The organism is Collinsella sp. AF23-2 (assembly GCF_003459245.1).
GTDB lineage: Bacteria > Actinomycetota > Coriobacteriia > Coriobacteriales > Coriobacteriaceae > Collinsella.
This window is the reverse complement of record NZ_QRVG01000001.1, coordinates 57,672-115,342: the sequence shown is the minus strand read 5'-3', so window position 1 is coordinate 115,342 and position 57,671 is coordinate 57,672. Positions and strand designations below refer to the sequence as shown.

The 57,671-nt window shown below is 59.3% G+C and carries 54 protein-coding genes (2 of these 54 cut by a window edge); 9 read left to right on the top strand and 45 right to left on the bottom strand.

Going from position 1 to position 57,671, the window contains the following annotated elements; translation table 11 throughout:
* From DWY03_RS00545 to yqeB, 23 genes are all read right to left on the bottom strand, one after another.
* Positions 1–205: the 5' portion of a glycosyltransferase gene (locus DWY03_RS00545; RefSeq protein WP_147335432.1), read on the bottom strand. Its footprint begins 794 nt before the window's first position; the window shows 205 of its 999 coding nt (coding positions 1–205); its start codon is at positions 203–205; the stop codon falls past the left edge of the window.
* Positions 206–408: 203 nt separating this feature from the next.
* On the bottom strand, positions 409–1,233 hold the full coding sequence (gene truA, locus DWY03_RS00540) for a tRNA pseudouridine(38-40) synthase TruA (protein WP_117839674.1): 825 nt from the start codon (positions 1,231–1,233) through the stop codon (positions 409–411).
* Between the two features lie 92 nt (positions 1,234–1,325).
* Positions 1,326–1,793, bottom strand: coding sequence for a 50S ribosomal protein L17 (gene rplQ / locus DWY03_RS00535; RefSeq protein WP_006235277.1), 468 nt, complete (start codon positions 1,791–1,793; stop codon positions 1,326–1,328).
* 30 nt (positions 1,794–1,823) lie between these two features.
* Complete coding sequence (locus DWY03_RS00530) at positions 1,824–2,765, bottom strand: DNA-directed RNA polymerase subunit alpha (protein WP_006235276.1); 942 nt, start codon at positions 2,763–2,765, stop codon at positions 1,824–1,826.
* 32 nt (positions 2,766–2,797) lie between these two features.
* The gene (gene rpsD / locus DWY03_RS00525) at positions 2,798–3,394 is read right to left on the bottom strand and encodes a 30S ribosomal protein S4 (protein ID WP_006235275.1); all 597 of its coding nucleotides are present in this window, start codon (positions 3,392–3,394) and stop codon (positions 2,798–2,800) included.
* Between the two features lie 19 nt (positions 3,395–3,413).
* The gene (gene rpsK / locus DWY03_RS00520; RefSeq protein ID WP_006235274.1) at positions 3,414–3,818 is read right to left on the bottom strand and encodes a 30S ribosomal protein S11; all 405 of its coding nucleotides are present in this window, start codon (positions 3,816–3,818) and stop codon (positions 3,414–3,416) included.
* 14 nt (positions 3,819–3,832) lie between these two features.
* Positions 3,833–4,207 carry a 30S ribosomal protein S13 gene (rpsM, locus tag DWY03_RS00515; RefSeq protein ID WP_022094275.1) on the bottom strand — a complete coding sequence of 125 codons (375 nt, stop codon included), beginning with the start codon at positions 4,205–4,207 and terminating at the stop codon, positions 3,833–3,835.
* Positions 4,208–4,221: 14 nt separating this feature from the next.
* Entirely contained in the window at positions 4,222–4,335 is a 114-nt protein-coding gene (rpmJ, locus tag DWY03_RS00510) for a 50S ribosomal protein L36 (RefSeq protein WP_006363204.1), read from the bottom strand.
* Positions 4,336–4,485: 150 nt separating this feature from the next.
* Positions 4,486–4,704 carry a translation initiation factor IF-1 gene (gene infA / locus DWY03_RS00505; RefSeq protein WP_035137443.1) on the bottom strand — a complete coding sequence of 73 codons (219 nt, stop codon included), beginning with the start codon at positions 4,702–4,704 and terminating at the stop codon, positions 4,486–4,488.
* A gap of 104 nt (positions 4,705–4,808) precedes the next feature.
* Entirely contained in the window at positions 4,809–5,597 is a 789-nt protein-coding gene (gene map / locus DWY03_RS00500) for a type I methionyl aminopeptidase (protein ID WP_117639640.1), read from the bottom strand.
* Entirely contained in the window at positions 5,594–6,220 is a 627-nt protein-coding gene (locus tag DWY03_RS00495; RefSeq protein WP_055252238.1) for an adenylate kinase, read from the bottom strand. Before DWY03_RS00495 ends, map begins: the two co-directional genes overlap by 4 nt.
* An 18-nt stretch (positions 6,221–6,238) precedes the next feature.
* Positions 6,239–7,525: a preprotein translocase subunit SecY gene (gene secY, locus DWY03_RS00490; protein WP_035137447.1), complete on the bottom strand. Its 1,287-nt coding sequence runs from the start codon at positions 7,523–7,525 to the stop codon at positions 6,239–6,241.
* Positions 7,519–7,968: a 50S ribosomal protein L15 gene (rplO, locus tag DWY03_RS00485; protein ID WP_006235267.1), complete on the bottom strand. Its 450-nt coding sequence runs from the start codon at positions 7,966–7,968 to the stop codon at positions 7,519–7,521. The genes secY and rplO overlap by 7 nt, the downstream gene beginning before the upstream one ends.
* 3 nt (positions 7,969–7,971) lie before the next feature.
* On the bottom strand, positions 7,972–8,154 hold the full coding sequence (rpmD, locus tag DWY03_RS00480; RefSeq protein WP_006235266.1) for a 50S ribosomal protein L30: 183 nt from the start codon (positions 8,152–8,154) through the stop codon (positions 7,972–7,974).
* A 2-nt stretch (positions 8,155–8,156) separates the two neighbouring features.
* Complete coding sequence (gene rpsE, locus DWY03_RS00475; RefSeq protein ID WP_055252236.1) at positions 8,157–8,681, bottom strand: 30S ribosomal protein S5; 525 nt, start codon at positions 8,679–8,681, stop codon at positions 8,157–8,159.
* 14 nt (positions 8,682–8,695) lie between these two features.
* Positions 8,696–9,064, bottom strand: coding sequence for a 50S ribosomal protein L18 (gene rplR, locus DWY03_RS00470; RefSeq protein WP_006235264.1), 369 nt, complete (start codon positions 9,062–9,064; stop codon positions 8,696–8,698).
* Positions 9,065–9,139: 75 nt separating this feature from the next.
* Positions 9,140–9,676 carry a 50S ribosomal protein L6 gene (gene rplF, locus DWY03_RS00465; RefSeq protein WP_117564182.1) on the bottom strand — a complete coding sequence of 179 codons (537 nt, stop codon included), beginning with the start codon at positions 9,674–9,676 and terminating at the stop codon, positions 9,140–9,142.
* A gap of 33 nt (positions 9,677–9,709) precedes the next feature.
* Positions 9,710–10,108: a 30S ribosomal protein S8 gene (gene rpsH / locus DWY03_RS00460; RefSeq protein WP_006235262.1), complete on the bottom strand. Its 399-nt coding sequence runs from the start codon at positions 10,106–10,108 to the stop codon at positions 9,710–9,712.
* Positions 10,109–10,227: 119 nt separating this feature from the next.
* Positions 10,228–10,413 carry a type Z 30S ribosomal protein S14 gene (locus DWY03_RS00455; protein ID WP_022094280.1) on the bottom strand — a complete coding sequence of 62 codons (186 nt, stop codon included), beginning with the start codon at positions 10,411–10,413 and terminating at the stop codon, positions 10,228–10,230.
* 79 nt (positions 10,414–10,492) lie between these two features.
* A complete protein-coding gene (rplE, locus tag DWY03_RS00450) occupies positions 10,493–11,050 on the bottom strand; it encodes a 50S ribosomal protein L5 (RefSeq protein ID WP_006235260.1) in 558 nt (185 codons plus the stop codon).
* A 321-nt stretch (positions 11,051–11,371) separates the two neighbouring features.
* Positions 11,372–12,685, bottom strand: a complete 1,314-nt coding sequence (locus tag DWY03_RS00445) for a uracil-xanthine permease family protein (protein ID WP_158558584.1) — start codon at positions 12,683–12,685, stop codon at positions 11,372–11,374.
* 127 nt (positions 12,686–12,812) lie between these two features.
* A complete protein-coding gene (locus DWY03_RS00440) occupies positions 12,813–13,856 on the bottom strand; it encodes an XdhC family protein (RefSeq protein WP_117839672.1) in 1,044 nt (347 codons plus the stop codon).
* 9 nt (positions 13,857–13,865) lie between these two features.
* On the bottom strand, positions 13,866–14,660 hold the full coding sequence (gene yqeB / locus DWY03_RS00435; protein WP_117802980.1) for a selenium-dependent molybdenum cofactor biosynthesis protein YqeB: 795 nt from the start codon (positions 14,658–14,660) through the stop codon (positions 13,866–13,868).
* 102 nt (positions 14,661–14,762) lie between these two features.
* Between yqeB and yqeC the strand changes: the two genes are divergently transcribed.
* A complete protein-coding gene (gene yqeC, locus DWY03_RS00430) occupies positions 14,763–15,500 on the top strand; it encodes a selenium cofactor biosynthesis protein YqeC (RefSeq protein ID WP_117839671.1) in 738 nt (245 codons plus the stop codon).
* A 79-nt stretch (positions 15,501–15,579) separates the two neighbouring features.
* Here the strand turns inward: yqeC and hydA are convergent, their stop codons facing one another.
* The 5 genes from hydA to dpaL form a co-directional block, all read right to left on the bottom strand.
* On the bottom strand, positions 15,580–16,947 hold the full coding sequence (gene hydA / locus DWY03_RS00425) for a dihydropyrimidinase (RefSeq protein ID WP_117839670.1): 1,368 nt from the start codon (positions 16,945–16,947) through the stop codon (positions 15,580–15,582).
* Between the two features lie 9 nt (positions 16,948–16,956).
* The gene (locus DWY03_RS00420; RefSeq protein WP_158558583.1) at positions 16,957–17,571 is read right to left on the bottom strand and encodes a nucleotidyltransferase family protein; all 615 of its coding nucleotides are present in this window, start codon (positions 17,569–17,571) and stop codon (positions 16,957–16,959) included.
* A gap of 150 nt (positions 17,572–17,721) precedes the next feature.
* Complete coding sequence (ygeW, locus tag DWY03_RS00415; RefSeq protein WP_117839668.1) at positions 17,722–18,924, bottom strand: knotted carbamoyltransferase YgeW; 1,203 nt, start codon at positions 18,922–18,924, stop codon at positions 17,722–17,724.
* A gap of 201 nt (positions 18,925–19,125) precedes the next feature.
* Positions 19,126–20,511 (bottom strand): YgeY family selenium metabolism-linked hydrolase, encoded by a 1,386-nt coding sequence (locus DWY03_RS00410; RefSeq protein ID WP_099432046.1) that lies wholly within the window; start codon positions 20,509–20,511, stop codon positions 19,126–19,128.
* Positions 20,512–20,749: 238 nt separating this feature from the next.
* Positions 20,750–21,964, bottom strand: coding sequence for a diaminopropionate ammonia-lyase (dpaL, locus tag DWY03_RS00405; protein ID WP_117583046.1), 1,215 nt, complete (start codon positions 21,962–21,964; stop codon positions 20,750–20,752).
* A 277-nt stretch (positions 21,965–22,241) separates the two neighbouring features.
* On the opposite strand from dpaL, the gene DWY03_RS00400 reads away from it, so the two are divergent.
* Both DWY03_RS00400 and DWY03_RS00395 read left to right on the top strand, forming a co-directional pair.
* Entirely contained in the window at positions 22,242–22,895 is a 654-nt protein-coding gene (locus tag DWY03_RS00400; RefSeq protein ID WP_040359230.1) for a transcriptional regulator, read from the top strand.
* Between the two features lie 123 nt (positions 22,896–23,018).
* The gene (locus DWY03_RS00395) at positions 23,019–24,002 is read left to right on the top strand and encodes a hypothetical protein (RefSeq protein WP_117839667.1); all 984 of its coding nucleotides are present in this window, start codon (positions 23,019–23,021) and stop codon (positions 24,000–24,002) included.
* A 37-nt stretch (positions 24,003–24,039) separates the two neighbouring features.
* On the opposite strand, the gene DWY03_RS00390 is transcribed toward DWY03_RS00395, so the two are convergent.
* Together DWY03_RS00390 and DWY03_RS00385 are read right to left on the bottom strand one after the other, a co-directional pair.
* Positions 24,040–25,362 carry an ATP-binding protein gene (locus tag DWY03_RS00390; RefSeq protein ID WP_117839666.1) on the bottom strand — a complete coding sequence of 441 codons (1,323 nt, stop codon included), beginning with the start codon at positions 25,360–25,362 and terminating at the stop codon, positions 24,040–24,042.
* Positions 25,363–25,650: 288 nt separating this feature from the next.
* On the bottom strand, positions 25,651–27,774 hold the full coding sequence (locus DWY03_RS00385; protein WP_117839665.1) for a DUF262 and DUF1524 domain-containing protein: 2,124 nt from the start codon (positions 27,772–27,774) through the stop codon (positions 25,651–25,653).
* A 193-nt stretch (positions 27,775–27,967) separates the two neighbouring features.
* Between DWY03_RS00385 and DWY03_RS09975 the strand changes: the two genes are divergently transcribed.
* Both DWY03_RS09975 and DWY03_RS00375 read left to right on the top strand, forming a co-directional pair.
* A complete protein-coding gene (locus DWY03_RS09975; RefSeq protein WP_158558582.1) occupies positions 27,968–29,422 on the top strand; it encodes a hypothetical protein in 1,455 nt (484 codons plus the stop codon).
* A 33-nt stretch (positions 29,423–29,455) separates the two neighbouring features.
* Positions 29,456–30,253, top strand: a complete 798-nt coding sequence (locus DWY03_RS00375) for a tyrosine-type recombinase/integrase (RefSeq protein ID WP_117839663.1) — start codon at positions 29,456–29,458, stop codon at positions 30,251–30,253.
* Here the strand turns inward: DWY03_RS00375 and DWY03_RS00370 are convergent.
* The 11 genes from DWY03_RS00370 to DWY03_RS00320 all read right to left on the bottom strand — a co-directional run bounded on the left by DWY03_RS00370 (position 30,243) and on the right by DWY03_RS00320 (position 49,154).
* Positions 30,243–31,856, bottom strand: coding sequence for a restriction endonuclease subunit S (locus DWY03_RS00370; protein WP_117839662.1), 1,614 nt, complete (start codon positions 31,854–31,856; stop codon positions 30,243–30,245). The two genes, DWY03_RS00375 and DWY03_RS00370, sit on opposite strands and share 11 nt — an antisense overlap.
* Positions 31,857–33,335: a class I SAM-dependent DNA methyltransferase gene (locus tag DWY03_RS00365; protein ID WP_117839661.1), complete on the bottom strand. Its 1,479-nt coding sequence runs from the start codon at positions 33,333–33,335 to the stop codon at positions 31,857–31,859. It abuts the gene before it with no gap.
* Positions 33,336–33,354: 19 nt separating this feature from the next.
* Positions 33,355–35,685 (bottom strand): EcoAI/FtnUII family type I restriction enzme subunit R, encoded by a 2,331-nt coding sequence (gene hsdR / locus DWY03_RS00360; protein ID WP_117839660.1) that lies wholly within the window; start codon positions 35,683–35,685, stop codon positions 33,355–33,357.
* A 191-nt stretch (positions 35,686–35,876) separates the two neighbouring features.
* The gene (locus DWY03_RS00355) at positions 35,877–36,611 is read right to left on the bottom strand and encodes a 3'-5' exonuclease (RefSeq protein WP_117839659.1); all 735 of its coding nucleotides are present in this window, start codon (positions 36,609–36,611) and stop codon (positions 35,877–35,879) included.
* 464 nt (positions 36,612–37,075) lie between these two features.
* Positions 37,076–37,717, bottom strand: coding sequence for an SIMPL domain-containing protein (locus tag DWY03_RS00350; protein WP_117839658.1), 642 nt, complete (start codon positions 37,715–37,717; stop codon positions 37,076–37,078).
* A gap of 398 nt (positions 37,718–38,115) precedes the next feature.
* On the bottom strand, positions 38,116–39,495 hold the full coding sequence (locus DWY03_RS00345) for an ATP-binding protein (protein ID WP_117839657.1): 1,380 nt from the start codon (positions 39,493–39,495) through the stop codon (positions 38,116–38,118).
* A 283-nt stretch (positions 39,496–39,778) separates the two neighbouring features.
* The gene (xdh, locus tag DWY03_RS00340) at positions 39,779–42,556 is read right to left on the bottom strand and encodes a selenium-dependent xanthine dehydrogenase (protein WP_117839656.1); all 2,778 of its coding nucleotides are present in this window, start codon (positions 42,554–42,556) and stop codon (positions 39,779–39,781) included.
* A 12-nt stretch (positions 42,557–42,568) separates the two neighbouring features.
* Positions 42,569–43,048, bottom strand: a complete 480-nt coding sequence (locus DWY03_RS00335) for a 4Fe-4S binding protein (protein WP_055252516.1) — start codon at positions 43,046–43,048, stop codon at positions 42,569–42,571.
* Between the two features lie 11 nt (positions 43,049–43,059).
* The gene (gene ygfK, locus DWY03_RS00330) at positions 43,060–46,059 is read right to left on the bottom strand and encodes a putative selenate reductase subunit YgfK (protein WP_117839655.1); all 3,000 of its coding nucleotides are present in this window, start codon (positions 46,057–46,059) and stop codon (positions 43,060–43,062) included.
* A 149-nt stretch (positions 46,060–46,208) separates the two neighbouring features.
* Positions 46,209–47,564: a putative aminohydrolase SsnA gene (gene ssnA / locus DWY03_RS00325; protein ID WP_117802957.1), complete on the bottom strand. Its 1,356-nt coding sequence runs from the start codon at positions 47,562–47,564 to the stop codon at positions 46,209–46,211.
* 195 nt (positions 47,565–47,759) lie between these two features.
* The gene (locus DWY03_RS00320) at positions 47,760–49,154 is read right to left on the bottom strand and encodes a uracil-xanthine permease family protein (protein ID WP_055252519.1); all 1,395 of its coding nucleotides are present in this window, start codon (positions 49,152–49,154) and stop codon (positions 47,760–47,762) included.
* Between the two features lie 352 nt (positions 49,155–49,506).
* Here DWY03_RS00320 and DWY03_RS00315 point away from each other — a divergent pair, with 352 nt between their 5' ends.
* Entirely contained in the window at positions 49,507–50,163 is a 657-nt protein-coding gene (locus DWY03_RS00315; RefSeq protein WP_231500731.1) for a transcriptional regulator, read from the top strand.
* A gap of 108 nt (positions 50,164–50,271) precedes the next feature.
* Here DWY03_RS00315 and DWY03_RS00310 read toward each other — a convergent pair whose 3' ends face one another.
* Positions 50,272–50,649 carry a RidA family protein gene (locus DWY03_RS00310; RefSeq protein WP_089572469.1) on the bottom strand — a complete coding sequence of 126 codons (378 nt, stop codon included), beginning with the start codon at positions 50,647–50,649 and terminating at the stop codon, positions 50,272–50,274.
* A gap of 300 nt (positions 50,650–50,949) precedes the next feature.
* On the opposite strand from DWY03_RS00310, the gene DWY03_RS00305 reads away from it, so the two are divergent.
* A complete protein-coding gene (locus DWY03_RS00305) occupies positions 50,950–53,445 on the top strand; it encodes a U32 family peptidase (protein WP_117839654.1) in 2,496 nt (831 codons plus the stop codon).
* A gap of 15 nt (positions 53,446–53,460) precedes the next feature.
* Positions 53,461–54,120 (top strand): RluA family pseudouridine synthase, encoded by a 660-nt coding sequence (locus tag DWY03_RS00300; RefSeq protein ID WP_231500732.1) that lies wholly within the window; start codon positions 53,461–53,463, stop codon positions 54,118–54,120.
* 395 nt (positions 54,121–54,515) lie between these two features.
* Here DWY03_RS00300 and DWY03_RS00295 read toward each other — a convergent pair whose 3' ends face one another.
* Both DWY03_RS00295 and DWY03_RS00290 read right to left on the bottom strand, forming a co-directional pair.
* Positions 54,516–55,262 carry a DeoR/GlpR family DNA-binding transcription regulator gene (locus DWY03_RS00295; protein WP_117802953.1) on the bottom strand — a complete coding sequence of 249 codons (747 nt, stop codon included), beginning with the start codon at positions 55,260–55,262 and terminating at the stop codon, positions 54,516–54,518.
* A 3-nt stretch (positions 55,263–55,265) separates the two neighbouring features.
* Entirely contained in the window at positions 55,266–56,345 is a 1,080-nt protein-coding gene (locus DWY03_RS00290) for a Gfo/Idh/MocA family protein (RefSeq protein WP_117802952.1), read from the bottom strand.
* Positions 56,346–56,971: 626 nt separating this feature from the next.
* Here DWY03_RS00290 and DWY03_RS00285 point away from each other — a divergent pair.
* Positions 56,972–57,214 carry a hypothetical protein gene (locus DWY03_RS00285; RefSeq protein ID WP_117839653.1) on the top strand — a complete coding sequence of 81 codons (243 nt, stop codon included), beginning with the start codon at positions 56,972–56,974 and terminating at the stop codon, positions 57,212–57,214.
* A gap of 115 nt (positions 57,215–57,329) precedes the next feature.
* On the opposite strand, the gene DWY03_RS00280 is transcribed toward DWY03_RS00285, so the two are convergent.
* Positions 57,330–57,671, bottom strand: the final stretch of a protein-coding gene (locus tag DWY03_RS00280; protein WP_197032763.1) for an ROK family protein. 543 nt of this gene lie beyond the right edge of the window; 342 of the gene's 885 nt are visible here — the last part of the coding sequence; its start codon lies off the right edge, out of view — the gene reads right to left on this strand; its stop codon occupies positions 57,330–57,332.

Genomic DNA, 57,671 nt, shown 5'->3' with positions numbered 1-57,671 from the left:
AACCGGCACGAAGACAAGCGCCGCGCTTCGCGTCCTCGACGTCAATCAAATCAATATGGATGTCCCTGTCGGCAGCAACTTGAAGCGAATGGCGCACACCGGGCGCAGCATCGCGGCAGACAACGACAATCTGCAAATCGTAGAGGTCTTGGTTCTGGATACTCTCGAGCGCACGCATCGCATAGCTGGGCGAACCTTCTACCACAAGGATCACCGAAAGTCGCGGATGCGAACCACGTCGAACCAAATTATCCGTCCTCTCGACAGCAATGAATCAAACCGTGGTTCATGGTACACCCCGGTAATAAAAGCAATGAGACACCGGTTGCATTGCACGCCAAGAACAGATGTTGCACACGCGCAGCCCACAGATGACAGGTGTCGACGCACGACACGTCAAGCCCTCCCCTAGTCGAGCACGACAAGCTCGGCGGGATCGTAATCCACGCCCATAAACGTAAGGCCGCAGGCAGGAGCCGTGGGGCCCGCAGCGGTACGGTCGCAAGCATCGATAACCTCGCGCATCCACTCGGGTTCACGGCGATGCATGCCAATCTCGACAAGCGTGCCCACGATCGTACGGACCATCGAATGCAGAAACGCATTGCCCTCGATGGTAAACGTCAGGATGTCCTCGCCAAACGCAACCTCATGGCCAAATTCGGCACGCATCACGCAGCGATGCGTGGGCTTGCCAACGGCCGAGGCAACCTTGCAAAAGCTTTTAAAGTCCTGCTCGCCCAGCAGCGCGGGACAGGCAGAAGACATAGCCTCAACATCCAAGGGATAGCGATGCCACCACACGGCACCGCGGGACAGCACGGGGCGCGCATCGCGATCGGCAATACGGTATGTATACGTACGGGAATGCGCGTCAAAGCGTGCAGAAAAGCCTTTACGGGCCCTGTAGACCTCGTTTATGGCGATATCTTTGGGCAGCAGGGCATCCATGGCCCGCAGCCACCTACGGCGCGTCAGAGCGAGCTCAGCGTCCGTAATGGGCACGCTGATGTACTGAGCCACGGCATGCACGCCGGCATCGGTACGCCCCGCGCACGTCAGATCGATCGGGCGGCGAAGCAGCGTCTCGATGGCTCGACGTAGCTCACCAGCAACCGTCGTCTGTCCAGGCTGCTCGGCAAATCCGCTATACGACGAGCCATCATAGGCCACACGAAATACGAGTGTGGCGTCAAGCTCGGAAATCGAATTGAAATCAGACGGCGCAGTCATGGGCGCTCCCAACAAACAAGCAACGGTATCGCGACAAAAAAAGAGGGGTACGCGAACGTACCCCTCGAATATAGCCTATGCAGACGGAAAGTCTACTCAGCGGTCTCCTCAGCAGGAGCCTCCTCGACGGCCTCGACCTTCTTGGGAGCAGCGGCCTTCTTGGGGGCCGGAGCAGCCTTCTTGGCCTTAGGCGTGCAAGGCTCGGTGACGAGCTCCATGATAACGATGGGAGCGTTGTCGCCCTTGCGGTTGCCGAGCTTCATGATGCGGGTGTAACCGCCGTTGCGGTCCTGCCACATGCCCTGGGCAGCCTTGTCGAAGATCTCGGCAACGAGCTGCTTATCGCCGAGCTTGGCGATAGCCAGACGACGAGAGTGCAGGTCGCCCTTCTTGGCCCAAGTGATGATCGGGTCGACGACCGAACGCAGCGCCTTAGCGCGGGTCTCGGTGGTCTTGATGCGGTCGTTCTCGAAGAGGGCCTTAGCAAGGCTCTTCTTCATGGCCTTGGTGTGGCTCGCATCGGTGCCGAGCTTCAGGCCCTTCTTAACGTTGTGACGCATGGTCTAGTTTCTCCTCAAATATGCGAAGCATTAAGCCTTCAGGCTCAGGCCCATGGACTCAAGCTTGTCCTTCACTTCCTCGATCGACTTAACACCGAAGTTACGGATGTTGAGCAGATCGTTCTCCGAGAACTCAACGAGCTGACGGACCGAGTGAATGCTGGCGCGCTTAAGGCAGTTGTAGGAACGGACAGAAAGGTCCAGATCCTCGATCTGCTTGTCCAGCTCGGCGTTGTCGTTGGTGACCTCGGGAGCGAAGATCGAAGCCTCCTCCTCGACCTCGGGGGTCTCGGCAAGGTTCATAAAGGCAGCCATATGCTGGTTGATGATATTGGCAGCCTGGACCACGGCGTCGCGCGGAGCGATGGAGCCGTTGGTCTCGATCTCGAGGACAAGGCGGTCGTAGTCGGTGTGCTGACCGACACGGCAAGCCTCAACGAGCTTGGCGCAACGGGACACCGGCGAGTACAGCGAGTCGACGTGGATCACACCGATGGGATCGTTGTCGCGCTTGTTAGCCTCGCCAGAGACATAGCCGCGGCCATAGCCGATGCGCATGCTCATGGTGAGATGGCCGCCCTCGGTGAGCGTAGCGATGTGCTGCTCGGGGTTGACCAGCTCAAACTCGGACGGAATAAAGAAGTCCGCACCGGTGACCTCGCAGGGGCCGTCAACCGAGATGGTGGCGGTCGCCTCGTCGGTCGTGCCGAGAGCCCTGAAGACAAGACCCTTGACATTCAGGACGATGTCGGTGACATCCTCGACCATGTTAGGGATGGTCATGAACTCGTGCTGTGCACCATCGATCTGAATAGCCTCGACGGCGGCACCCTCGAGCGAGGACAGAAGTACGCGACGAAGGGAGTTACCCAGCGTATCGCCGTAGCCACGCTCGAGCGGCTCGACGGAGACACGAGCAGACGTCTCGTTGATCTCTTCGACCTGAACCTGAGGCCTAATGAATTCTGACATGTATTACCTCCAGCCTCAGCAGCCCGGATGGACTACTTAGAGTAGAGCTCGACGATGAGCTGCTCGTTGATATCACCGCTGATCTGCTCACGCGTCGGCAGAGCGAGCACGTTACCAGACAGCTTCTCGATATCGACCTCGAGCCAGCCAGGGACCTCAAAGCGCTCGGAGGAAATCAGAGCCTCCTTGATGGGGAGGAGGTCACGGAACTTCTCGCCGACAGCGACGACGTCGCCGGCCTTGACGCGGTAGGACGGGATGTCCACGCGCTTGCCGTTCACGGTGAAGTGACCGTGACGGACGGACTGGCGAGCCTCTTTGCGGGTGCGGGCGAAGCCAAGACGGAAGACGACGTTGTCGAGGCGAGACTCAAGGATGATCATGAGGTTCTCACCGGTGACGCCGTTCATCTTGCGGGCCTTGTTGAAGTAGCCGTGGAACTGCTTCTCCAGAACGCCATAGATGAACTTGACCTTCTGCTTCTCGCGCAGCTGCATGCCGTACTCAGATTCCTTGCGACGGCGCTTGGGCTGACGGATAGATTCCTTCTTGCTGCTGTAACCGAGCTCAGCGGGATCGATCCCGAGCTGACGGCAGCGCTTAAGAACAGGAGTCCTGTCGATTGCCATATTGATACGATCCTTTCAGTTACACGCGGCGACGCTTCTTGGGGCGGCAGCCGTTGTGCGGGATGGGGGTCTTGTCCTGGATGCTCGAGACCTCGAGGCCAGCAGCCTGGAGGGAGCGGATGGCGGTCTCACGACCGGAGCCAGGGCCCTTGACGAAGACGGAAACCTTCTTCATACCGTGCTCCATGGCCTGCTTGGCAGCAGCCTCGGCAGCCATCTGGGCAGCGAACGGCGTGGACTTACGGGAGCCCTTGAAGCCCACCTGGCCAGCCGACTTCCAGGAAATGACGTTGCCCTGGGGATCGGTGATCGAAACGATCGTGTTGTTGAACGTAGAACGAATGTGAGCCTGGCCCACGGAAATGTTCTTACGGTCCGCGCGCTTCAGACGGGCAGCGCGAACGTTCTTCTTAGCAGTAGCCATCTATCTAGCGCTCCTTATTTCTTCTTCTTAGCACCGATCTGACGCTTCGGTCCCTTGCGGGTACGAGCGTTAGTGTGGGTGCGCTGGCCGCGGACCGGGAGGCCCTTGCGGTGACGAAGGCCGCGGTTGCAGCCGATGTCCATAAGGCGCTTGACGTTCTGGTTGCGCTCACGGCGGAGGTCGCCCTCAACCATGATCTGGTTCTTATCGATATAATCGCGGATGGCGTTAACCTCATCCTCGGTGAGGTCCTTAACACGCGTATCCACGTTAACGTTGCACTCGACGCAGATCTTCGTCGCAGTGGTGCGGCCGATGCCGTAAATGTAGGTCAGACCGATCTCAACGCGCTTCTCACGCGGGAGGTCGACACCATTAATACGGGCCAACGTAGTCTCCTCTCTTAACCCTGACGCTGCTTATGACGGGGGTTCTCGCAAATGACGAGGACCTTGCCATGGCGCCTAATGATTTTGCACTTATCGCACATCTTCTTGACCGAAGGACGTACCTTCATCGTTCTTCCTTTCGGTAGCGCTCAAACTACTTCCCTACTATCTACTCGCCCAGCCGCAGGCGTTTAAAACTATGGCTGGTCTTCACACACAATCCGACCGTAGGTTGAGCTAAGCCTGCAGCCGGAAATGGAGTGCGTGTATGCGTGCCGCTATTTGTAGCGATAGGTGATGCGGCCGCGGGTCAGGTCGTACGGGGAAAGCTCCACGACAACCCTGTCACCGGGGAGAATACGGATGTAATTCATTCGGATCTTGCCAGAAATGTTGCACAGAACCGAATGACCGTTCTCGAGCTCGACCTTAAACATGGCGTTGGGCAGCGGTTCCTTTACCGTACCCTCGAGCTCAATTGCGTCTTCCTTCTTCACAAGCAATCATCTTTCTCTAGAAAACGACAGCGATTGAGTATTCTACAATACGCATGCACGTATCGTAATATCTTCGTAATGGCTCCACATCTAAGCGGAACTTGTTACATTTCTCCGCCTTGGAGCGAACACCAAGCACCTTGGGCATCCGTGGTGAGAATCACCGGTCCGTCATTGGTAATGGCGACGGTGTTCTCGTAGTGCGCGGCGGGCAGGTGGTCGTTGGTCGTGACGATCCAACCGTCGGAGCCCGTGCTCACATGGTTGGAACCCATCGTAACCATCGGCTCGATGGCAATGACCATGCCAGCCTGGAGGCGAACGCCTCTCCCCTTCTTTCCATAGTTAGGAACGTTGGGGTCCTCGTGCATCACACGGCCAATGCCATGGCCCACATAGTCGCGAAGCACGCCGTAACCGTGAGACTCGGCGAGAGACTGAACGGCATAACCGACGTCCCCGATATGGTTACCGGGAATAGCCTGCTCGATGGCAGCCTTAAGGCAATCGCGCGTGACCTCGCACAGGGCCTTGGCCTCGGGCGTAGGGGTGCCGACGAAAAACGTCCAAGCGTTATCGCCAACCCAACCGTCGACAACGGCTCCCGTATCGATGGAGATGATATCGCCATCGCGCAGGATCATGTCGGGGTTGGGAATACCGTGGACCACGGCATCGTTAATCGATGCGCAAATGGTACCGGGGAACCCGCCGTAACCCTTAAAGGCCGGGGTGCCGCCATGCATACGGATAATCTGCTCCGCGAGCTGATCGAGCTCAAAGGTCGAAACACCAGGGCGCACCATGGCTCCAACGTGGCGGAGCGCCATCTTAGATAGCGCTCCTGCCTTCTTCATCTGCTCGATTTGCGTTGCAGACTTAATCTTGATCATAGACCAAGAGCCTCTTTGACATCCCCGTACACGGTCTCGCGAGCCTGGTCACCGTTGACCGACTTGAGCAGACCCTGGCCACGATAGTAGTCGACGAGCGGGCTCGTGGACTTCTCGTAGACGTCGAGACGGTTCTTGATGGTCTCGGGCTTGTCGTCGTCGCGCTGATACATCTCGCCGGCGCACTTGGGGCAGGTAGCATCGGCAGCGGTGCCGGTGTAACCGCAGGCGCGGCAGGTGCGACGCGAAGACAGACGATCGATGATGACCTCGGGGGCCACGTCGACCAGAAGGGCGCAGTCGATCTCGCGACCCATGGCGGAGAGCTCGGAATCGAGCGTCACAGCCTGGGCGGTGTTGCGCGGGAAGCCGTCGAGGATGAAGCCCTGCTGGGCGTCATCGGCAGCAAGGCGCTCCTTGACAAGGTCGATCACGAGCTGGTCGGGAACAAGCTCGCCAGCGTCCATGTACTTCTTAGCCTGAATACCAAGCTCGGTGCCACCCTTGACGGCAGCACGCAGCAGGTCGCCCGTGGAAATGTGAGCGACGCCAAACTCGGCGACGAGCTCCTGTGCGACGGTGCCCTTACCGGCACCCGGAGCTCCGAGCAATACGAGGTTCATGAGCAATCCTCCTCTAGCCTATTTAAAGAATCCATCGTAATCATACATCTTGATCTGGCCTTCGAGCTTATCGACCGTGTCGAGCACGACGCCGACCATGATGAGGATGGACGTGCCGCCAAATGCCTGGATCAGATGGTTACCCGTGAAGGAGAAGATGATCGAAGGCACGATGGCGATGAGCGCCAAAAAGACAGCGCTGGGAAGCGTGATCTTGTTGAGCGCGTTCTTGATGTAGGCCGCGGTAGCCCTACCCGGACGGACGCCCGGAATAAAGCCGCCCTGCTTCTTAAGGTTGTCGGCCGTGTCATCGGGGTTGAACACCATGGAGGTGTAGAAGTACGCGAAGAACACGATGAGGACAACATTAAGCACCCAGTTGAGCCAACCGGTCGAAAGCGCAGAGGCAACTGCCTGAATCCAGCCGATGCCGGGGAAGAACACGGCAATCTGAGCCGGGAAGTACAGCAGCGCCGAAGCGAAGATGATCGGCACGACACCCGCGGTATTGACCTTGATGGGCAGGTAGGTGGTCTGGCCACCCATCATGCGACGGCCCACGACGCGCTTAGCGTAGGAGACCGGGATGCGGCGCTGGCCGCGCTCAAGAAAAACAATCAGCGGGATAACCAGCAGGATGATGGCGCAGATGATCACCATGGTGATGATGCCACCGGCATTGCCCTCGGTGCTGGAGAAGATCGCCTGCGGCAGGCCGGCCATGATGTTCGCAAAGATGATCAGGGACATGCCATTGCCGATACCGCGCTGGGTGATGAGCTCACCAATCCACATGATCAGCATGGCGCCCGCAGTGAGCGTGCCGACGATCATGAGGTCGAAGATGATCTCGGGAGCGCCAGCGCCATTAAAGCTGATGCCGAAGCTTTTAAAGAGGAAGAGGTAACCCACGGAGTTGAGGATTGCCAGAGCCAAGGTGAGGTAACGCGAATACTGCGTAATCTTGGTCTGACCGACCTCGCCCTCGCGGGCAAGCTCATGCAGGGAAGGCACAACGGCCTGGAGCATCTGGAGGATGATCGAGCTGGTGATGTAAGGCATGATGCCCAGCGAAAACACCGACACATAGCTCAATGCGCCGCCAGAGAAAAGATTCAGGAGGGCCATAGCACCTGCGGCGACCGAATTGTTATCGGTCGAGAAAAGGCCCAGCATCCCCTGGAAGGGAATGCCGGGCACAGGAACGTGCGCACCAATGCGGTACACGACGAGCATAGCTATGGTAAAAAGAATCTTTTCGCGCAATTCTTTGATGCGGAAAGCATTCTTAAGACCATTTAGCACGGCAGCTCGACCTTTCCGCCGGCGGCCTCGATCTTGGCCTGCGCAGAAGCGCTGACCTTGTCGACCTTGACCGTGAACTTCTTGGTGAGCTCACCATTGCCGAGCACCTTGACGGGCTCGAACTCGCTCTTGGTGATGCGAGCGGCCTTAAGAGCGGCACCGTCGATTACAGCGCCGTCCTCGAACTTACGCTCGAGACGCTCAACGTTAACAGCGGTGTACTCGATACGACGGGGGTTGCGGAAGCCCGGAAGCTTGGGCAGGCGCATAGCCAGCGGAGTCTGGCCACCCTCGAAGCCGGCACCCTTGGTGCCACCAGAGCGGGAACCCTGGCCCTTCTGGCCGCGGCCAGAAGTGGTGCCGTGACCCGAAGAATTGCCACGGCCGACGCGCTTACGGTTCTTGGTGGAACCGGGCGCGGGAGTAAGATCGTGAAGCTGCATTTGCTACTCCTCTACAATCTCGACAAGGTGCTTGACCTTGAAGATCATGCCGCGGACGGACTCGTTGTCAGCAATCTCGCGAACCTCGCGGATCCTGTGGAGACCGAGGGCACGGACAGTACGGACCTGGTCCTGCTTGCAACCGTTGGTGCTGCGGACCTGCTTGATCTTGATGGTGTCAGCCATGCTTAGTTCTCCTTACCGACGAACATCTCGGAGACCGTCAGGCCACGGCGAGCCGCGACGTCCTCAGGGCTGGAGAGCTCCTTGAGGCCCTCGACGGCAGCCTTGATGATGTTGAGGCCGTTGTCGGTACCGAGGGACTTGGACAGGACGTTCTTGATGCCAGCAAGCTCGAAGAGGGGACGCACAGCGCCGCCGGCGATAACGCCGGTACCCTCGACAGCGGGCTTGATGATGATGCGGCCGGCACCAAAGTGGCCGAGAACCTCGTGCGGGATGGTGCCCTGCTCGGTCACCGGCACGTGGAACATGTTCTTCTTGGCATCGAGAGACGCCTTGGAGATGGCCAGGGGCACCTCAGCGGACTTGCCCATGCCAACGCCGACGTTGCCCTTGCCGTCGCCAACGACGACGAGAGCGACGAGGCTCATGCGACGACCACCCTTGACGGTCTTCGACACGCGGTTGATGTAAACGACGCGCTCCTCGAACTCGGAGGCCTCGCGCTGCTGCTTCTGATTACGAGCCATGTGCTACATACCTCCTAGAACTCGAGACCGGCGGCACGAGCACCGTCGGCGAGGGCCTTGACGCGGCCATGGTAGATACGGCCACCGCGATCGAAGGCGACCTTGGTGATGCCGGCCTCGATGGCACGCTTGCCAACGAGCTGACCGACCTTCTCCGCAGCCTCCTTGTTCGAGGTGTGGGTGCCCTTGAACTCGGCCTCGAGGGTCGAGGCAGAGACGAGCGTCAGGCTAGAGCCCTTGCTGTCGTCGATGATCTGGGCATAGATGTTGGCGTTAGTACGGGTCACGCGAAGACGCGGACGCTCGGAGGTACCCGAGACCTTGCCGCGAACACGACGCTGACGACGCTTGAGGCCTTCCAGCTTCGCCTTATGCTTGTTCATACGTAAACTCCTAAAAAGGTTGATCTTGCCAGCACCTGACGGGGTGCTGGTCTTATGCGAGTGAGTCGGTTACGACTACTTGGCGGCCTTACCCAGCTTGCGGCGGATGTGCTCGCCAACGTAGTGGATACCCTTGCCCTTGTAAGGCTCGGGAGGACGATGGCCGCGGATCTCAGCGGCGATCTGACCGACCTGCTGCTTGTTGATACCCTTGACGTTCACGTGGGTGTTGTCGGGAACCTCGAAGGTGATGCCCTCGGGAGCCTCGACGATCACGGGGTGCGAGAAGCCCAGGGAGAACTCGAGGTTCTTGCCCTTCTGCTGCACGCGGTAACCGACGCCGGCGAGCTCGAGCTTCTTCTCGAAGCCCTCGGAAACGCCAACAACCATGTTGTGGATGAGGGCACGGGTGAGGCCGTGGCGGGCACGGGTCTCACGCTCGTCGTCGGGACGGGAAACGGTGAGGACGTTGTCCTCGATGTTGATAGCGAGCTTCTCAAAGACATCGAGCTCGAGCTGGCCCTTGGGGCCCTTGACGACAACGTTGTTGCCGTTGACTGCCACTTCGACTCCGGCGGGAATCTGGACAGGCTTATTACCGATACGAGACACGGTGATCTCCTTTCCTTCTACCTACCGAGCGAATTACCAGACGTAAGCGATGATCTCGCCGCCGACGTTGTGCTTGCGAGCATCGCGGTCGGTCATAACGCCATGGCTGGTGGAAATAATGGCGGTACCAAGGCCACCGCGGACGCGGGGCATGTCGGCAACGCCGGTGTACTTACGCAGGCCCGGCTTGGAAATGCGGCGGATGCCGTTGATGACCTTAGCCTTCTTGGGACCATACTTAAGCGTGATGTGCAGAGTCTTCTGGGGAACGGTGTCCTCGACATCGTAGCCCTCGATGTAGCCCTCCTCGTGCAGAACACGAGCGATCTCGACGAGCTTCTTGCTGCTCGGCATGGAGACCGTGGCCTTGTTCACAGAGTTAGCGTTACGGATGCGCGTAAGCATATCTGCGATCGGGTCTGTAAGGTTCATACAGATTCTCCTTCGTTCTTGATGAACACGTGCTCTTGGTTCTTCGCCGCCCTTAACGGCAAAGCCTTTTTAGCGCGTTTTCCCTGTTCCAAACTGATGCTTGAAACGCTGGTAGTGACTTACCAGCTGGCCTTCTTAACGCCGGGAAGCTCGCCCTTGAGTGCAAGCTCGCGGAAGCAGACACGGCACAGGCCGAACTTGCGGTACACAGAGTGCGGACGGCCGCAGCGCTGGCAGCGCGTGTACTCACGAGTAGAGAACTTCTGCTTGCGATTGCACTTGACGATCATCGATGTCTTAGCCACTTATATCCTCCTCACATAGAGTATTGTTCGCCCCAAGCGCCGCCCCCTTCTGGGAACGGCGCTCATAGGGCAGGTGAACCTATTTCTTGAACGGGAAACCGAAGGCGTCCAGAAGGGCCTTGGCCTCCTCATCGGTGTTGGCGGTGGTCACGAAAGTGATGTCCATACCACGCTGGTGATCGACGGAGTCGAAGTCGATCTCGGGGAAGATGAGCTGCTCGGTGACGCCCATGGAGAAGTTACCACGGCCGTCGAAGCTCTTGGCGGAGATGCCGCGGAAGTCGCGGATACGGGGAATCGCGACGGAGGTCAGACGATCGAAGAACTCCCACATACGGTCGCCACGCAGGGTAACCTTGCAGCCGATCGGCATACCAGCGCGCAGGCGGAAGGTAGCGATGGACTTGCGGGCACGGGTGATCATCGGCTGCTGGCCGGTGATGGCGCGCAGGTCGCGCACGGCACCGTCGATGGCCTTGGAATCGGTAGCGGCCTCGCCGACACCCATGTTCACGACGATCTTCTCAAACTTGGGGATCATCATGACGTTCTCGTACTGGAACTTGTCCTGAAGCTGCTGCTTGACCTCGTTGTTGTACTTGGTCTTCAGACGCGGCACATACTTCTCTTCTGCCATTGTTCACTCCTTCTTGGGGTTTTAAGCACGGGGCGTGGCCACGATGGGTTGTCCTCGTGCCTCCTGACTGCATCCGCGCCGCTCATGGCATTTCGCGGTTTGGACTCGACGCAGCAGGAGCCGACAAAACAATCGATACTATACGCGCATCGGAAGCGTATTTCCAGAAAAACCTCGTCTGCCTGCACAACTCCACAACTCCCCCGCACAAATTGATCCCTAGGGCACGGAGGAAAACAGCAGTTGCGGTGAGATAGGGACTGTTTGATGGCTTAAAAGGCTTAAACAGTCCCTATTCCACCGCAACTCATATATGGGGCGTTATTTTTGGCGCGGGAGGACCAGGTTGAGGATCACAGCAACGAGCGCGGCGACGGCAATGGAGGATCCGCCAAAAACGGTGCCGACCCATGCGGGGAATCCAGCGCCGGCAAGCGCGCCGGCCGTGCGCTCAATGCCCGTGCCAAAGGCGATAGAGAGACCCATGAGCGTGGTATCGCGCTGAGACAGGCCGTGGCGGGCAAACATGACCACACCGTTCATACCGATGGTCGCGAACACGCCAATCGTGGCGCCACCGATGACCGGCTGCGGAATAGACGTGAGCACCGCCGCACACTTGGGCAGCAGGCCCGCGATGAGCAGGATGGCAGCCGCAAGCGTAAAGACCATGCGGTTGACGACCTTGTTCTCGGCGATAATGCCCACATTCTGGCCAAAGGTTGCCGTGGGGACGCCGCCAAAAAAGCCTGACAGCATACCGACCAGGCCGTTGGCGATCAGGCCACCCGAGATCTGGCTATCGGTCGCAGGGGTATCGAGCGCAGCGGACGACACGGCGGCAAACTCGCCCATGACCTGTACTGCGTTGACAATGGCGACAACGCCCACAACGGCGCACGCGGCCGGGTCGAACACCAGGCGATGGGCGCCCAGGGCCGGCGGGGCGAACCAGCTGGCGGTCGCGATGGCCGAGAAATCGACCATGCCCAACACCGCAGCCAAAACAAAGCCCGCGCAGATACCAGCCAGGATGCTGCCCAGCCTAAGCGCGCCCTTGCCGTAGTTGCCAGCCATAAAGGTGACGACGAACGTCACAAGTGCGACGGCCCAGTTGGTGACACTGCCAAAATCGGCCGCGCCCTCCCCGCCCGCCATGGAGGCAACTGCCACTGGGCATAGCGACAGGCCAATGACAAAGATGACGGTGCCAAGCACCGGGGCCGGAAACAGAAAACTCACGCGCCTAAACAGTAGGCCGAAGAGCGCGACGAGCGCGCCGCCGATTACCTGGGCGCCCAGTACGGCCTCAAAACCAAGCTCAAGACCGACTGCCTTGAGCGCCGGCACGAAGGTAAAGCTCGCACCCATCACAATGGGCAGGCCCGAACCGACGACACCTTTTATGGGAAACTGTTGAAGGAAAATGTCAATCGCCGAGAGGACGAGCGACGCCTGGATGACAGCGGCTTCCTCTTGAGGGGTAAAGCCACAGACCGACGCGATAATGATGGCGGGCGTGACGATACCCGCGAATGCCGCCAGCACATGCTGCAGTGCATGGGGTAATACCTGCACAAACGAAACTTTTCCCGTACGCTCGAACAGGGCATCCCCTGCTGCCGACTCTGCCATTTGCGCCTCCCATACCCTAGGCAGCGGCCCCATGCCGCTCAACGGTCGGACATTATAGGGCATATGGCACAGGTAGCATTTTGACCCGCATGCGGCAGAGGGCTGGGGCAGCTCATTTGGGATGCGACTAGCGCTTGCGGGGGACGAGTTTGGTGCGACGCAGGTGGATCATCTCGGCGGCGATGGAGATGGCGATCTCCTCGGGGTCCTCGGCCTCGATGGCGACACCGATCGGCAGGTGCAGCTCGTCGATCTGGCCCTGCGTGAAGCCCTCCTGCTCCAGGCGGGCGCGCACAAAGGCGGTCTTGCGGCGCGAGCCCAGGCAGCCCAGATAGGCGGGTTTAGCGCGCATGGCCTGAATCACCACGTCGATATCGGACTTGTGACCCGCCGTGGCGACGACCACCAAGTCGCGCGGGCCGATGGGGCACAGCTCGCTCAGGTTCTTATAATCGACCAGACGACGGTCGTAGACGCCGGGCACCCATTCGGGGGTCAGCGTGCCGGGGCGGTCGTCGCAAGCCACGACGGCAAAGCCCGCCGCCGTGAGCACCCGCGCCGTCGCAGCGCCCACGTGGCCGCAGCCAAAGATATAGGTCAGGCCCTCGGGGCAGAGCGTCTCGATGTGCGCCGGGGGAATCTCGGAGGCGGCGTTGGTGTAGGTGACCTTACTCCCCTCCTCCACCAGCGAAAGCTCGGGGCAGCCGGCAATGGTATGGCGCGATGTCTCGCCATGGTACTCAACCACATCGCCCTCGAGCGCGCTCGCGATAAACGGCTCAAAGTCGATGACGAAGTCGCCGATGCGCCGATAGGCCAAGACGTCGGCAACCGACTGGAACAACGGTGCCTGGGTCGAGTCCAGATGCAGGTAGCACAGGCAGATGGCCCCGCCGCAGATCATGCCGGTATCGGAGTTCTCGCCGCCCATGGTGTAGCGGACCAGACGCGATTGCCCTGCGGCCAGCAGCTCGCGCGCCTCGTCCAGCGCAAAAAGCTCAATCTTGCCGCCGCCGATGGTGCCCGCTTGGCTGCCATCGGCAAAGACGGCCATCCAGGCGCCCACGCCGCGTGGTGATGACCCCGCCGTACCGGCCACGACCACGAGCTCGCACGTCTCGCCAGCACGCAGGGCGGCAAGCGCCGCTTTCACAACATCGAGCTTTTCCATTGCCGCCTTCTATCCTCTAAAGACATCGGTGAGCATAGCGAGTGCCTCGAGCACGCCGCCGCCGACCGATGTCGCCTTGTCCGAAATATAGTTGATGTAGCTGGCGTCGCCACGCGGATCGACATCGGCGCATTTAAAGCCCTCAGTCACCTGCACGCCGTTCGCCAAAAGCCCGCGCAGACAGCCATCGATCTGCGTGCACATGGGCGTATCGCCCGCGTAGCCAATCACGTCTCCGGCGCTCACGATGTCGCCGATTGCGCGGTCGGACCGAAACACGCCGGCGGCGGGGCTGTGGATAACACGTTCCTTGCCATAGCCGGCGATAATGCCCGGCACGCCCGTGTTAGGCTGGGGCGAACCTTGGGTAATGACACGGCCGAGAAAATGCCCGCGCATGGTCTCGACCACGGCGTCGCAGTCAACCGGCGCGGTAAAGCCCGGCCCCACGGCGATGACGGCGGGCGCCATGTCGCGCGTGGTGCCCAAGTTGCGCTTAGCCAAAATCGCGTCGACCACAGCCGCGGGTTTCAGCTCGCCGATCATCTTGGCCTGGGGGTCTACCACAACGGCGACGTCTCCAGCCTCGGCAATCGCAAGCGCCTCAGCCGGCGTCTGTGCCAAGCGAGCGCGAATGCCCTCGACCTGGACCTCGCCCAGGCGAATGGCCTCGCAAAAACTGATTGTGCGGCGGATGCACGTGGGAACCGCGATATCGGCCATGACAACCGACACGCCGGCGCGCACCAAACGGGCAGCGACACCCGTGGCGATATCGCCGGCGCCGCGAACATAAACGAGCATTCCCGGGGCACCTCCCTGTGCTACGGTTTGAGCAGAGCAAAAGCGGTTCGACCGCTACTCTGATGATTATTTATTATCACAGTATTATACGGCGGTGAACAGATGGAAACGGTTAGCGGCAATCTTGCCTCGGCGCTCAGGATCGAGCCGGGCATTACCGCGATTATCGGCAGCGGCGGCAAGTCGACCTTGCTCAAGACGCTGGGTCTTGAGCTCATGCGCGCTGGCGGCCGCGTGCTCCTCTGTACCACCACGCACATGTTTCCCGTCGCCGGCGTGCCATGGGATGGGTCGAGCCGTCGCCTGGACGCCGCGCCTTGGAAGCCGGGGACCCTACATGTTCCCGGCTGCACCTGCGAGGCATGCGCGGGACTTGTCCGCGGAAGTATCTGCCAGGCGGGTGTTTTGAACCCGGAGACAGGCAAGCTCTCCGCCCCCGCCGAGCCGCTCAACGAGCTGGCGCAGCGCTTTGACTATGTGTTGGCCGAGGCAGATGGCAGCAAGCGACTCCCGCTCAAGGCACATGCCGCCTGGGAGCCGGTCGTTCCCGCCGGCACGGCAAACGTTGTCTGGGTCGTCGGCGCCTCAGGGCTGGGCAAGCCCGTCGCCAAGGTTGTCCACCGCCCCGAGCTCTTCTGCGAGCGCTGCGGCTGCGAGCCCACCGACGCTGCCACCCCAGAGCGCGTCGCCATGGTGCTCAATGCCGAGCTGCAGATGCTGAACCTCGACAATGCCCGCATCATGCTCAACCAAGTCGACACGCTTGCCGATCCAACGATGGCAGATTGCTTCGAGGCAGCCCTCGGCCGCCCCCTCATCGCCACCAGCCTCCAGGGGTAGCAAATTTGGGACGGGGCTCTTTTTGCTACCCCGTCCCAAAAAATCATCTCCCAAATTAGCTACCCCGGCGGTCTTCCCGTTAGCGGGGCACGTAGCGGCCGGGTTGGGCTCCGGTGGGCTCGCCGTCGCGTGCCGCCAGCACGCCGTTCACAAACACGGCCTTGGCGCGGCCATGTGCCTCAAAGCCCTCGAGCGGCGTGTAGTCCACGGCCTGATGCTGCGTCGCGGCGCTGATCGTCCAACGCGCGCACGGATCCCACACGCACACGTCGGCATCGGCGCCCTCGGCAAGACAGCCCTTGCGCGGATACATGCCAAAAACGCGCGCCGGGTTCTCGCTCATCAGGCGGCACAGATCCTCGGGGCCCAGCTGTCCCTCAAAGCTCGTAGCGATCGCGACGGGACGATGCTCCACGCCGGGTCCGCCGTTGGGAATCGCGCGGAAGTCGTCGCGCCCGCGGTCCTTTTGCCCGTGCAGGTTAAAGCTGCAATGATCGGTCGCAATCGTATCGATCTCGCCAGCCACAAGCGCCTCGCGCAGTGCCGCACGGTCGCCGGCATGGCGCAGCGGCGGACTCATCACGTACTTGGCGCCCGCAAAGCCGTCCTCGCCCTGCTCCAGATAGCAGGTGTCGTCGAGCATCAGATACTGAGGGCATGTCTCGACATAGATGTTCTTCTGCCCGCGCGCTTTGGCAGCGCGAATGGCCTCGAGCCCCAGCCTGGTCGAAAGGTGCACCACGTTGACCGGAGCGTCCCCGGCCAAGTGCGCCAGATACAGCAGGCGGCTCACGGCCTCGGCCTCACACACGTCCGGGCGGCTGAGCGCATGGCCCTCGGGCCCGTGGATACCCTGCTCAAACACGCGCTTCTGCAGCGCGTTGACCAACGTGCCGTTCTCGCAATGCACGCACAGGATACCGCCCACGCGCTTGAGCTCCTCCAGCACCTCGAGCGTCTCGGCATCGTCCAGGCGCAGATGGTCGTAGGCAAAGTAGGTCTTAAACGACGACACGCCCGCCTCGCGCATGGCCGAAAGATCGGCGCGGTTGCGCTCGTTCCACTCGGCGAGTGCCATATGAAAGGCGTAGTTGGCCGTGCAGGTTCCGTCGGCGCGATGATGCCACTCGACCAAGGCATCGGGCATGGTCACGCCGCGATCGGCCGTCGCGTAGTCCACGATGGTCGTCGTACCGCCGCAGGCAGCCGCACGCGTACCGGTCTCAAAGCTATCGGCCGTCCAATCCATGCCGGTCCAGCACTGCATGTGCGTGTGGCCGTCGATAAAGCCCGGGAACACCCAGCAGCCCGCAGCATCCTCGACGGTATCGCCCTCGGCCGGCTCAATCGCCGCGGCAATCCGCACGATCTTATCGCCATCCATGGCAAGATCGGCGCGGCGAAGCCCCTGGGGCGTCACGAGCGCGCCGTTTTTGATGATGATCATAATTGCTCCTTATTGATTGATGCAGTTGGCCACGCGATCAAAATACGAGCAGGCGGCGATATGCTCCGTTATGCGTCGCTGTCCTTTGACGGTATCGACGTCCCACAGCTCGTAGGCACGCGCCTCGACCAGCACCACGTCGGTACGGTCCTTGAGGATCGAACCGCCGCCGTCCTTACCCTCAAGACACATAAGTGCATCGAACAGTTCCGCCGGAAAGAGCACCGGGCTCGAAGGCTCACCGTTGCACGCAAGACGCACCGGATACTTGCGGCCACGCTCATCAAACGCGCGAACCATGGCCTCAAAAGAATCCGAACTCACGAGCGGCTGGTCGCCCGGCAAAAAGAGGCAACCCTTCCAGCCGCGGCTCGCCCCCCACGAAAGGCCCGCACGGACGCTTTCGCTTCTGAGCTTGCCATCGTGCAGCACACACGGGCAATGCTTGTCCTCGCAAATCTGGGCGACCTCGGGCCAACGCGTCGAAACCACAACGTCAAAGCCCCGGGGAACCGAATCGATAGTCCGGGCAATCAGCGGCTCGCCATAGATATCGGCGAGCATCTTGTTAGAGCCAAACCGCTTGCCCTCGCCCGAAGCCATAATGACGCAACCGAGTTTCATGGCGATACCTCCCCTGAAACCATCGTACCCATAACTCGCGTCGCGGGGCATCTACATCGAAAGCGCTTATCCCGCACGCCCACGATGCAAAAAGGGGCACCCCGCCGGTTGGCAGAGCGCCCCCTTTACACGGCTTACCTCAGCGCGGCTTTAGGCCTGGAACCAACGGGCGGTATTGCGCTCGTCGAGGGCCTTGAGGGTAGCGGCGGGATCGGCAACCTTCTGCAGGAACATCATGGCTGCGATGGCGTACGGCTTGTAGCTGGCCTCCTTGTACATGCCCACGCGGTGCATGTCAAAGACGTCGGCATTGACCTCGCCGTGCTCGCAGGAGACACCGGAGATGTCGGCGGGCAGCGGGTGCATAAAGATGGTGTCCTGGCCGTTGGCGGTCTTCTCCATGAGCTCGGTCGTGGAGCACCAGTCCTGATGGGTGGCGTTCTGAGCGAGCAGCTCCTTCTCGAGCGCTGCGATGCCGGCGTCGTCGGCCTCGGCGTACAGGTTGGTACGCTTCTCCATGGCGGCAAACGGAGCCCAGCTCTTGGGGATCACGATGTCGGCGCCCTCGAAGGCCTCGGCCATGGTGTTGACCTGCTTAAAGGTGGTGCCGGACTCGGCGGCGTAGCCCTTGGCGCGCTCGACGACCTCGGGCATGAGGTCGTAGCCCTCGGGGTGGGCCAGGGTGACGTCCATGCCAAAGCGGGGCAGCAGGCTGATCAGCGACTGCGGGCAGGACAGCGGCTTGCCGTAAGAGGGCGAGTAGGCCCAGGTAACGGCAACCTTCTTGCCCTTGAGGTTCTCGAGGCCGCCAAACTCGTTGATGAGGTAAAGCATGTCGGCAGAGGACTGCGTGGGGTGGTCGGAATCGGACTGCAGAGAGATGAGCGTGGGACGGTGATCCAGAACGCCGTCCTCGTAGGCCTGCTGGACAGACTCGGAGACCTCGGCCATGTAGGCGTCGCCCTTGCCGATGTACATGTCGTCGCGGATGCCGATGACGTCGGCCATGAAGGAGATCATGGTAGCGGTCTCGCGGACGGTCTCGCCGTGAGCGATCTGGGACTTCTTCTCGTCCAGGTCCTGCAGCTCAAGGCCGAGCAGGTTAGCGGCCTTGGAGAAGGAGAAGCGCGTACGGGTGGAGTTGTCGCGAAACAGGGAGACGGCCAGACCCGAATCGAAGATCTTGGACGAAACGTTGTTCTCGCGCAGCTCGCGCAGGGCGTCAGCGACGATGTAGAGCGCCTTGAGCTCATCGGTGGTCTTATCCCAGGTGTGCAGGAAGTCGCTGCCGTACATGCCCTTAAAATCGAGGCCGTTCAGCTGCTCGACGAGCTCGGTAAACTTGGCATCCATGTAAATATCCTTTCCAAAGATGAAACGATTGCAATGAGTAGATGTGCTCCGGCATGCGCGTGTGGCTAGAACATGCAGAGCGCTATGACGAGGACCCGCTACCGTTGAGGAAGCATGGGAGATAACGACCGCGGGCCCCAAGTCAACAGGGGGTGCCGGGGACACGAGCGGCCCCCGGCTCAACAAGATCAAGGAATGGGACTAGTCGATCTTGTTGTTGGTCAGACCGGCGCGGAACACGGTGGCGTCGCCATCGGCCTGGCTCGGATCGTAGAGGTTCAGGGCAGCCACATACATGGCGGCAGCGGTGACCAGGTCGTCCTTGTAGGTGACCTCGTTGGGAGCGTGAGCCTGAGACTCGGCACCCGGGCCAAAGCCGACGCAGGGGATGCCATAGCGACCCTGGATGGAAACGCAGTTCGTGGAGAAGGTCCACTTGTCGCACAGCGGACGACCGGTGCGCTTGTCCATGCTGGGCTCGCAGCCGATGCGCTCGTCACCGAACATGGCCTTGTGGGCGTCGACGAGGGCCTTGACGTGCGGAGCGGTCTCCTTGTTGATCCACGTGGGGAAGTAAGCCTCGGTCTCGTAGACCTCGCCGGTCCAGGACGGACGGTCGTACATGTACATGGAGACCTTCACGTCGTCGCCGTACTTCTTGGCGGCCGGCAGGTTGCGGATCTCGTCCAGGCAGGACTCCCAGGTCTCGCCGGCGGTCATGCGACGGTCGATGGAGATGGCGCAGGAGTCAGCGACAGCGCAGCGGCTGGGGCTGGTGTAGAAGATCTGGCTGACGGTGCAGGTGCCGCGGCCCAGGAAGCGGGCATCCTCGAAGTGCTCGGGGTTGTACTTGGGGTCGAGCATCTTGACGAGACCCTTGATGTCGGTCGACTCGTCGCAGCCGTTGTTGTTGAGGGCGCGGACGTCGGCGATGATGTCGGCCATCTTGTAGATGGCGTTGTCGCCGCGGTCGGGAGCGGAGCCGTGGCAGGAGGTGCCGTGAACGTCGACGCGGATCTCCATACGGCCGCGGTGACCGCGATAGATGCCGCCGTCGGTGGGCTCGGTGGAAATGACGAACTCGGGCTTAATGCCGTCCTTGTTGTAGATGTACTGCCAGCACATGCCGTCGCAGTCCTCTTCCTGGACGGTGCCGACGACCATGATCTTGTAGCCCTCGGGGATGAGGCCCATGTCCTTCATCATCTTGGCAGCATAGGTAGCGGAAGCCATACCGCCCTCCTGGTCAGAGCCGCCGCGGCCGTAGATGATCTCGTCGGTCTCGTAGCCCTCATAGGGATCGGCATCCCAGTTCTCGATGTTGCCGATGCCGACGGTGTCGATGTGGGAGTCGATGGCGATAATCTTGTCGCCCTCGCCCATAAAGCCCATGACGTTACCCAAGCCATCGACCTTGACCTCGTCATAGCCAAGGCTCTCCATCTCGGCCTTGATGCAAGCGACAACCTCGCCCTCCTCGCAGGACTCAGAGGGGTGGGAGATCATGGCGCGCAGGAAGCGAGTCATATCAGCACGATGGGACTCAGCCGCAGCCTTAATGGCATCAAAATCGAGTTCTTTAGTCATAACAGTCAACCTTTCTACAAGGGTTTACCTACAGGTAGATATTTCAGATAGATCACTTGTGCCAAGCAGCGTGAGGTCGAGCACCCGGCAAGCAAGTAAACGTAGGGTGGCGGAGCATATGTTTGCTCCGTCGCGAGTTCCGCACGAGCCGGAGAGCACTTAATGTGCTCTCCGTGCGAGCAGGACTGTCCGAGCAGGGAGTAAACATATGCTCCGCCACCCGGACAGGCTAGGCTCGCTAGCAGGTCGGATACTCGCCCTCCCAGACGATGCGACGGTACTGGTCCGGATCGGTGTCGCCCTCGGTGGAGAAGCAGAGCACGGAGCTCGTCTTGTCCAGGCCGATGAGCTCCTTGAGCTCGGCGTACTCGGGATCGAGCATGAGGGTCTCGACCAGGCCGGTGGTCACCGCGCCGGACTCGCCGGAGATGACGCGCGGGTCGCCCTTCTCGGGAGCGCCCAGGGTGCGCATGCCGCGAGCGGTGACCCAGTCGGGGCAGGACACGAAGGCGGTGGTGTGGTTGCGCAGGATATCCCAGCCCAAGATGTTGGGCTCGCCGCAGCACAGGCCGGCCATGATGGAGGGCATGTCGCCGTCCACGATGCGCGGGTCGCCGTCGCCGGCGGCAGCGCCCTTGTACAGGCAGGCGGCAGGCGCGCACTCGACCACGACGAAGGTGGGCGGGTTATCGGGATACAGGTTGGTGAAGTAGCCCACCACGGCGCCAGCCAGCGAGCCCACGCCAGCCTGGACAAAGACGTGCGTCGGGCGGTTGATGGCCATCTCGCGCAGCTGCTCGGCCGCCTCGGAAGCCATGGTGCCGTAGCCCTCCATGATCCAAGACGGGATCTTCTCGTAGCCCTCCCAGGCGGTGTCCTGAACGATGACGCCGCGCTCGCAGGCGTCGGCCTCGGCGGCGGCCATGCGCACGCACTCGTCGTAGTTGACCTCTTCGATGGTCACCGTGGCGCCCTCGGCGGCGATGTTATCAAAGCGGGGCTTGGTGGAACCCTTGGGCATGTGCACGACGGCCTTCTGGCCCAGCTTGTTGGCAGCCCATGCCACGCCGCGGCCATGGTTGCCGTCGGTGGCGGTAAAGAAGGTAGCCTGGCCAAAGTCCTCGGCCAGCTGATCGGAGGTCAGGTAATCGAAGGTGCAGTCGGCAACGTCCTTGCCGGTCTCGTCGGCAATGTAGTTGGCCATGGCAAACGATCCGCCCAGGACCTTAAAGGCGTTGAGGCCAAAGCGGTAGCTCTCGTCCTTAACGCACAGGTTGGACAGGCCCAGGCGCGCAGCCTGACCGTCCAGGCGGGCAAGCGGAGTGACGGTATATTGAGGGAACGACTGGTGGAAGGCGCGGGCCTTCTTCACGTGGTCGAGGCTCATGATTCCCAAGTGCTTATCATCGCTCTTGGGCATCGTGTTGCCCGCCCACTGGATCTTATCGGCCATACGGTGAACTCCTTAAGTCCTCTCTTGCCGGCCCCCGCATACGCGTTTCAGCCCATTCCCATTCATGCGGCTAAACTTTTATGTGGATGCCAAACAAAAAGTTTGTTAGTACTGTTCTATCACACTTTTTGATTGGCAAACCTAACAAATTGTTTGTTGCCGTAATCGGTACCTTTTCGCCGCCGAACGGTCACATAACGCAGCGACGCTTTCGTTATTTGCGAACAAGTGTGGTTTATGGCAAAGTGTGCCCAAACTAATTTTTAGGAAGGCACCCATGACCCCCGCACAGATTGAGTTCTATAAGCGCCTTGCACACGGTCTGGCGCTCCAATTTGGCCCCAACTGCGAAATCGTCGTCCACGATCTGGAGACCGATGACGTGGACCACTCCATCGTAGTGATCGAAAACGGCCACGTCAGCGGGCGCAAACTGGGTGACGGCCCCAGCCATATTGTGTTTGAGTCCATGCACGAGGGCGCCACCGACGTACACGACCGCGAGCCATACCTCACCAAAACCACCGATGGCAAGCTGCTCAAGTCCTCGACGATCTTTATCCGCAACGATGAGGGCAAGCCTGTCGGCATTTTGGGCATCAACTTTGACATTACGCTTATGAAGGCTTTTGAGCGTTCGCTCGACGCCTTTACCGGCACCGGCGGCACGGGCTATACCGAACCCGAGCCCATTACCAAGAACATCGGCGACCTGCTCGAAGACCTGCTGCACGAGTGCGAGCAGTTTGTGGGCAAGCCCGCGGCACTCATGACCAAAGACGAGCGCATTCGTGCCATTGGCTACCTTGACCGTCGCGGCGCCTTCCTCATTTCCAAGTCGAGCGAGCGCGCCTGCGAGTTCTTTGGCATCTCCAAGTACAGCTTCTATAGCTACCTCAATGAGGCCAAGGCGGCAGCAGGCGACAAGTAGGCACTCGCCTGGATTGCCTCTCCCCTTTTGGGCGCGAGTTCTGGAAAGCATGAATCCAAGACCGAGCCGCTTGGAAAGTTCCATATAATCGATGTTATTAGTATTTCGAAAGGGTGGAACAGAATGGCGTTGAGCAAGGCATCATGCACCGGTCGCGGATTGATTCCGGCAATTGGTGGACATGTGCACCGCATGTTCGATGAGGGTGAAGACGACTTGTTTTCGCTGAGCCTTGACGACGTGATGGATGATCGCCCGTGGACCGCCGACGAACTCATGGGCGGCGGGGCTCGCCCGTCAAACCCCAATCCCGCACTTGCGCCTAAGACCGCATCTGCGCCGACTCCTGCGCAGTCGGCTGTTTCGACGCCCGCGCCTACGCCCGCACCCACTTCGGCGCCCACGCCCGCTCCCCGCCCCGCAAGCGACCCGTCCGAGACGGCAGCATTTCTCGCTGCAGCGACGCAGGGCAAATCGGCCGACAGCACCGTTATGTACAGCGCCCAGCAGTTGCCTGTTCCTGCGGCACGCAAGCCTCCGGTCGCAAGGCTCGACGAGCCCGTTGCCCATCAAGTTGCCTACGATTCCTGGGCTGCAACCGATCTGGATGAGACCTCTACCGGCATGCCGGCGCTCGATGTTCCAGTTAACCCGCTTTTTGCCGCCAACACGAGCGCCGCGGACTATGAGGGCGGTGCGGCATATTCCGATTATTCCGATGGCTATGCTGGCACCGGTCGCATCGAGACCGAGGATTATGGCACCGCATCGAGCGATTATCTCAACGATCCGTACGCTGCCACGCCTGCACCGGAATATGACCCGGAGGCCGCGTCCGCGCCGGCGTATACCAAAAGCACGGGCGAAGAGCGCTTTGCCGATTATTACGCCGAGGAAAAGGCGCTGCGTTTCTCGGAATTTCCGCAGGCAGTCAAGGTTGCCTTTATCGCCATTATCATTGCCCTGCTCGGCGTCATTGCGTTTGAGGGATTCCAGCTGTTCCGCGGCCCCACCCAAGCGGAGTCGGAGACCCAGCAAAAAGAGGACGATAACCAGTACCTGGACATCAACACCCTCAAGGGCGACCCCAACGACGGGGACGAGTAGCGGGGGTTAAGGGAGGGCCGGAAGAGCCGGCGGCATGTTACGGCTCCAAAAGCCCTGCCATAAAGATGGGCAGATACAGCACGTCACCATCGCGGTGAAGATTACATTCCGCAAGTACCAGGGCGCGATCGATTCCGTAGCCCTTCGTCGCGAGCGCGTTGTCGAGCGCCGCATGGGACTTAAAGCTCTTGCCCGACTTGACCTCGATGGCAAGAACCTCCCCATCGAGCGTCTCCTCCACAAAATCGAGCTCGCCGACTTTTTTAGACGTAAAGTAGCGCAATCTGAATCCGTGGGCTTTGAGCTCTTGGGCAACGAAGCCCTCAAACGCCGCCCCCATGTTCATGCCAAAGGCGTCTTCCGTCCCCCCATCAAAAACGCCTTGGGCGACCCTTTTGGAATACGACGACATGAGCATTCCGGTGTCCAAGTAAAACAGCTTGAACAAATTTCGTTGCTCCCCCAATAAAAGGGGTGCCACGGGCGCCGTTACGTTATACACGGGAAGCGCGACACCCGCCTCCGATAGCCAGAGAAAATGATCTGTCACCTGCGAAAAACGTTTGACACCGTTAATCGATGACAGTTTGAATCGCTTGTTTTTGGAGCCGGCCTCGCTGGGAATCAGATCATAGATATCGCGAATAACCAAGCGTAGCTCAGGCGGAGCGTACTTTGCGATGTCATCGCGATACAGGGCGTGAAGATCGCGATGGATGTTTCGAACCTCGTCGACATTGCGCGTCGCCAAGAAGGAATTGACCGCGTCGGGCATGCCCCCCACCACCACATACTGATGGAACAGATTGAGCAAGCGGTCATACAGATAGCCGGGGAGCTCCTTTTCGTCCTTTAGACAACCCCTGAGCATGTCAAACGCTCCGGCAGCAACGCCGCTTGCCCAGCAGAACTCCTCAAAGTCGAGCGGGTACATCTGGACCTGCTCGACATACCCCACCGGCAGGGAATCGATGCCCTCGAGCTCAACACCAAGGAGCGATCCGGTAAGGATGTATCGAAAGTCGCCGCGCTGGACCAGGTATTTGATAAACGTCACTACGTTGGGGCATCGCTGCACCTCGTCGATAACCACAACGGTCTTGTTCGCAACCATCGGCTGCGTTGCAGCAATAGACATGCGCATAAGCAGGTCATCCGCGCTTTTTGCCGCCAAAAACGAATCGCGCACGGACGCGTCGGCGATAAGGTCGAACGTCACGACATTTTCGAACGATTCGCTTGCAAAGACGTTGACCAAATATGACTTTCCTACCTGTCGGGCGCCCTTGACCAAAAGAGCCTTGTTAGGCGACGAGGCAAGCCAAGATTCAAACTGTGCTTTCGCTTTTCTCTGTAGCATAAGCGTACCCCTTATTACGTGCTGTTTTAGCACTAGGATACACTTTTCCGTGATTGTTATGTGCTCAAATCGACACTTTTTCGAGGTTTTGAAGTGTGTATTACGACACTTTTCCGTACTTTTATACCAGTCAATATTGCACTTTTCCGGATTTAGGCCGAATAATTGCCCGCGATTCCGACACCAACCGACCAAGAGCAGCCTCTCCCACCAGATGCGCTTTACGGTGAAGAGCCACCAACAAATCTGAGGCAATGAGGGCCGGGGGGCCAATCCCCGGCCTTCAACCTAGCACTGCTTTATAAGATCGAGCACCGCCGGAATATCGTCAGCGCTACGGAGTGCAACATAGGTCGGCATACCCGGCCCAAATCCACCCTGTGCGCGCTTGTCCTGACACATGGCCTCCGGGTCAATCAGCTCGTCCACACTCTTTGCCAAGCCAACGGCAATCCAGCCGCCGTTGCTAGTCCTGCCTTCCAGCACGGCATGCAACTTCCGTTTGCCCGACCTGAATCCTACGTAGTACTTGGCCATATAGGATTCCCACGAAGGATTGGCGTTGAGGATAGACTCGCGTATCTCCTCGAACAATTTTTGATTAAGCCCGCCCTCGGCAAAGGTTGGATGGTTCTCTTGCAAGGTCCAAATAGGCACCTCGTCAGACTTCCCACGAGAGGGGCGATACTTGTCGACGACATCTGCCGGAAGGTCGGGATATTTCCATATCTCACACGCCTCTTTCGCCAGATCGTCCGCGCGCTGCCTAATCTCCTCCTCGCCCCATTTTTCATGCGAGGCGATCGACTTGTTTAGGTAGAGCGGGCTGCATTTAAGTCCCACGTTCGGAAGATTGAGCTTGTCCGAGAACGACCGGTTTGAGTACTCCTGGTTGTAGCCCGTCAGCGTAAGATTTCCCAAGTTGTTGCACAGCCTGTCGTGGATGTCTTCCCAGTTCTCACCAAGCGATTCCTTCCAGCCGTGCTCACCATCGATCGTCTGGGGCATGACGTGCTCGATCTGGTAATCGTCAGCCGAGATGGGCTCCTTCGGGTGGTGCCAGTTCTCCATACGCTCCAGGTAATAGCGCTTTTTAGAGAAGCGGTTGTAACAGTCACGCGTCTTAAGCTCCTCGACAAAATGCTCGTCTGTCGGGAAGTACGCGGTCATACCGCTGCTGTGGATAAGGAGCATCGCCGTAACGTACTCCTCTATATCGGCTTGAAGCTCCAGGTTGCGATACATGCCTGCAAAAAAGTTGTTTAAGCCCGTGGTAAGCCTGCCGCAAACCGCGCGTCTAAACAGAAACGACTCGATGGTCTCGCAGATGCGAAGGAACGCGTTGCGGTCTAGCCTATTTCTCTCGTAAACCGAGTAGAGCAGCATCAAAAGAGGCCTGATCTGTCTCACATCAAGGCTTACGATTCTGCTGAACACCCGACGTAGGCCAGCGTCCTTTTCTTTGTCTCGGAACAGGCTGGCATACCTTTGCGCATACTCGCGCAACTCCTTGAGCAGACTCTCGGTGTCTCCGTCGTAGTCATCGGTAAAATACCGTTTGAACTCGTAATAAGCCTCATTCTCCTTTGGCTGCCTATTGGGAGCCTTGAGCCACAGCCAGTACCAAATGAAGGCGTTAAACTCGCCCTCGCCCCCTTTTCCAAACAGACGCTCAATGGGATGCCAGTAGCCCTCGTAGAGCTTGGTCTGTTCGTCGTTAGGAAGCGACATAAGAACATAGTTGCGTATGAGATCGATGGGCATGAGGGGCTTGCCCTTGGAGTTCATGGACTCAAATATGAGCTGGGCATTATCGACGCCAGCGGTGAGCTTAGTATCGATGACCTGCACGCGGTTTAGCCCCGCCCAAAGCCTTGCCGGATCGAATGATTTTCCGCGCATCTTTTCGCGGAAGAACGCATGGTTCTCGACAATGCGATCCGATTTTTCATCTGGCATGGGAAACCCAGACACGATGGAAAACAGAGTCTCTTTATCGTCCTGCGAGAGCACTAATTTGTAGCGCGCCAGGCCGTTGTAGTCATCATCGTTAAAGAGATAGTTCTTCCGCAGCGCTGAGATCTTGAGATCGCCAAGGAAGCCGGCCTTGTCGGGATTATCCTCCAGATATTCAGCCAAGGCTGTAATCATCAACGAAAACGTCGTCATGCGCTGCTGTCCGTCAATCAGAAGCACGCGCGAAATACTCGTGGCAGAGCTCTCGGACTCGGGGATATAAAGCATCGACCCCACGAAGTGCGATACGCCATCACGACCCGCTCGCATGACGTCATCCCAAAGCACCTCGCACTCTTTTACACTCCACGAGTAAACTCGCTGGTACACGGGAATGACGAACTGCATCTTCGCCACGCCCATAAGGTCGAGCAGATTCGCCTCAGTTGCTTTCATTTGCGCAATCCCCCTTGTCTTGTTTACGCCGTTTGCAGTCAGTCCTCCACTGAGCGGAGGGCGCTAAAGACGAGAGCATCGAGGTGCTGAAGCAACCGGGATGCTCATATCACTAGATTTTACAACGCTTGTTGCAGGTGCGTTTTTGCATGCATTAAAGCATGGCGTTGGGACGCGATTCACTAGGACGCGATTGTATGCAATTGAATGCCCATCAAGTTCCCATGGCTCCCCCTATGAGAAGAGGGTGGACGCCAAGGGTCGCGTGCTAAGCGATAGGTGTATCGCGGATGAGGTGCCGTTTGAGGAGTTGCCCGAAGGATGGGCTTGGGCAAGACTAGAAAGCTTGTGCTCAGTAATTACCGACGGCGACCATCAAGCTCCACCCCAACAAGCAGATGGGATACCGTTTCTTGTCATCTCCGACGTCTCGTCAGGCAAGATTGACTTTTCCAATACTCGACATGTTTCATCGAATTATTTCGATTCACTCGACGGCTCAAGAAAGCCTCGTTACAGTGATTTGCTGCTAACCGTAACGGGATCGTTCGGGATTGTGGTGCCAGTCAATACCGAAGAGCGTTTTTGCTTTCAACGTCACATTGCCTTGCTTCGCCCCTTGGGCTACAGACGGTTCATGATAAATGCCCTTGCGGCACCATCAACATACGCATATTTCAATGCCAAGGCTACCGGTACCGCTCAGAAAACAGTTTCGTTGGGATGCTTGAGGTCTACGCTTCTTGCTCTTCCGCCAGAAAATGAGGAGCCGAGAATTATAAATCAGCTCACTCAGCTCATGCCCCTGGTCGAGGAGTACGGCGAGCTCGAGGACGCCCGCGAGGCGCTCGACGCCGCGCTGCCCGGCCGCCTGCGGAAGTCGGTGCTGCAGCTGGCGGTTCAGGGAGGGCTTGTGCCGCAGGACCCCGCAGACGAGCCCGCCGGCGTCCTGCTCGAGCGCATCCGCGGGCAGCGCCGGCAGCTCGTGGCCGAGGGGAAGATGAGGGCCCCGAAGGGCGGCGAGTCGATCATCTTCGCCGGTTCCGATGGCCGCCGCTATGAGAAGAGGGTGGACGCAAAGGGCCGCGAGTCCGAGCCCGTCTGCATCGAGGACGAGATCCCGTTCGAGATACCCGAGGGCTGGGAGTGGGCGAGATTTTCCACGTTAATTGATCTTGCGCCAGGTACTTCCTACAAAAAGCACGAAGTGACGAGTCAGGGGATTCGTATCCTGAGGGGAGGAAACATCCTCGAGAATGGGTCACTGACGATCGGCACAGACGATGTATTCCTCGATTACGGACACGTCGTACCCTCTGCTCAAGTTCAGGTCGGAGACGTACTGTATGTTGCGTCAACGGGCAGTAAAAAGGTGATCGGCAAGCCCGGATTCGTTTCGAGAGAGATGCCCAATACGCAAATCGGAGCATTCTTGCGGATTGCGAGACCCTTGGCCTGTCAAGGCTGGTGCTGGCTCATTTTCTTTTCCGACTTATATCGAAGCCGCATTAGGGTGCTTTCGACCGGTACTAACATAAATAACGTCAAGGAATCTTACGTGCTCAACCTTCTTGTTCCACTTCCGCCGTTGCCCGAACAACGTCGCATCTTCGAGTGGCTCGAAATGTTGCGAAACACTAACGATTAGCTGTTTTCATGGCATTGTCGAAAGGATGATGCCATGAAAAAGTTTGCTCAGCACTTACGGGAGAAGGGTTATGCGGAGAATACAGTTAACTCGTACGCATTTGCGATTGATCAGCTAATCAATCGTATCCAATCCCTCACGAACCAGTCACTTCTTGCCCACAAGGAATGGCTGGTTTCGTCGTTTGCACCCAAGACCGCTAACAGCCGCATCGGAGCCATTAACGCCTATTTGGATTACATCGCATTTGACGGAATACGACTAAAAGGAGTAAAGATCCAACAGAAGCCCTTCCTCGATAATATTATTAGCAATGAGCAGTATGCACAGCTAAAGGACGGCTTGAAGGGCGACAATAATTTGTTCTGGTACTTCGTTGTTCGTTATCTTGGCTGTACGGGTGCCCGTGTGAGCGAGTTGCGGCAGTTTAGGGCTAAACATGCCTTCGATGGCTATATGGACATAGTTTCCAAAGGCCAAAAGCTTCGCAGGGTCTGGATACCTGAAATACTCTGTCGGGAGACGAAGGACTGGATGCCGGAGCGTGACCATGGCGCATTGTTGTTTCCTGGCAAAGGAGAAAACGCGATTAGCTCTCGCGGAATAGCCCTTGGGCTCAAACGTGCTGCCATTCGTTACGGCGTTGATCCAAACGTGGTCTATCCGCATTCGTTTAGACACCTATTCGCAAAGAACTTCATCGACCGCAACCCAGACATTTCGCTGCTTGCCGACTTGATGGGGCACGAGAGCATTGAGACGACACGAATCTACCTGCGACGCACCGCCAATGAACAGCGCGCCGCGGTTGATGAAGCAGTTAATTGGTAAGAGCAAATACTTCGGTGATTCTAGAAACAATTCGTTTCTGCTCGCTGGCTGGGGGAACAGGGATTAGAGCGCGATACAGCCTGTTGTCATTGATTGCCGGATAGGCAACCCCCTTTGCGTTCTCATTGGCATTTGCATAAGAGTCAAAGCTAGGAGAAACCAAAAAGTAGAGAAGAAAACTAGGAAGGAATCCGTCAAGACATGAAAGGACAGCAAACCCAGTACTTGCGATGGGCTCAATATTAAAATCTTTATCTACGATACAGGCATTATGCAAATAAGGGCGAACGGTCGCATAGAGCACATCATTCTTTGCGACTAGCTTTCTTGCTCGTGAAGGCGCGTCAGCTGCATTTATAACAGTTTCCTGTCCAAGCTTTTGGTTCACATTGTCAATCGACGAGATGTCGATATAGGCAAAACGCGCCTCAGGCCTCTTCTGCCCGCGATTCAAGACAAGAGACCCTAAGCGACGCCACTCCCAGCCCTCGGGTATCTCGAACGGGATCTCGTCCTCGATGCAGACGGGCTCGGACTCGCGGCCCTTTGCGTCCACCCTCTTCTCATAGCGGCGGCCATCGGAACCGGCGAAGATGATCGACTCGCCGCCCTTCGGGGCCCTCATCTTCCCCTCGGCCACGAGCTGCCGGCGCTGCCCGCGGATGCGCTCGAGCAGGACGCCGGCGGGCTCGTCTGCGGGGTCCTGCGGCACAAGCCCTCCCTGAACCGCCAGCTGCAGCACCGACTTCCGCAGGCGGCCGGGCAGCGCGGCGTCGAGCGCCTCGCGGGCGTCCTCGAGCTCGCCGTACTCCTCGACCAGGGGCATGAGCTCGTTTATGCGTTTGACGACGCGGCGTTGCTCGGCGAGGGGCGGGAGGGGGAGAATGAAGTCCGGTATATCACCGAGATTAATTTTGAAAGTATGGGTTCCGCCGCCGACTTTAACTTTTTCGATCCATGCGAAACCAACGGGAGAATCAATGCATGAACAAATCCACTCCGCAATAGCTATGGAAACTGGTCGGAGTAATCCCAGGCTGACAAAGATGCTGAATTCATAATCGACGTCAACGATAATCGGCTTGCCCAGAGTTCCAATGCGGCAAAGCAAGATGTCTCCGCGGCCAGGTTTCACTCGCCTACAAAGATCTTCATGAGTTTCTCGACTGATGTACCGCACTTTAGTCAAGTCAAACGAGCCACCAGAAACGTTTTGCACCGAAAGAAACAAGACGCCAGTCTCAGTATATTGAGGTGTCTTATGCGTACCGTCCGAAACAAGTGAGAGCAGATTGCCCAATCTCGTCCAGCACCACCCCTCGGGCAGTTCCTCAAACGGTATTTCGTTCGCGATACACTTATCGCTTGTCACGCGGCCCTTGGCATCCACCCTCTTCTCATAGGGGGAGCCATCGGAACCGATATAAATAATGCTCTCCCCGCCCTTCGGGAATTTGGCCTTACCTTCAGCAATTAGCCTATGCTTTTCCTCACGAATACGTTTAAGAAGGACGCTGGCAGGCTCGTCGTTCGGATCCTGCGGCACAAGTTTGCCTTCAATTGCCATTTGAAGGATTGAGTTCTTCAGGTCTTTTGCCTTCATCTACGCCTCAATCCCAAGAATCTCGCAAATTCGAGCCAACTTCTGGTCAATCTCGGCGTCGAGCCTAGCACGCTCTTCTTTGTAGCTCCTGATCAGTTCGTCCGGCGGTAAGATCTCCTCTTCCTCGTGAGGATAGCCGCATACGTCAAAGTTAAAGCCGCCGTCTCGCAGCTCGTCAACCGTATAGAACTTGGCCTTGGGATTGCCGTCTTCCTCGATATCCCGACGATTCTCCCACCACTCCTTTACAGGCGCAAAATGTTCGATCCTAATGGGCTTGGTCTTAGAGAAGTGTTTATACCCCTCGGGCATGTCCATGCGATAGAACCAAACGCCCTCAGAGGCCCCCGTATTATCGAAGAACAGAACGTTAGTAGTGATGGGCGTGTACGGAGCGAAGACACTCTGTGGAAGGCGCAAGACAGTATGCAGGTTCATGTCCTCAAGCAGGCGACGCTTGATCTCCGTCTTTGCACCATCCTGGCCAAAGAGAAAACCATCCGGAATGATAACAGCAGCGCGGCCGCCTCGCTTAAGACGATAAAGAATGAGTCCAAGGAATAGATCTGCAGTCTCGGAGCTACGGAGTGCAACAGGAAAGTTGTTTTGCACCGATGCACTCTCGGACCCGCCATACGGTGGGTTCATAAGTACAACGTCAAACTGGCCGTCAGGCTTGTGCTTCCACTCGCGAACGTCCTTCTCGAGAGAGTTATCGTGAAAGACTTCAGGATTATCGATATCGTGCAACAGCATGTTGGTCACGCACAGCAGGTAAGGGAGCTGCTTCTTCTCGATACCGTAGACCGATCTTGCATAGAGCTCACGATCGGCCGGAGTCTGAACCTGGGAGTCGAGAATCTTGAGGGCGCTCGTCAAAAAGCCGCCCGTGCCACACGCGAAGTCAGCCACAGTCTCGCCGAGCTTGGGCGCAAGCGCCTGGGCCATAAAGTCAGTCACCGCTCGGGGCGTGTAAAACTCGCCGGCATTACCTGCGGACTGCAAGTCTTTCAGGATGGTCTCGTAAATTTCACCGAAGGCGTGGCGCTCTTTGTACTCGGTAAAGTCAACCGACCCGTCAATCTCGTTGATGACTTGACGAAGCTGAATCCCATCCTTCATGTAGTTGTTGGCGTCAGTAAAAGCAGCCTTGACGACGACGTGTCGCAAAGGCGCATCAGGTGCAAGCTCAAGACTCTCAAGGGTCTTGAATAGATCATTGTTTACAAAGTCGAGAAGCTCATCACCAGTAAGCGCCTTACCGTCCTTCGCATCGTGCGCCCAGCTATGCCAGCGCAGGCGCTCGGGGATGATGGACTGATAGGAGTCATCGTGAAACTCCCACTCCTGCTCCTTGGCATCGTAAATCTTGAGGAAGAAAAGCCAGGTCATCTGCTCGATGCGCTGCGCATCGCCATTGATGCCAGCATCTTTGCGCATGATGTTCTGCAGGGTCTTTACAAGAGATCCCAGTGCCATTTGCTATCGTTACCTTTCTCTATGCGATGTAGAGCTCGTCCTCGAGCATCTGCGCTGCTTGAATGTACTGTTGTTTGCCGCCGAATGCGGCAACGATCTTCATTGGGCTGCCAAACCGACGGAACTCCTCGAGATCGAGGACATGGGTATCGTCCAAGTCTACGAGGTTCGACGTCGCATATTTGTCGAGAAGTGCTTCAAGGACCTCGCGCGCGACGCCGGCATACTCATAAAGCACGCCCTTTTTCTTGACGCTATTGGCTCTCTCGCTGCGCGTAAGAGGTCTCTGGTCGTAAGCAATATGGCAAATGAGGTCAAAGTCGCTCATTTGCTCCTGCCCAGTCTCGAGCCGCAGCTCATCCAGGAATACGCCACGTGCGCGCAGCTCATCGATAATTGCTTGCTTCTTATGTTCAGAGTTCCACGCCGCTAGGAAGTGGTCAAGAGTGTCGTATTCGCCAAGAATGTTCTTCCGCGTATAGTCCTTAAGGCTCTCAGTTACAAGAAGACCATCGGATGAGTAATACTGCACCATCTCCGACACTACATAGACGTCGGCCCCATGAACGTGATATTTCACATGAGAAGACGGATCGTCCGGCGGTAATACGGGTGGGTCTACGATTGGAGACGGAGGCGGAACGGGACTGCCGCCATTGCCGCCGGGACCCGGATCCGCAATGGGGTCACCCGGATTAGGCTCAAACACAACAACAGGTTCGCCATCAAACTCGGGATCTGCAAACAAACGCGATGCGTCACGAAAATCGAGGATGGTGAAATAAAGTTTGTCGTAGTCCTCACAGATACGGGTCCCGCGGCCGATAATCTGCTTGAACTCCGTCATTCCGTGCTCACCGAACTTGTTGTCGAGCACGACTACCTTACACGTCTTGCAATTAACGCCAGTGGTGAGAAGCTTCGAAGTCGTAACGATGGTCGGGTATTTCTCGTCGGGGTCGATGAAGTTATCTAACTGAGCCTTACCTTCCCTGTCGTCACCCGTAATCTTCATGATGTAGGTGGGGTGATCTCTTACGATATCGGCGTTCTCGTTTACAAGGGCACGTCGCATATTTTCGGCATGCTCGATGTCAACGCAAAAGACTATGGTCTTGGAGTAACGATCCGTCTCCTTTAGAAATTGAGTTATCCGCTTGGCAACTTCCTCGTAGCGCTCTTTGATGACAATCTCGCTGTCGAAGTCTTGCTTCTCGAAAACACGTTTGGGCAGAGCTTCGCCGCGATCATCTACGGTGCCTTCCTCAGTACGGTATCCGTAAATGTCGACGTTCAGCTTAGGGCGAATAACTTTATACGGGGCAAGAAAGCCATCCTCGATGCCTTGTTTAAGGGAGTAGGTATAGACAGGTTCGCCGAAGTAGGTAATGTTTGAAACCTCTTCAGTCTCCTTTGGCGTGGCCGTCATTCCGATTTGAATTGCACAATTGAAATACTCGAGCACCTTACGCCATGCGGAGTCCGCCGCGGCGCTTCCGCGATGGCACTCGTCAACGATAATCAAATCGAAAAATTCCGAGTCGAACTCGCGGAATATTTCTTCACCGTTTTCACCAACAAGCTGTTGGTAGAGCGAGAAATAGACCTCGTAAGCAGAATCGAGCTTTCGGCCTACGACTTTGGTTGTAACCCTCTTGAGAGGCTTGAAATCGCCGTCTATGGTCTGATCGACGAGAATATTGCGGTCCGCCAGATAGAGAACCTTACGAACCTCGGTAGTCTGTCGCAAGCGATGAACGATTTGAAAAGCCGTAAAAGTCTTTCCCGTTCCCGTTGCCATAACGAGCAAGATGCGATTCTTACCTCGCGCAATAGCTTCAAGCGTACGATTGATGGCGATGCACTGATAGTAGCGAGGATGATTGCCGCCGTGCTCCTGGTAATACGGAGCGGTCACAATCTCCTGGCTATACGGATGCTCAAGTCCCTTAGCTTTTGAGTATCGTGTCCAGAGCTCCGCCGGAGCGGGGAACTCGTTCATGGCGAGAGCGCGCTCTTTCCCGGTAAGAAAATCGTGCTCAACAAAACCCTTTCCGTTTGAGCTGTATGCAAACGGAATATCGAGCAGTTGAGCATATCCCATCCCCTGTTGGAGACCGGCATCAACGGTGTGCTCCGTATCCTTGGCCTCGACGATTGCGATAGGGATACCGGGAGCGTACATCAGAAGGTAGTCCGCCTTCTTCTTGTCTTTGCGGGAGACCATGCTTCCGCGCACGACAATCTCGCCACTGGTAAAGAAATACTCAGTGAAGACTTGGGTGTTGCGATCCCACGACTTCATAATCGCAGGATCGATGAGCTTAAGCCGTGTATCAGACTCGTTCATACGTCTCGGAACTCCTCATTGCGCAAGGCGGCAACTGTTGGTGTTGAACTTATTAATTTTATCATCACCATGCAATCTAGCAGCTGCTTTATACGAAATGAGACGAAGTAAAGTCAGCTCCGTGAGAAAGCTCCAAAGAAAGCAACATGAGCTCCGATGACTTGCATCAGAGGTCATTCCCGGAGTCCTGCCTACCTCCCCTCCGCTTTCAGCTTCAGCAGCAGGTCGCCCAGCTCGGGGCACTTGCTGGAAAGGCGCGTCTGGGGTCGCTCGCCCATCCCCCACCGCTGGCGGATCTCCTGGGCACGCGGACTCACGTGATAGTCCCCGTCCATCATCTGCCTGAGCAGCTTGGCGGTTACGCGCGCATCGGCTAGGGCGCTGTGGGCGTGACCCGTCGACTCGTCGAGCCCGATGCCAAACCACGTCGCCGCGTCACTCAAAGAGACACACCCGTGGCTGCCCACGTCCATGATCGAGGTGTAAAACGCCTGCAGGTCGGCCCAGTCCGTAGGAAATGCGGAAAGGTCGATGCGCTTTGCCTGGCACTCGGTCAAAAGCTGTCGACGGTCCGCCCCGCTCCAACAGACCACCTGGGCGGAGTAGCGACCGATCCAATCGCTGAGCCTTTTGATCACCACATAGAGCGGATCGGCCATCGCGGTATCCACGGCCGATATCCCTGTGAGCTCGCGGACGGGAAACGCAACGCCTTCGGTAAATTCCGTCTGCACAAACTGCGAGAACTCGCCCATAACGTTGCCGTGGTAATCGAGCTTGACGGCGCCGACCTCGATAACCTCATTGCGCAGTCCACGGCGCTGGCGCTGCTTTGGCACCGGCGCAAACTCAAAGTCCAGCACGATCTGGCGCGCAAAGTTCGTCGTATCGATAGCCGAGATGCACGGCGTCTTTTCAGCTGACACGGTTAGGGCCTTTCTCCGTTGCCTGCCGCTTGGTTACATAAGCGGCTACATTGCCGTAAGGATAGGCGCCCGTGCGGACACAAAAGCGGGGTGCAATGCCGTGCACCAGGCACGCGCCACACAAACGGACCCAAGGGATCCCGCCCGCTCTATTCAAATGCATGTGATAAAAATTGAGGACCGGTGACTTGAATCAGAGGTCATCCCGGGCCCATCAGAGCTCACAGAGCTCTTGGTTGCTTTGGTCTTGCTCTTCACGGCGCTTATCGAACTTTCCGAGGCACTCAAGCAGCATTCGAAGCATAACAAGTCGCTGCCATTAAGGCACTGACCTCTTGACCAAGCAACGGCGCTGCCCAGCTCTTCACTACTTGGGCTGCCGTCTGCCTTATTTTACCCACGGGCGCCAGGTTCAACAAATGGTTTTTCAGTCATGAAGTCTCGACGCTCGCCCGGCTCGTCCACTATTCCAGCCACCACTCCACGTCCGCGGAACACTCGACCTCGATGGGTTCCGGATCCAGCACCGTTTCCCCAAGGCCTCCGGATGCCCCATCGGGAGCGCCCATGGCAGCGCAGTACACCGTACCGTAATCCCCCGGCCGGCTGTTATACGAGATATGCTTGATGCCGCCCAGCTTAGTCCCCGCCGCCGCAGCAAGCGCCTGCGCATTACCGCGAGCGCGCTCGACAGCGCGGGCAATCAGGACGTCCTCTGCCGCGCGCTCATCCGCAAGTTCAAATCGAATGTTCATGTCGGCATGCGATCCGCAGGTGTTGAGCGCCGCCCACACAGCCGCACAGTCAACCGAATCGACAGGCGCGGCAACCGTGCCGTACGCATAGTAATCGTAGCCCACGATGATTGCCCTTTTGCGCGTCGTCTGCGCATAGCAGGTGTACCGGCGACACGTTAACTCGTCATCCAGACCAAAGGGCGCCAGCGCGGCGGCGACCTTGGCGCGATCGGCGTTGTAATCGTCCAGGCACGCCTCCTTGGTATCAAAGCGGCCGCCAAAGCCAATGCTAAAGATCACGCGATCGGGCATGACCTTATCCTCGATCCGGGCACCAACGCTCACATAACCGGTCTTATCCGTTGCCATGGCATCCGTCCTTTCCACGAATGGCTACGTTGCAGTAAACATAGCCGTCCGTGCGGACACAAAGTTGTGTGGCGACGCCGTGTGGGGCCCCGGGACGCATGTTCCATTTGAAGCCCCTGCCGGAAAACGAATCCCATTCTGAGCGTCGAATCCGGGACACAGTTTCCGCCTGCAGCCCCGCTGGGAAAGTTCATCCCGGTTTGAGAGCTCGTTCCGGGATGCAATTTCCGTTTGAGGGCCGATTCGGAAACGGCATCCCACCCTGGGGCCGAAATCTGGGACACGCTTTCCGCTGGCTTTCCACCGGCATTCCGCCGACAGCCAACACGACAAAAGAAGGGGCCCTATTCCAGCAATTCGAGGACAGGCTCTTGCCCTCGAGCAGAGCTACCCCGTCCTCACATCTCGGCAAAGGAGATCAACTTAACGTCTCCCCTGCTCTCCGCGGCATCCCGACATCCCTGCGTAAAGCCGCGTTTTGAGAAAAGCGCATAGCTTTTTCGTTGCCGTCTAAAGAGCTCGCTTCGACGAACGAGCTTTTGCAGCACGTCTTCGCCCGCCGGTTCATTGCGCCATTTGCACTCCGCAAACAGCGCAGTGCCCTCGCCATCGTCAACAATCAAGTCGATTTCTTCCTGCGTATGCGTGCGATTATCCGTCCCCCACCAGCGCCCGACGCTCGCCGGAACCACATCGAGCTGGCCCGCGCGTGCGAGTTCGTACACGTATTGTCTGCATATAAGCTCAAAGACCATACCCATGTAATCCGATATGTGCGGCTCAATGCGCTTATACGCCATCTCGGCCATATCGTTTTGAATCAGCCCGATGTTCTGCGGAACAAACTTGTACCAGAACCTAAACATCTGGTCGCTCAGTAGATACACGGCCCGCTTATTACTCGTCTCGTTTAGGGGCAGCTCGCGCTCGACAATCCCAAGCGACGCCAGCTTATCCACATAGCTCTTTACGTTGCTCGCAGGGATTCCCGTAGAGCTCGCAATCTCCGAGATCTTCGAGCGCCCCTGAGCAATTGCTTGCACGATCGCATCATATTGCTCAGGATTGCGGCACTCTTGCATTAGCAGGTTACTCGGCTCCTCAAAGAGATAGCCTGTAGGAGTAAGAAAAAGACGTTTGATGTTGTCCTTGAGCGGTGCGGCAGGATTGACTTTCTCGATATATGCAGGAATGCCGCCCGTCATGCCATAGCAAACTGCAGCGTCTTCGCGACTCATGCTCTGCCACAGGCCGAGGGTCGTCATAAAATCGAGCGGCATGATCTTAAACTGGGCCGTACGCCTACCGTATAGCGGGCTCTCATAGCCCAACACCTGTTCCTCCATAAACGAAAGAGACGAGCCGCATAGAATCAGCATGAGCCTGGTCTCTTTGTACAGGTGATCAATCTTGTCTTGCAGCAACGAGCTGATCTCGGGATTCGATTGGGCGAGATAGGGATACTCGTCAATCACGACAATCAAACGTTCCGTGCGAGCCATGGTGGCCAATGCATCGAACGCCTCGTCAAAGCTACGAAACGACACGCCTGCAGCACCAACCGAGCCTGCAAGTATCGCCTGGCTAAAGCCGTGCAGGTTTGCCTCTGCATTGGTACGACGGGCTTGAAAGTAAATAGCATTCTTGCCTTGAATGAACTCTGTGATAAGGCGCGTTTTACCTACGCGACGGCGGCCGTAAATCACAGGCATCTCAAAGGAGCCCGTGCAATACAGTCGATTGAGTTCGGACATTTCCGCTGTTCTTCCGATAAACATAGGGTCATCCTTCCTTTACGTTATAGCTAGCTATATTATACCTTCCTATAATATAGCTAGCTATAACGTAATTCGACGACCGACGCAAACAAAAGGGGGCAGTACACCACCGCACGTGGACCGCTCCGGAAACTGCACCCCATTCTGAGCGCCAATTCCGGGATGCTGCCTCCGCTCCAAACAAAAGGCCCCGGCTCGAGATGGAACTGGGGCCAAAGGCGCAGCATATACAGTTGATGTTGAGCGCGAACAGCCCGTCAGCAATGGCCGTTCGCGCTCCACCCTACCCGCGGTGACGGGCGCGGCTGTACGGCGTATCCACCATGGGCAGATCCGGACGCAGCTTGCCGTCAAACGCGCGGTAGGCATTCTGCACGGCGGGCGCCGTGGGGATCGTTGCAATCTCGCCGATGCCCTTGCCACCATATGCCACGGGCAGCAGCTCGTCCTTCTCCACGTAGATGGCGTGGATATCCGGAATCTCGGGCGCACGGAACAGCCCGAGCGTGCCGTACCTTGCCTGGGGTACGCAGTCCTTGAGCGGCCAATCCTCGGTAAGCGCATAGCCCATACCCATGAGCACGCCGCCTTCGATCTGACCCTGGATGGAGATGGGATTGACAACCTTGCCGGAATCGTGCGCGGCATAGACCTCGCTCACGCGGCCGTCATCATCCAAAATGACCACATGCGTGGCAAAGCCGTAGCAGATGTGGCTCTTGGGGTTGGGAACGTCGGCGCCCAGCTTGTCGGTCGGCTCCAGGTACACGTAGCCAAACTCGCATCCCTCGAGCGCCTTGATGGCGGCCGTGGGATCCTGAGGATGCATGCCCTGGCCGGCGACGAGTTCCTGCGTGCGCAGCTGATAGGCGCGACCGTCGTCGTACTCGATCTTGACGCCGTCGCCATGCGCACTCACGGGAGTATCGGGTGCAGGCTTGCCGGCCTCGATGTCAAGCATGGCATCGCGCAGCAGGAAGGCGGCACCGCGCACAGCCTCGCCAGTCACGACCGTCTGACGCGAGCCAGACGTGGTGCCGGAGTCGGGAGCGTTCTCGGTAGAGCACTCGCCGTTAGCGATGCAGCTCAGCGGCAGACCGCACGCCTCGGCAACGTCCTGCAAAAAGACGGTGTTGCAGCCCTGGCCGATGTCGGACGTGGCGGCATAGACCACGGCCACGCCGTCCTCGACGCGAATCTTGCAGCGGCCGGCATCGGGCAGGCCCACACCCACGCCGGCGTTCTTCATGGCGCAGGCGATACCGGCGTGCCCGGGATGCGCATAATAGGCGTCCTTGACCTCGAGCAGCGTCTCCTTCAGCGCCGTGGAGCAATCGGCGATCTGGCCGTTGGGCAAAACCTCGCCCGGCTCGATGGCGTTACGGTAGCGGATCTCCCACGGGTCCAGGCCGACCTTCTCTGCCAGCAAGTCGATCAAGCTCTCGAGCGCAAACTCGGACTGACAGACGCCAAAGCCGCGGTACGCGCCGGCGGGCGGGTTGTTGGTGTAGTAGCCAAAACCGCGAATGTCGGTGTTCTGGTACTTGTAGGGGCCAACGGCATGCGTGCAGGCGCGCTCGAGCACCGGGCCGCACAGCGACGCGTAGGCGCCGGTGTCAAAGTTGATCTCGCAGTCCAGGCCGGTAAAGTTGCCCTCGGCGTCGCAGCCCAGCGTAAAGGTGCCATCCATGGCATGACGCTTGGGATGGAACGCAAGCGACTCAGCGCGCGTGAGCTTGCACTTCACAGGACGCTGGAACTTATATGCGGCGAGCGCGGCCAGGTGTTGGATGGACACGTCCTCCTTGCCGCCAAAGCCACCACCCACGAGCATGGTCTCGACGACCACGCGCTCGGGCTCGTTGTCCCAGCCAAACATGTGGGCACACTCTTTGCGCGTGTCGTAGGCACCCTGGTCGGTCGACTGCACCTTGACGCCGTTCTTGTACGGGAAGGCAACGGCGCACTCGGGCTCCAAGAAGGCATGCTCGGTAAAGGGCGTGGTAAAGCGCTGCGTCACGGTGAACGCGCTCTCTGCCAGCGCCTTGGCGGCGTCGCCGCGCGTCACGTGACGGCTCTGGCACACGTTGTCCTTGAGCTCCACCGTGTTGCCAAAGGCAAAGAAACTGTCGTGCAGGCGCGGGGCGTCGGCAGCCCTGGCCTCGACAATGTTACGCACGGGCTCCAGCGGCTCGTAATCGATCTTTACGAGCTTCTTGGCCTTCTCGAGCGTCGCCTCGTCCTCGGCAACCACCAGCACAATGGCATCGCCCACGCAGCGGGTGATATCGCCCGCCGCGATCATGACGTCCCAATCCTGGATAAGGTGGCCGACCTGGTTGACCGGCACATCCTCGGCGCGCAGGATGCCCACCACACCGGGCAGGGCCTCGGCCTTGGAGGTGTCGATGGAAAGCACACGGGCGCGCGGATACTTGGAGCGCACGGCGCTGGCATAGGTCAGGTCCGGCTGATCGAGCTCGTCGATGTCATCGGGGTACTTGCCCTCGCCGAGCACCTTCTTGCGCACGTCGATACGGAAGGCGCGCTTGCCCACGCCGTAGTCGTCGCCGCGCTCCAGGTCCTCGTCGATCTGCTTTTCGCCGCGGAGCACCGCAGCGGCCAGCGAAATGCCCTCAATAATCTTCTTGTAGCCGGTGCAGCGGCAGACGTTGCCGCGGATGGCGTACTTGATCTGCTCCTCGGTGGGCTCGGGGTCCTCGGCGATCAGCGCCGCGCCTGCCATGACCATACCGGGGATGCAAAAACCGCACTGCACGGCGCCCACGGCGCCAAAGGCGTACACAAAGGCCTCGCGCACGTCCTCGGGCAGGCCCTCGACAGTCACGATGTTGCGGCCGGCGGCAAGGGCGGTGGTCAGCACGCAGGCCTTGACGGCCGCACCGTCCACATGAATGGTGCAGGTGCCGCAAGCACCCTCGGAGCAGCCGTCCTTGGCGGAATGGATGTGCAGGTCGTCGCGCAGGTAGCGCAGCAGCGGTTTGTTTTGGGTCGTCGTGTGCTCGACGCCGTTAACGGTAAAAGTGAATTCCTGTGCCATGGTGATTCCCTTCTACACGCCGGCGGCGATGCCGGTGCGGTCGTGGATGGCGCCATGCGGGCAAACGACGGCGCACATGCCGCACGACAGGCAGTCCGCACCGTCGATGTGGGCACAGTTGTCCTCGATGCGGATAGCGCCGGCAGGGCATTTTTTGGCGCACATGCCGCAACCGATGCAGCTCGTGTCGCAAATCTTGCGGGCGATGGCGCCCTTATCGGTGTTGTTGCAGCGCACCAGGATGTTCTGGTAGCCGGGAACAAAGGCAATCACGCGCTGCGGGCACGCCATGCCGCACAGGCCACAGCCCGTGCACTTGGAGCGATCCACGCGGGCGATGCCATCGACCAGCGCAATGGCACCGTGGGGGCAGGCCGTGACGCAGGCGCCACAGCCAATGCAGCCTTCGCTGCAGCGGGCGTCGCCGCCTGCGGAGGCGCAACCGCTTCCGCAGGCAACGTAGGCCACGTTATGTTGAATGGATTTGGCCATAAGAGACTCGCCTATTTCTTAAGGAGATACGGATAGCTGTCGCGCACGGCCTTGATGGTCAGGCGGACGGCCTCGGGCAGACCGGTGTTGACGGCATCGACCGAGACGGTGCGGACCGTGCCGGCGACGCGGACTTTAAAGTGGTCCTCGTCCACAGCCAGGAAGCCCTCGTTCTCGGAGTTCTCCATGTCCTGCTCGCTCCAGAACAGGGTGAGCTTGTCCTTGTAGGGACGACCCTCCTGGTAGGGGCAGAATACGGCGCAGTTGCCGCACTCGTTGCACATGCCATCGACGTGGACGACCTGATGTTTGGCCAGGCCCGGCACCTTAATTGCCACGTTGGCGCGGTTGGGACACACGTCGCAGCAGACCTCGCACACCGAGCCGCAGCCCAGGCAGCGGGTCTTGGTGCAGTTGCGCTTGTCGCGGCACAGCGATCCCTTGCGCTCGTAGCAGGTGTCCTCGCGGCCGGCCTGCTCGTTGCAGTCGGCGTACTTGTTAAAGTCCACGCCGGCGATGGCACGGGCGACCTCGGCGGCGTCGGCAATAGCCTCGACCACGGTGGCAGGACCGCGGCGGCAGTCGCCCGCAGCCCAGATGCCCTCGACACCGGTGGAGGTGGCGGCAAGGCGACCGCGACGGTCGTGTTCGACGCCCGCGGCATCGTACAGGCTGGCGTCGATGCCCTCGCCCACGGCGCAGATCACCGTGGTGGCGGAAAGCTCGACGGTCTCGCCCGTGGCGACGGGGCTGCGACGGCCGCTTGCATCCGGCTCGCCAAGCTCCATAACATCGCAGGTCAGCACGGCACCGTTGAGCGCCTTGGGCGCCAGCAGCTCGCAGAACTCAACGCCGTCGGCAAGAGCAAGATCGAGCTCTTCCTCGTCGGCGGGCATCTGCTTCTTGGTACGGCGATACACCAGGCGCACGTTCTTCACGCCAGCCAGGCGCTTGGCCACGCGGGCCGCGTCCATGGCGGTGTTGCCGGCGCCGATGACCACGACATCCTCGCCCAGCTCGAGCTTCTCGCCCTTCTTGGCGGCCTCGAGGAACTCCAACACGTCGAGCTCGGCACCCTCGCCCAGGCCCGCAGAGCCGGGCATCCAGGCACCGGTGGCCACGACCACGTCGGTAAAGCCCTGGGCCTTGAGCTCGTCAATGGACTCCACGCGGGCGTTAAGCTGAACCTTGGCGCCAAAGGCCAGGCAGAGCTCGGCATCGTGGGAGATATCGTCGCTCGAGATGCGGAACTCGGGGATCACGTGACGGACCACGCCGCCGAGCGAATCGCGGGCCTCAAAGATGGTGACGGGCACGCCGGCACGCGTCAGGAAGAACGCCGTCGCCAGGCCGGCAGGGCCGCCGCCGATAACGGCAACGTTGCGCTCGGCGTCGTTGGCGATGGCCTGGGCGCGCAGCTTGGGCAGCACGGCGGTCATGGCCTCGCGAGCGGCCTTGAGCTTGCTGGCGCGGATCTGGGCGCCCTCGGGCTCGTAGAACGCACGCTCGCAGGCACGGCCGCAGGGATGCGGGCAGATGGTGCCGGTAATGAACGGCAGGGCGTTGCGCTCGATGATGATGTTGAGCGCGTCCTCGAAGCGGCCCTCGTCAACAGCCGCCAGGTAGGCGGGAATATCCTGCTGGATGGGGCAGCTCGTACGGCATGGCGTGGTAAAGCAGTCGGAAAGCGGGCTCTTGCCGGCGACCTTGCGGTCAGGTAGCGGACGCAGTGGCTTCTTGTAGAGCGGGTTGGTAAGCGAGTCGGCCTGGATCGCGGTCACGGCCTCGAGAGAGACGCCCGCGAACGGCTTGCCGTCCAGATCGGTAAACTCGCCGGCCATCTGGCTAAAGCGCTCGTAGCCACCAGGCTTGAGCACGTCGGTCGCCAGGGTGACGGGCCAAATGCCGGCATCGTACAGGGCGCGAATGTTGTAGACCGTGGCACCGCCGGAGTAGCTGATGCGCAGTTTGCCGTCAAACTGCCCGGTAATGCGGCGGGCGGCCTCGATGGTCAGCGAGAACAGCGAACGGCCCGACATGTACATCTCGGTGGAGGGCAGCTCGTTCCTCGTCACGTCGACGGGGAACGTGTTGGTCAGCTTGACGCCAAACTCCAGGCCGCGCTCGGCGCACAGGGCAATCAGGCGCTCGAACATGGGCACGGCGTCGACCCACTGCAGGTCCTCGCGGAAGTGCGTGTCATCGAAGACGATGTAGTCAAAGCCCAGCTCGTTGAGGCGCTGGCGGGCAAACTCATAGCCCAGCAGCGTGGGGTTGCACTTGATGTAGGTGTTGAGGCCCTTCTCGGTGATCAGATAGGTCGCGATGCGCTCGATCTCCGCCGGCGGGCAGCCGTGCAGGGTAGACTCGGTGATGGAGTTGGAGACGCGCGCCGGGATGGACTCGACAAACGCAGCGTCGACATGCTCAAACTTGTCCAGGTTGGCGAGTGCCCATGCGCGGCACTCGTTCCAGACGTCGGAGCTGCTGGCGTCCTTCATGCCCTCGATGTACGCGTCGACCTTGGGGCTCTTAATGCCCTCCAGGTCATAGCCCACCGACATGTTGAAGACAAAGCCGTCCGGGCTGCCCAGACCGTACTCGCGAGCGATCAGGTGGCAGGCAAACCATGCCTTCACGTACTCGGCAAAGGCCTGCGGAACCTCGAGCTCGGTCGACCATTCGCAGTTGTAGCACTCGTCCTGAGCCACGATGCAGGGCTTGTTGACGCACTTGGAGAGCTCCTCGCCGTCCATAACCTGGACGGTCTTGAGCTCAAAGAAGCGGGAGCCAGCCACATAGGATGCCACGATGTTCTGGGCAAGCTGCGTATTGGGACCGGCGGCCGGGCCAAACGGAGTCTCGATGCGCTCGTCAAAAATGGGAAGCGCGCCCTCCTGGTTGGTCGTGACCATCTTGCGCACGCCAAAGATGGCGTCCTGGGTCTTGTGCTCCTCGATGATCCAGTTCATCAGCTGCGAAAACGGGATCGGCCTCATGATGTCGCTCATAGTGAGCTCCTCTCTGTAACGCCCGGCGAGACCGCGCGGCGGGCGCAAATACGGTGTAGCGCTAGCACAGCGCCGGCGACCCCGCGGAGGCCGCCTATGCGCGCGTCGGATGCGGCGAAACATCCGACGCGCGCGAATCTACTTGTGAATTAGTAGGCGCGATCGTTGAGCGTGCTCCAGAGCTTCTTGGACTCAGCCATGGTCCACGCGTTGATCTTGTCCTCATCAATGCCAACGAACTCGCGATCCTTGTACAGGACGCGGCCGTTGATGATGGTGGTGCGGCAGTTTTTGCCCATCATGCCAAAGAGCATATGGCCGTCGATGTTCTCCTCACTCAGCGGCGTAAAGGGCTTGTAGTCCATGACGATGACGTCGGCGGCAGCGCCGGCCTCGAGCACACCGAGCTTGCGATCGAAGTACTTGCTCGCCATCTTGGCGTTGTTCTCGAACAGCATGGTCATGGCCTCGCACCAGCCCACGTTGGGCATGGCGGCGTTGTGGCGCTGAATGATCAGGAAAACCTTAAGGCTCTCGAGCATATCGTGGGTGTAGGCGTCGGTGCCCATGCACACGGGGATGCCGCGGCGGAAGAATTCGAGCACGGGGGCGCAGCCCACGGCGTTGCCCATATTGGATTCGGGGTTGTTGACGAGCCAGGTGCCAGACTCCTTGACGATATCCATCTCGGCGGGCGTCACGTGGATGCAGTGGCCGAGCATGGTGTCGGGACCCAGCAGGTTGTGCTGCAGCAGGCGCTCGACGGGACTGATGCCACCGCGGTTGAGGCGGGAGTCCCACACGTCATTCATGCCCTCGCACACATGGATGTGGAAGCCGGTCAGGCCGTTGTTGGCCTCGGCCATCTTGTCCATGGTCTCGTCCGACAGCGTAAAGGTGGCGTGACCGCCAAACATGGCGGCGATCATGTGGTTGTCGTTATCGCGACGCTCCTTGGCGGCCCACTGGGCAAACTCGGCGTTCTCGGCAATGGCCTGGTCGCATTTTTCCTGACCGCGGCGATCGGAGACCTCGTAGCACAAGCACGAACGCATGCCCAGCTCCTGAGCGGCGTCCTTAATGGTAAAGAGGCTACCCGGGATCTCGCAGAAGCTCGCATGGTGATCGAAGATCGTGGTGACGCCATCGCGGATGGAGTCAAGAATCGTGGCATAGGCGCTGGCCTTGGTGCCGTCGAGCGTCAGGTTGTCATCGATCTTCCACCACTGCTGCTCAAGATTCTCCAGGAAGTTGGTGGGGTTGCAGCCCTTAATGGCAAGGCCGCGGGCCAGACCCGAGTAGATGTGGGTGTGGCAATTGATGAGTCCGGGCATGATGAGGTTACCCTGGGCGTCGACGTACTCGGCATCCGGGTACTTGGCCTTGAGCTCGCACTCGGGACCTACTTCGACGATCGTATCTCCGTCAATGGCGACCGCACCGTTTGGAATGAACGGGGTCTGAGCGTTGCGGGTAAAAACGGAACCGTTAGCGACCAGAAGCATGAATGCTCCCTTCAACATCAGGGGCGGGGTTTGACACCTCTGACATGGCGGAGTGCGAAGCGCCGGCCTACACCGGAAACGGGCCCTCTCCCGTCAACGCTTCACCAAAGGGACAAACCCTTTGAAGTGCGGCTTGGCGCCGCATGACGTCGGCGGACGAGGCGATGCGCCCGCCGACGAATAGCACCGAATTGGTTACTTCTTGCTCTCGGGCAAGACCAGATCCACAGCGGCGTCCTTGGCAGCATCGATGTGCTGAGCCACGACCGGCGTCTGCGGAAGGATCAGGTTAAGGACAATGGCCATAATGGCGGTGGGGGTTACGGCATTGGAGCCGATGACGGTGGATACCCAGGCGGGCATACCCTCGCCGGCAAGGCAACCGCTGGCCATCCAGATACCCAGGCCAAAGACGACGGAGGTACCGACGATGGTGGTAGTGCGCTGCGTGAGGCCCTCGCGGGTGAACATGCGCACGCCGTTCATGGTGATGGTGCCAAAGACGCCGACGGTCGCGCCGCCGATGACGGGCTGCGGGATAGCGGAAAGGACGGCAGAGAGCTGCGGGAACAGACCGGCGATGGCAAAGACGGCCGCGATGATCACAAAGACCCACTTGTTGACGACCTTGTTGGAGCAGATGATGCCCACGTTCTGGCCAAGGGCGCTGGTGGGAAGACCGCCCAGCAGGCCGCCGACCATAGAGGTGAGGCCCTGGGACACGATAGCGCCGGAGAGCTCGCGCTCGGTGGGCATACGGTCGATGGAGCCCAGGCAGGCGGCGGAGACGTCGCCGATAACCTGGATGGCAACCATGGGGAACACGACGGCGAGGGTAATGCAGACCTCGGGATCAAACTCGAGCGCATAGGGCATGAGCTTGGGAAGGGCGAAGACCTGAGCGGTGGCGACGCTGGAGAAGTCGATCATGCCAAAGGGGATGGAGACGATCATGCCAACGATCATGCCAAAGAACACGGATCCCAGCTTGAGCGTGCCCTTGCCAAAGTTGGCGAGCGCAAAGACCACGGCGAAGGTGATAAGAGCGACGCACCAGGCCTGCGGGGTGCCCCACAGTGGCGTACCCATACCGCCGGCCATATACTTGACGGCCGTGGGATACAGCGAAACGCCGATGGAGAAGATGACCGTACCGGTCACGACGGGCGGGAACAGCCACTTGATCTTGCTGTAGGCCAGACCAAAGAGGACCGCGACGGCGCCGCCGACGATCTCGCCGCCCAACAGCGCACCAAAGCTAAAGCCCGAGGCACCCATGGCCTGCAGGGCCGGTAAGAACGCGAACGAAACGCCCATGACGATGGGCAGGCCGCCGCCGATGCGACGGAAGGGAGCGAAGGCCTGAAGGGCCGTGTCGATTGCCGAAAGAATGAGCGCGACCTGGATGATGTCGGTGCTCTGCTGGCTATTAAAGCCGTAGACGCCGGCCATGATGACAGCCGGGGTGATGATGCCGGCAAACGATGCCAGTACGTGCTGAAGGGCACACGGGATCATTTCCTTAACGGGAGGCATGCCTTCACGAGTGAACAGGGCTTCAGTGCCGTTCGTAACCGTCTCCTGGGCCATTTGACCACCAATCCTCGAAGTAGTTGTTTTCGCATCTAACGCTCTATTGTGACGCAGTGCGGGGGTGAGGTTGTGCCTTCGTTGCATATCGTATTAAAGATTTTTCTCATTCTCAATAATAATTTTTTGTTATCAGACTGTTCTTGAGCTGGGATTATGCATTTCCGCAGGTCAGGAAAGTGTCTTGTCAAAATAACATCTAACTTTTCTTTTGGTCGACCGTTTACCGCCAAATTCCTACCGCTCGTCCGTATTACGCAATGTACCTGCGAATATGCGAGTCAATAGACACCGTGTTACCATGAGAAAAAATTGTTATGAACATTTCCGATTTCATCCCAAGGAGTTGCCCGTGAACGAGACCGTACGTCGCTTTTTGCCGATGGTCGATTTCCTTGAGCAGATACTCGGCAAAAACAGCGAAATCGTGCTGCACGATTTCTCGGATCCCGACCATGCCATCGTCGATATTCGCAACGGCATCGTAAGCGGCCGTAAGGTCGGCGGTCCCGCCACCGATCTGGCGCTCAAGATCATGCACGACCCCAAGTATCGCGACCTGCCGTTTATTACGGGCTACGAGGGGCGCGGTGCCGGTGGCAAGACACTGGAGTCCGCGACGTACTTTATCCGCGAGGATAACGAGATCGTCGGTATGCTCTGCGTCAACACCGACCTCTCGACCGTGCGCTCCATCAACGCCATGGCGCAGCAGCTCATGGCATGCTTCGACGCTGTGCCAAGGCAGGCGGAGCCCGCGTCTATCGAGGTTGAAAGTCTTTCGGAGTCTACACAGGAGCTCATCGACCGCAGTATTTCCGAGCTGCTCGAAAGCCGCGGGCAGGATGTCGCCTCGCTCGGGCAGGCCGATCGTGTGGACGTTATTCGCCACCTTAACGGCAACGGCGTTTTTATGCTCAAGGGCGCTGTTGCCTGCGCCGCGACCGCACTCGGCATCTCGGAGCCCAGCGTCTACCGCTACCTACAAAAAGTTCGCAAGGAAGGCTAACAAGCAAAATGGAGCGCGGCTCCATAAGCGATCCGTCACTTGACAAAAGACCCTGCAGCTCGCGCTGCAGGGTCTTTTTGCATGTCATGTTTAGTTGTGGCCAACGCCTTAGAGAGCGGCGACGACCTCGATCTCGACCAGACCGCCAGCCGGAAGGGCGGCAACCTGGAAGGCGCTGCGCGCGGGGAACGGGGCCTCGAACTTAGAGGCGTAGATCTCGTTCACGGCGGCGAAGTCGGCGATGTCGGCCAGGTAGACCGTGGTCTTGACGACATCGGCAAAGGTGGCGCCGGCAGCGGTCAGCAGGGCCTCGACGTTGGCGAGGGACTGCTTGGCCTGGGCCTCGACGCCCTCGGGCAGCTTGCCGGTTGCGGGGTCGATGCCCAGCTGGCCGGACAGGAACACCATGTTGCCGGTCTGGATGCCGGGGGAATACGGTCCGATGGCTGCGGGTGCGTTATCGGAAGACACGACGGTCTTGCTCATGTTTTTCTCCTTACGATCAGTTGAGAGAGCGTGAGCGCGGTGTTCACACCGGGAGGCACAGTTCGGTCTGAACACCGCGCTTGATTGGGATAGTAACCAAGGATTTCGCGCTGTGCAAGAATTTTATTATTGTGCGAGAAAGATTTATCGCCCAACGGTTTCTCCGAACCGCCGAACGGTTCTGTTCTGTGGCAGCCACCCCAAGCTGCTGAAGACTTTATCCCGCTTGGACCACGGGCATCGCCTGTCGCGCCAGCGCCACTATACTTTTGAGTATCTGAGCATTTTGAAAGGCAGGATATGACCGCAACCGCCAGTCGAACCACCAACCGCAGACCCGAGCTCTTGGCCCCCGCCGGAGGCCCGGAACCCTTTGCCGCCGCACTCGCTGCCGGGGCAGACGCCATCTACTGTGGCATGGGCAGCTTCAACGCCCGCCGCAAGGCAACGAACTTTACCGACGAGGCCTTTGAGCAGGCCTGCCGTGCTGCACACCTGGCCGGCTCGCGCGTCTATGTCACGGTCAACATCGTCATCAAGCAGTCCGAGCTGGGCGACGCACTGCAACTCATCCACCGCTGCTCCACGCTGGGCGCCGACGCCTTTATCATCCAGGACTGGGGCCTGTTCTTTGAGGTCAAGCACACCATGCCCGGCATCGAGACACACATCTCGACCCAGGCGAACATCCATGATGACCGTGGAACCATCTGGTGCCGCGAGCAGGGCGCTGACCGCGTGACCCTCTCGCGCGAGCTTTCCATCGACGAGATCGCCGCCATTCACCATGCCGCGCCCGATGTGGACCTTGAGGTCTTTAGCCATGGCGCCATCTGCTTTTGCTACTCGGGCCTGTGCCTGCTATCGAGCTTTGCCATGGCGGGCCGCTCGGCCAACCGCGGCATGTGCGCTCAGCCCTGTCGCCTGCCTTACGAGCTGATCGACGAGAACGGCCGCGCGCTCTCCCCTGCCGGACGCGAGCGCGCTCTATGCCCGCGCGACACCAACACTTCGCAGCTCGTTCGCCGTCTGTATGACGCCGGCGCCGCATCGCTCAAGCTCGAGGGCCGCATGAAGGCGCCCGATTACGTGTACTCCATCGTCGATGTGTATCGTCATCAAATCGATGACATGCTGGCCGGGGTCGCCGTAGATAAGCACGAGGACGCCGCTCGCCAGCGCCAACTCAAGCGCTGCTTTAACCGCGACTTTACGCACGCCTATCAGGACGGCACCTCGGGCGACGAGATGATGAGTTACGAGCGCTCCAACAACCGCGGCCAGATTGTGGGCACGGTACTGGGCAGCCGCCTGGCCAACCGCGACGTGCGCGGGCTCAAACCCGACGATCGTCGTCGCCGCGCCGCCATCGCCCGCATTGAGCTGTTTGAGCCCGTGGGCAAGGGCGACTTGTTGGAACTTCGCCACGACGACGAGTTCGATCAGTTCCTAACCACTATCGCTACCGATGATGCCGCCGCCGGTGACATCATCGAATGTCGCGTGCCCCGCAGCATGCCCGAGGGCTGCCGCGTGCGCATCATCCGCAGCCAGCGCGCCATCGACGCCGCCGGCGCCGCGCTCAAGCGCGACGTGCTGCGCCGCCGCGCCGTTGATGTAACCGTTGTGGCGCGTTTGGGCGAACCGTTTGTCGTCACGCTCACCTGCTGCGACGCCCCATCGCTTACGGCCACGGCCACGGGCTTTACCGTCGAGGCTGCCAAGACCCGCGCCGTCGAGGCATCCGATCTGGTTGAGCATGTGGGCCGCATGGGCTCCTCTCCCTTTGAGGCCGCGAGCTTTGATGTGGCGCTCGATGAAGGCTGCGGCATGGGCTTCTCCGCTGTGCACAAGGTACGCACCGCCGCTTGCAAGGCGCTGGAAAAGGCCATTCTGGCGCCGTACGAGGAGCGTGCCCGCACGCTCGAGCTGCCGGCGATTGTCACCAGTGATTCCCGCCCCGCGCCCGAGCACTACCGCGATGAGCCGCAGATCTGCGCCACCGTCACCTCGCTCGAGGCCGCCGAGGCCGCTCGCGCCGAGGGTGCAACGCGCATCTACATGACCACCGACGCGCTCGATGCGGCCGAGCTCTCCCCCGCCGATGCGCTTGAGCAGGGCATCGTACCCGTACTCGACGAGGTCTGCCGCGCCGTTGACCACGTACGCGTCGACCCGTGGGTTGTTGCCAGCGCCACGGTCGCTATTGGCAACATCTCTGAGCTTGCCCTGGCCGCCCAGGTTGGCGCCACGGCGGAGATCCGCTCTTGCCTGCCCGTGCACAACACCCCTTGCATGGAGGCACTTGCCGAGCGCGGAGCCGGCGCGTTTTGGCTCTCGCCCGAGATCACGCTCGACGAGATCGTCTCGCTTGGCACCTCCGCGCCCGCAGCCCTGGGCATCACCGTGTTCGGCCGCCCGCGCGTTATGACGAGCGAGCACTGCATCCTGCAGGTGGCCAATGGCTGCATCCACGATTGCGCCAACTGCCGTCTGCGCGCCCGCAAGCTGTCGCTCAAGAATATCGACGGCAAGGTCATGCCCGTGCGCACCGACATCCATGGCCGCTCTCGCTTGTACGACGCCTACCCTATCGACCTCACGCCGCAGGTGCCACAGCTGCTCGACGCCGGCGTCCGTCGTCTTATGGTGGACGGCACGCTGCTCGAGACGGATGAGTTGGGCCGCGCCGTCGCACGCGTCCGTCGCGCCGTCGAGGCCGCGCAGGCCGGCCGTAAGCCCGCCGCCCGCCTGCGCGGGGCCACCTCGGGCTGCATGTTTGTGGGAATTAGCTAACCGAAAGGCTTACACGTGAACGAAGAACCTCAAGTCCTCTACTGCGACGCCTGGCTCATGGCCATCGACAAGCCCGCCGGCATGATCGTCCACGGCGACGGCACCGGCGAGCGCACGCTTACCGACTACGCCAGCGACTTGCTGCTTGCCATGGGCGACGGCTTTGCCGCAACCGACATGCAGCCGCTTAACCGCCTGGACCGCAACACCACCGGCGTGGTGCTGTTCTCGCTCGACAAGCAGACGCAGCCCGCCTTTGACCAGATGGTCATCGACCACGCTTTCGAAAAGCACTACCTGGCGCTCGCCGAGGGCAAGATCGACTGGAACGAAAAGCTCATCGACAAGCCCATCGCCCGCGACCGACACGACAGTCGAAAGATGCGCGTCGGCGCCAGCGGCAAGCCGTCTCAAACGCGCGTGAAGGTGCTCAAGCGCCTCAAGAGCCGCCGAGGCCTGCCCACGCGCTCGTATATCGATGTCGAGCTTCTCACCGGCCGCAAGCACCAGATCCGCGTGCATCTGGCCAGCGAGCGTCATCCCCTGGTAGGCGACGACCTGTACGGAACGCCGCGCCCCTGCGGCCTGATGCTCCACGCCCACAGCGTGTCCTTTACGCACCCCGTAACCGGCGAGCACATTCACATCGAAGCCCCCTGCCCCTGGGAGCCCTAAACCACCACAAAGGGGACAGGCACCTTTGTGGTGGTTTTGCCGCGATGGCTCTGCCGGATTCCCAAACATCTCGATCTGTAACAGCTAAAGCCCATTTTGCGGTCCATCTGTTACAGATCGAGACATTCGAATCCCCTCAAGGGAATAATCTCAATCTGTAACAGTAACTCGGCAAAATCAGTCCCAGATGTTACAGATTGAGACAAAGGGACGGCGCGGTTCGTAAGTATCTCGATCTGTAACATCTAGCCTGCTTTTAACGGTCTGGTTGTTACAGATTTAGATAAACCGGTAGACAACAAAAGTGGCAGCGCCCGGGATGGTCGTTGCCGCTTTTCCATTGACCCACCACAAAGGTGCCTGTCCCCTTTGTGGTGGTTTTGGCCTTCCCGTCGCTAGACCGTGACGACGTTGTCCATTGTCCGGTACTTGGCGGGGACCTCGCCTGCGGTAATAATCGTTGCGTCGCGGAAGTCCGCAAACTTGACGGGCGCCACCATGCCAAATTTGCTGGCGTCCGAGATTACGAAGCGTTTGGCCGTATGACGCATCGAGATGCGCTTTACTTGGGCCTCCTCGATATCGGGCGCCGTGAAGCCCTGCTCGGCGGCGATGCCATTAGAGCCCCAAAAGCCACAGTTGAAGTTGTAGCGATCTAAGGTTGCCAAGGCATCGGGGCCAACGAGCGCCTCGGTCTCGGGTTTGAGCTCGCCGCCCAGCACCACGGTACGCATACCCCGCAAAGCAAGGCGCTGAGCATGGAGCACGGAATCGGTCACGTAGGTGACATCTTCAAGGTGGGGAAGATGCTCGATGAGCCTGAGCGTCGTCGAGCCCGAGTCGATGTATACAAAGCTCTCAGGCTCCACAAGCGCCGCCGCACGGGCGCAGATACGCTCCTTGTCATCGTTATGGAGGTCGCTGCGCTCATTAAGCGTTAGGTCGCGCGTTACGTGCGCGCGCTCCAGACTTGTCGCGCCTCCGTGCACCTTGGCGATACGGTGTGCTCGGTCGAGCGTCTGCAGGTCGCGCCGAATGGTAGACGCCGTCACGCCCAGGGCTTCGGCAAGCTCCGACACGGTAACCGAGCCGGTCTGCTGAACCATCGACACGATCGCGTTGAGCCTATCTTCCGCTAGCATCGCTTACTCCTCCTCGGGGTACACGACTCCCCAGTCGGCGCGTAGCTTGGTCATCAGCTCCATAACATCAGAAGCATAATCCAGCAGCTCACGCTTCGAATCATCGCCGGCAACGGCCCTCTCCAGGTCGGCCATCTCGTAGCACAGAGCGTATGCCTCGGTGCCAGCGTGGACCTCCTCACGGTGACCGTCTGCAGTCCACACGATGGTCGCGTGATCGGCACGCGGATAATCGTTGACCTCGATATAGCACTTGTCGAAGCTAATGACCGAGCGCTTGGGCTGCTTGGAGTGAAGCGTAAGGCTCACGACGCCCAGCTGCTGCTCGGCATTGCGGCAGACGATGCCGCCCGCAACATCGACGCCAGTCTCGCAGGTGTTGCCTAGAGACACGACCTCGGCGGGCTGGCTCGCCATAAACAGGCGCATGACGGACAGGGCATACACACCAATATCGAGCATGGCACCGCCGGCAAGGTTGCGATTGTAGAAACGGTTGGTCAGGTCGCCGTACTCCTTGTAGCTACCAAAGTTGAGCTGAGCGAGGTTCATGCGGCCGAACTCGCCGGCATCCATGCGGCGACGCAGCTCTTGATACAAGGGCATGTGGAGCACCGTGGTAGCGTCCATAAGGACCACGTTGTGCTCGGCGGCAATGGCACGGGCCTCATCGAGTTCAGCGGAATTGAGGGTAATGGCCTTCTCGCAGAGCACGTGCTTGCCGGCTGCCAGGGCAGCGCGCAGATAGGTGATATGAGTGTTGTGCGGGGTAGTGATGTAGACGGCGTCGATGCCAGGATCGGCGTAGAGGTCCTCAACCGTGTCGTAGACCTTCTCGATGCCATACTGCTCGGCAAAAGCCTGAGCCTTGGACAGCGTACGGTTGGCGACGCCCGCAAGCTTGCGACCGGCAAGAGCAAGGGACTGAGCCATCTGGTTGGCGATAACGCCGCAACCGATGACGGCCCAATGGAGCTCGGGAGCCGTAAAAATATCGTCGGGGAACGGCTTGTCCTGGACCGAAGCGAACGCTGCTTTGGCGGCTGCCGCGGCGTCGAGCGGAGCCTGCTTGGAATCTGCCATTATGTGCCTCCTGTGTCATAGAACGCCTTGCTTTCTGACAGCTCTATATTCGCACAAACACGCGCTTCTGTGCGCGTTTTTGCGTATCTCACCGCTAAACGGTCATTTTTATCCCGTAAACGGCGCATCTATACGCATATTCACGCAATCCCACGCACGCAAATACGCACAAATGCGAACCGGTCATTGCTCAGAGACAGGGGCTTATGCTTAGAACTCAAAAGACAGGATGATCCGCTTCGCCTCGTCGCTCATGGCGCGCTGCAGCTCTAAGGACCGTCCCAAACTGCCGACAGAAAAGGAACGTTCCAAACTGCAGACAGAAAAAGAACGTCCCCAGGCGCCGGCATTTCAAGAGCACTCATTTAAGTCTGTCCCCAATGAGTGGGAGTAATCAGAGACCCTTTGCGAGGGAGGCCGGACGTGGCCTTCCTCGTTTTTATTCATGGACTTTAGTCCGTGCCGCGCGGCACGCGCGGCATAGAAAGCCACCCGCTCAGCGGGTGGAGGCCAATTTCCGCTACGCGACAAAAACCTTCCCCCTAGCATGAGGATTGTTCAGGTCATCATACTAGGGGGAAGGTGATTGCTGTGGCCCAGAAAGCCAACAGCCTCGCGCACACGAAATGGCTGTGCAAGTACCGCATCGCACCGAGGTCAAGCTCATCGCCGCCATCGTCGAGAAGCACCCCGAGGTGCGCTTTGCCGCGAGCCGCACCTCGGCCCACGCCGACCTCTACGACCGCATGGAGCAGGCCCTGTGCGAGCGCGTGGCCAACGCGGTGGAGGTCGTCCGCTCCGACATCAGCCCCGCGCTTCTTGTCCACACCGGTCCAAACCTCGTGGGTGTGGCGGTCCAGGGACTCTAGTGGAGGCGGGGCGTCCTGCCCAAAAACAAATGCAAAAGACGAGCACTTCTTGCCGCTCAATTGGCAAGAAGCGCTCGTCTTTTCTTAACGCGTCGTATGGCGGAGAGAGCGCAAGTTACGCGAGCGCCCTTCTTGCCAGCTCGGCCGCGCCGAGGATTCCTTGGTCGCCGCCGCAGCCCGGGGCGCAGATGTAGCTCTCCATGTCCTTAAGCTCGGCGGTCTGGATGTAGCCACCCAGATATTCGAGGGTCTTCTTGCGGACGATGCCGTAGAGCTGCTCCTGGTGCATCACGCCGCCGCCGAGGACGATGCGGCGAGGCGAGTACATGAGCACGAGGTTCGCGCACATCTGCCCCAGATAATCCCCCTCGAGCGCCCACACCTCATCGTTGTCCGCGAGCTCGGCCGCGGGCTTTCCCCAGCGCGCGGCGATGGCGGGGCCGGAGGCGAGCCCCTC

Coding starts and splice junctions, on each gene's coding strand:
- DWY03_RS00390 (WP_117839666.1), bottom strand. CDS start 25,362: ATGCTACAGAGAAAAGCGAAAGCACAGTTTGAATCTTGGCTTGCCTCG.
- DWY03_RS00420 (WP_158558583.1), bottom strand. CDS start 17,571: ATGAAACTCGGTTGCGTCATTATGGCTTCGGGCGAGGGCAAGCGGTTT.
- DWY03_RS00345 (WP_117839657.1), bottom strand. CDS start 39,495: ATGTTTATCGGAAGAACAGCGGAAATGTCCGAACTCAATCGACTGTAT.
- rplE (WP_006235260.1), bottom strand. CDS start 11,050: ATGGCAGAAGAGAAGTATGTGCCGCGTCTGAAGACCAAGTACAACAAC.
- rpmD (WP_006235266.1), bottom strand. CDS start 8,154: ATGGCTGACACCATCAAGATCAAGCAGGTCCGCAGCACCAACGGTTGC.
- DWY03_RS00370 (WP_117839662.1), bottom strand. CDS start 31,856: ATGAAGGCAAAAGACCTGAAGAACTCAATCCTTCAAATGGCAATTGAA.
- DWY03_RS00320 (WP_055252519.1), bottom strand. CDS start 49,154: ATGGCCCAGGAGACGGTTACGAACGGCACTGAAGCCCTGTTCACTCGT.
- rplO (WP_006235267.1), bottom strand. CDS start 7,968: ATGCAGCTTCACGATCTTACTCCCGCGCCCGGTTCCACCAAGAACCGT.
- DWY03_RS00445 (WP_158558584.1), bottom strand. CDS start 12,685: ATGGCAGAGTCGGCAGCAGGGGATGCCCTGTTCGAGCGTACGGGAAAA.
- rpsK (WP_006235274.1), bottom strand. CDS start 3,818: ATGGCTACTGCTAAGAAGAACGTTCGCGCTGCCCGTCTGAAGCGCGCG.
- DWY03_RS00305 (WP_117839654.1), top strand. CDS start 50,950: ATGACCGCAACCGCCAGTCGAACCACCAACCGCAGACCCGAGCTCTTG.
- rpsD (WP_006235275.1), bottom strand. CDS start 3,394: ATGGCAATCGACAGGACTCCTGTTCTTAAGCGCTGCCGTCAGCTCGGG.
- DWY03_RS00530 (WP_006235276.1), bottom strand. CDS start 2,765: ATGTCAGAATTCATTAGGCCTCAGGTTCAGGTCGAAGAGATCAACGAG.
- map (WP_117639640.1), bottom strand. CDS start 5,597: ATGATCAAGATTAAGTCTGCAACGCAAATCGAGCAGATGAAGAAGGCA.
- rplR (WP_006235264.1), bottom strand. CDS start 9,064: ATGAACAAGCATAAGGCGAAGCTGGAAGGCCTCAAGCGTCGTCAGCGT.
- DWY03_RS00495 (WP_055252238.1), bottom strand. CDS start 6,220: ATGAACCTCGTATTGCTCGGAGCTCCGGGTGCCGGTAAGGGCACCGTC.
- DWY03_RS00350 (WP_117839658.1), bottom strand. CDS start 37,717: ATGGCAACGGATAAGACCGGTTATGTGAGCGTTGGTGCCCGGATCGAG.
- DWY03_RS00440 (WP_117839672.1), bottom strand. CDS start 13,856: ATGGAAAAGCTCGATGTTGTGAAAGCGGCGCTTGCCGCCCTGCGTGCT.
- DWY03_RS00335 (WP_055252516.1), bottom strand. CDS start 43,048: ATGGCCAAATCCATTCAACATAACGTGGCCTACGTTGCCTGCGGAAGC.
- yqeC (WP_117839671.1), top strand. CDS start 14,763: ATGGAAACGGTTAGCGGCAATCTTGCCTCGGCGCTCAGGATCGAGCCG.
- DWY03_RS00395 (WP_117839667.1), top strand. CDS start 23,019: ATGGCGTTGAGCAAGGCATCATGCACCGGTCGCGGATTGATTCCGGCA.
- rpsE (WP_055252236.1), bottom strand. CDS start 8,681: ATGGCTCGTAATCAGAAGCAGCAGCGCGAGGCCTCCGAGTTCGAGGAG.
- truA (WP_117839674.1), bottom strand. CDS start 1,233: ATGACTGCGCCGTCTGATTTCAATTCGATTTCCGAGCTTGACGCCACA.
- ssnA (WP_117802957.1), bottom strand. CDS start 47,564: ATGCTTCTGGTCGCTAACGGTTCCGTTTTTACCCGCAACGCTCAGACC.
- dpaL (WP_117583046.1), bottom strand. CDS start 21,964: ATGGCCGATAAGATCCAGTGGGCGGGCAACACGATGCCCAAGAGCGAT.
- hydA (WP_117839670.1), bottom strand. CDS start 16,947: ATGATCATCATCAAAAACGGCGCGCTCGTGACGCCCCAGGGGCTTCGC.
- xdh (WP_117839656.1), bottom strand. CDS start 42,556: ATGGCACAGGAATTCACTTTTACCGTTAACGGCGTCGAGCACACGACG.
- DWY03_RS00365 (WP_117839661.1), bottom strand. CDS start 33,335: ATGGCACTGGGATCTCTTGTAAAGACCCTGCAGAACATCATGCGCAAA.
- DWY03_RS00375 (WP_117839663.1), top strand. CDS start 29,456: ATGAAAAAGTTTGCTCAGCACTTACGGGAGAAGGGTTATGCGGAGAAT.
- ygeW (WP_117839668.1), bottom strand. CDS start 18,924: ATGGATGCCAAGTTTACCGAGCTCGTCGAGCAGCTGAACGGCCTCGAT.
- rpsH (WP_006235262.1), bottom strand. CDS start 10,108: ATGAACCTTACAGACCCGATCGCAGATATGCTTACGCGCATCCGTAAC.
- DWY03_RS00285 (WP_117839653.1), top strand. CDS start 56,972: ATGGCTGTGCAAGTACCGCATCGCACCGAGGTCAAGCTCATCGCCGCC.
- DWY03_RS00385 (WP_117839665.1), bottom strand. CDS start 27,774: ATGAAAGCAACTGAGGCGAATCTGCTCGACCTTATGGGCGTGGCGAAG.
- DWY03_RS00310 (WP_089572469.1), bottom strand. CDS start 50,649: ATGAGCAAGACCGTCGTGTCTTCCGATAACGCACCCGCAGCCATCGGA.
- rpmJ (WP_006363204.1), bottom strand. CDS start 4,335: ATGAAGGTACGTCCTTCGGTCAAGAAGATGTGCGATAAGTGCAAAATC.
- rplQ (WP_006235277.1), bottom strand. CDS start 1,793: ATGCGTCACAACGTTAAGAAGGGCCTGAAGCTCGGCACCGATGCGAGC.
- hsdR (WP_117839660.1), bottom strand. CDS start 35,685: ATGAACGAGTCTGATACACGGCTTAAGCTCATCGATCCTGCGATTATG.
- yqeB (WP_117802980.1), bottom strand. CDS start 14,660: ATGCTCGTTTATGTTCGCGGCGCCGGCGATATCGCCACGGGTGTCGCT.
- ygfK (WP_117839655.1), bottom strand. CDS start 46,059: ATGAGCGACATCATGAGGCCGATCCCGTTTTCGCAGCTGATGAACTGG.
- DWY03_RS00295 (WP_117802953.1), bottom strand. CDS start 55,262: ATGCTAGCGGAAGATAGGCTCAACGCGATCGTGTCGATGGTTCAGCAG.
- DWY03_RS00400 (WP_040359230.1), top strand. CDS start 22,242: ATGACCCCCGCACAGATTGAGTTCTATAAGCGCCTTGCACACGGTCTG.
- DWY03_RS00410 (WP_099432046.1), bottom strand. CDS start 20,511: ATGACTAAAGAACTCGATTTTGATGCCATTAAGGCTGCGGCTGAGTCC.
- DWY03_RS00290 (WP_117802952.1), bottom strand. CDS start 56,345: ATGGCAGATTCCAAGCAGGCTCCGCTCGACGCCGCGGCAGCCGCCAAA.